This window comes from Huijunlia imazamoxiresistens (genome assembly GCF_037132455.1).
GTDB lineage: Bacteria > Bacteroidota > Bacteroidia > Chitinophagales > Chitinophagaceae > Flavisolibacter > Flavisolibacter imazamoxiresistens.
The window spans coordinates 451,496-492,134 of sequence record NZ_JBBBEI010000003.1 but is presented as its reverse complement, the minus strand read 5'-3'; the positions used below and the strand labels follow the sequence as shown (position 1 = coordinate 492,134).

The 40,639-nt window shown below is 48.0% G+C and carries 36 protein-coding genes (1 of these 36 only partly in view); 33 read left to right on the top strand and 3 right to left on the bottom strand.

The genetic code is table 11. The annotated features are described in order from the left end of the window. The 3 genes from V9K67_RS05840 to V9K67_RS05830 all read right to left on the bottom strand — a co-directional run. The coding region (locus tag V9K67_RS05840; RefSeq protein WP_414696757.1) for a transposase at nucleotides 1-929 on the bottom strand (929 nt) is incomplete at its 3' end. A 158-nt stretch (nucleotides 930-1,087) separates the two neighbouring features. Next, nucleotides 1,088-3,691 carry a T9SS type A sorting domain-containing protein gene (locus V9K67_RS05835; protein ID WP_336720730.1) on the bottom strand — a complete coding sequence of 868 codons (2,604 nt, stop codon included), beginning with the start codon at nucleotides 3,689-3,691 and terminating at the stop codon, nucleotides 1,088-1,090. Between the two features lie 1,534 nt (nucleotides 3,692-5,225). Further along, nucleotides 5,226-5,471 carry a hypothetical protein gene (locus V9K67_RS05830; RefSeq protein ID WP_336720729.1) on the bottom strand — a complete coding sequence of 82 codons (246 nt, stop codon included), beginning with the start codon at nucleotides 5,469-5,471 and terminating at the stop codon, nucleotides 5,226-5,228. 239 nt (nucleotides 5,472-5,710) lie between these two features. Here V9K67_RS05830 and V9K67_RS05825 point away from each other — a divergent pair, with 239 nt between their 5' ends. From V9K67_RS05825 to V9K67_RS05665, 33 genes are all read left to right on the top strand, one after another. Beyond that, on the top strand, nucleotides 5,711-6,259 hold the full coding sequence (locus V9K67_RS05825; RefSeq protein WP_336720727.1) for a UpxY family transcription antiterminator: 549 nt from the start codon (nucleotides 5,711-5,713) through the stop codon (nucleotides 6,257-6,259). Nucleotides 6,260-6,406: 147 nt separating this feature from the next. Then, the gene (locus V9K67_RS05820; protein ID WP_336720725.1) at nucleotides 6,407-7,240 is read left to right on the top strand and encodes a hypothetical protein; all 834 of its coding nucleotides are present in this window, start codon (nucleotides 6,407-6,409) and stop codon (nucleotides 7,238-7,240) included. Between the two features lie 123 nt (nucleotides 7,241-7,363). Continuing rightward, entirely contained in the window at nucleotides 7,364-8,131 is a 768-nt protein-coding gene (locus tag V9K67_RS05815; RefSeq protein WP_336720723.1) for a polysaccharide biosynthesis/export family protein, read from the top strand. A 29-nt stretch (nucleotides 8,132-8,160) separates the two neighbouring features. Continuing rightward, entirely contained in the window at nucleotides 8,161-10,497 is a 2,337-nt protein-coding gene (locus V9K67_RS05810) for a GumC family protein (protein ID WP_336720721.1), read from the top strand. A gap of 109 nt (nucleotides 10,498-10,606) precedes the next feature. After that, a complete protein-coding gene (locus tag V9K67_RS05805; RefSeq protein WP_336720719.1) occupies nucleotides 10,607-12,409 on the top strand; it encodes an ABC transporter ATP-binding protein in 1,803 nt (600 codons plus the stop codon). 31 nt (nucleotides 12,410-12,440) lie between these two features. Continuing rightward, nucleotides 12,441-13,205: a hypothetical protein gene (locus V9K67_RS05800; protein ID WP_336720717.1), complete on the top strand. Its 765-nt coding sequence runs from the start codon at nucleotides 12,441-12,443 to the stop codon at nucleotides 13,203-13,205. An 86-nt stretch (nucleotides 13,206-13,291) separates the two neighbouring features. Further along, the gene (locus V9K67_RS05795) at nucleotides 13,292-14,407 is read left to right on the top strand and encodes a polysaccharide pyruvyl transferase family protein (RefSeq protein WP_336720716.1); all 1,116 of its coding nucleotides are present in this window, start codon (nucleotides 13,292-13,294) and stop codon (nucleotides 14,405-14,407) included. A gap of 53 nt (nucleotides 14,408-14,460) precedes the next feature. Next, on the top strand, nucleotides 14,461-15,378 hold the full coding sequence (locus V9K67_RS05790; protein ID WP_336720714.1) for a glycosyltransferase family 2 protein: 918 nt from the start codon (nucleotides 14,461-14,463) through the stop codon (nucleotides 15,376-15,378). 98 nt (nucleotides 15,379-15,476) lie between these two features. Further along, on the top strand, nucleotides 15,477-16,274 hold the full coding sequence (locus tag V9K67_RS05785; RefSeq protein WP_336720713.1) for a glycosyltransferase family 2 protein: 798 nt from the start codon (nucleotides 15,477-15,479) through the stop codon (nucleotides 16,272-16,274). Nucleotides 16,275-16,280: 6 nt separating this feature from the next. Next, the gene (locus V9K67_RS05780; protein WP_336720712.1) at nucleotides 16,281-16,442 is read left to right on the top strand and encodes an LbetaH domain-containing protein; all 162 of its coding nucleotides are present in this window, start codon (nucleotides 16,281-16,283) and stop codon (nucleotides 16,440-16,442) included. A gap of 10 nt (nucleotides 16,443-16,452) precedes the next feature. Next, nucleotides 16,453-17,430, top strand: a complete 978-nt coding sequence (locus V9K67_RS05775) for a hypothetical protein (protein WP_336720711.1) — start codon at nucleotides 16,453-16,455, stop codon at nucleotides 17,428-17,430. A gap of 16 nt (nucleotides 17,431-17,446) precedes the next feature. Beyond that, nucleotides 17,447-18,037: an acyltransferase gene (locus tag V9K67_RS05770; RefSeq protein WP_336720710.1), complete on the top strand. Its 591-nt coding sequence runs from the start codon at nucleotides 17,447-17,449 to the stop codon at nucleotides 18,035-18,037. A 4-nt stretch (nucleotides 18,038-18,041) separates the two neighbouring features. Then, complete coding sequence (locus V9K67_RS05765; RefSeq protein ID WP_336720709.1) at nucleotides 18,042-19,193, top strand: glycosyltransferase family protein; 1,152 nt, start codon at nucleotides 18,042-18,044, stop codon at nucleotides 19,191-19,193. Between the two features lie 98 nt (nucleotides 19,194-19,291). After that, nucleotides 19,292-20,344, top strand: coding sequence for a glycosyltransferase family 4 protein (locus tag V9K67_RS05760; protein ID WP_336720708.1), 1,053 nt, complete (start codon nucleotides 19,292-19,294; stop codon nucleotides 20,342-20,344). A 33-nt stretch (nucleotides 20,345-20,377) separates the two neighbouring features. Further along, on the top strand, nucleotides 20,378-21,634 hold the full coding sequence (locus tag V9K67_RS05755; RefSeq protein ID WP_336720707.1) for a glycosyltransferase family 4 protein: 1,257 nt from the start codon (nucleotides 20,378-20,380) through the stop codon (nucleotides 21,632-21,634). Between the two features lie 19 nt (nucleotides 21,635-21,653). Beyond that, nucleotides 21,654-23,024: a hypothetical protein gene (locus V9K67_RS05750; protein ID WP_336720706.1), complete on the top strand. Its 1,371-nt coding sequence runs from the start codon at nucleotides 21,654-21,656 to the stop codon at nucleotides 23,022-23,024. Between the two features lie 10 nt (nucleotides 23,025-23,034). Then, a complete protein-coding gene (locus V9K67_RS05745; protein ID WP_336720703.1) occupies nucleotides 23,035-24,204 on the top strand; it encodes a glycosyltransferase in 1,170 nt (389 codons plus the stop codon). A 70-nt stretch (nucleotides 24,205-24,274) separates the two neighbouring features. Beyond that, a complete protein-coding gene (locus tag V9K67_RS05740) occupies nucleotides 24,275-25,291 on the top strand; it encodes an acyltransferase family protein (protein ID WP_336720701.1) in 1,017 nt (338 codons plus the stop codon). A gap of 32 nt (nucleotides 25,292-25,323) precedes the next feature. Then, the gene (locus V9K67_RS05735) at nucleotides 25,324-26,553 is read left to right on the top strand and encodes a glycosyltransferase (RefSeq protein WP_336720700.1); all 1,230 of its coding nucleotides are present in this window, start codon (nucleotides 25,324-25,326) and stop codon (nucleotides 26,551-26,553) included. An 88-nt stretch (nucleotides 26,554-26,641) separates the two neighbouring features. After that, nucleotides 26,642-27,229, top strand: coding sequence for a WcaF family extracellular polysaccharide biosynthesis acetyltransferase (locus tag V9K67_RS05730; protein ID WP_336720699.1), 588 nt, complete (start codon nucleotides 26,642-26,644; stop codon nucleotides 27,227-27,229). A gap of 37 nt (nucleotides 27,230-27,266) precedes the next feature. Then, nucleotides 27,267-28,091 carry a glycosyltransferase family 2 protein gene (locus V9K67_RS05725; RefSeq protein WP_336720698.1) on the top strand — a complete coding sequence of 275 codons (825 nt, stop codon included), beginning with the start codon at nucleotides 27,267-27,269 and terminating at the stop codon, nucleotides 28,089-28,091. A 54-nt stretch (nucleotides 28,092-28,145) separates the two neighbouring features. After that, nucleotides 28,146-29,255 carry an acyltransferase family protein gene (locus tag V9K67_RS05720; protein ID WP_336720697.1) on the top strand — a complete coding sequence of 370 codons (1,110 nt, stop codon included), beginning with the start codon at nucleotides 28,146-28,148 and terminating at the stop codon, nucleotides 29,253-29,255. Between the two features lie 96 nt (nucleotides 29,256-29,351). Further along, nucleotides 29,352-30,407: an acyltransferase family protein gene (locus V9K67_RS05715; RefSeq protein ID WP_336720696.1), complete on the top strand. Its 1,056-nt coding sequence runs from the start codon at nucleotides 29,352-29,354 to the stop codon at nucleotides 30,405-30,407. A 185-nt stretch (nucleotides 30,408-30,592) separates the two neighbouring features. Continuing rightward, the gene (locus V9K67_RS05710) at nucleotides 30,593-31,903 is read left to right on the top strand and encodes a WcaI family glycosyltransferase (RefSeq protein WP_336720695.1); all 1,311 of its coding nucleotides are present in this window, start codon (nucleotides 30,593-30,595) and stop codon (nucleotides 31,901-31,903) included. Nucleotides 31,904-32,110: 207 nt separating this feature from the next. After that, nucleotides 32,111-33,529 carry an undecaprenyl-phosphate glucose phosphotransferase gene (locus tag V9K67_RS05705; protein ID WP_336720693.1) on the top strand — a complete coding sequence of 473 codons (1,419 nt, stop codon included), beginning with the start codon at nucleotides 32,111-32,113 and terminating at the stop codon, nucleotides 33,527-33,529. 45 nt (nucleotides 33,530-33,574) lie between these two features. Beyond that, on the top strand, nucleotides 33,575-35,011 hold the full coding sequence (locus V9K67_RS05700; protein ID WP_336720692.1) for an MBOAT family O-acyltransferase: 1,437 nt from the start codon (nucleotides 33,575-33,577) through the stop codon (nucleotides 35,009-35,011). A 3-nt stretch (nucleotides 35,012-35,014) separates the two neighbouring features. Then, nucleotides 35,015-36,001 (top strand): hypothetical protein, encoded by a 987-nt coding sequence (locus V9K67_RS05695; protein WP_336720691.1) that lies wholly within the window; start codon nucleotides 35,015-35,017, stop codon nucleotides 35,999-36,001. 211 nt (nucleotides 36,002-36,212) lie between these two features. Further along, a complete protein-coding gene (locus tag V9K67_RS05690; RefSeq protein WP_336720690.1) occupies nucleotides 36,213-36,482 on the top strand; it encodes a PqqD family peptide modification chaperone in 270 nt (89 codons plus the stop codon). Nucleotides 36,483-36,529: 47 nt separating this feature from the next. Continuing rightward, complete coding sequence (locus V9K67_RS05685) at nucleotides 36,530-36,712, top strand: hypothetical protein (RefSeq protein ID WP_336720688.1); 183 nt, start codon at nucleotides 36,530-36,532, stop codon at nucleotides 36,710-36,712. 385 nt (nucleotides 36,713-37,097) lie between these two features. After that, a complete protein-coding gene (locus tag V9K67_RS05680; protein WP_336720686.1) occupies nucleotides 37,098-38,006 on the top strand; it encodes a hypothetical protein in 909 nt (302 codons plus the stop codon). A 59-nt stretch (nucleotides 38,007-38,065) separates the two neighbouring features. Next, on the top strand, nucleotides 38,066-39,967 hold the full coding sequence (locus V9K67_RS05675; RefSeq protein WP_336720684.1) for an asparagine synthetase B family protein: 1,902 nt from the start codon (nucleotides 38,066-38,068) through the stop codon (nucleotides 39,965-39,967). Further along, nucleotides 39,954-40,409 carry a lasso peptide biosynthesis B2 protein gene (locus V9K67_RS05670; protein WP_336720683.1) on the top strand — a complete coding sequence of 152 codons (456 nt, stop codon included), beginning with the start codon at nucleotides 39,954-39,956 and terminating at the stop codon, nucleotides 40,407-40,409. The genes V9K67_RS05675 and V9K67_RS05670 overlap by 14 nt, the downstream gene beginning before the upstream one ends. A gap of 26 nt (nucleotides 40,410-40,435) precedes the next feature. Further along, nucleotides 40,436-40,639 carry the 5' portion of a YkgJ family cysteine cluster protein gene (locus V9K67_RS05665; protein WP_336720682.1) on the top strand. The gene runs 366 nt beyond the window's last position, so the window shows 204 of its 570 coding nt (coding positions 1-204); it begins with the start codon at nucleotides 40,436-40,438; its stop codon lies off the right edge, out of view.

Here is a 40,639-nt window from a genome sequence, read left to right as displayed (position 1 = left end):
TGCTCCAGGTGAGGGATCAGCGTATTGGTGTCCGTAGTGTTTTGATGAATGGAATAGCCCGCCACAAACTGCCCGTTAGTAGATATCTGTACATTATAGGCCGCCTTGAGCTGGCCGTTTTTCATGTGGTCTTCTTTTAACCGCATGAAGGTGGCGTCCTTATCGGTCTTGGAATAAGAGCTGCGCTTTTCGCCCAGGATCTTTTCCTGCTGCTCATACTTATTAAGGTTGGCGGGCCAGTGCTTCTTTGCATAGGCCAGCTTCTGCTTTACGCCCTTGCAGACCTCCTTATCCCGGATGGCTTCGTTGATCTTTTCAATGGTCTTCTCCACCTTTTCCGCATCGATCTTGTCAAAGGTGGGCGGATCGGGCTCTTCCAGTTCCTGGGCAGCAATGCTTTGGGCATACTGCCACAGTTCGTTCAACTGCTTTTTGATGCGTTCGCGGCTGGTTTCTATGCTTTTGCCCCACACAAAGGTGTAGCGGTTGGCATTAGCTTCCAGCTTGGTACCGTCGGTATAGAGGTCTTTAATGCTGAGCAGGCCTTCTTCGCAGAGCAGCAGCACTACCTGGGTGAAAATAGGCTGAAGGGTTTTCTGCAGGCGTTTACCCCGGAAGCGGTTGATGGTATTGTGGTCGGGCTGGTTCATGGCCGCCAGCCACATAAAGGGAATGTGCTCCTTGATAGCCTGCTCGATTTTACGGCTGCTGTAAATATTATTGATGTAGGCGTAAACCAGCACCTTGAGCAGCATGCGGGGGTGGTAGGAACTGGTGCCGCCGGGTTTATACTGGCTGAGCAGTTCGGTGATGTCGACTTTATCCAACACGGCATTGACCACGCGTACGGGGTGTTGGGCTGCTAGGAGTTCGTCCAGGGAGGGGGGCAGCAGGGAGAGCTGGTGTTGGTGGGTCTGTTTAAAAACCACTTTATGGGATTTACCTCGGGCCATACCTTCAAAATAAAGAAAAACCCAAGCCCCTTCCAATAGCTTAAAATAAAAAAGAGGCTGCCTACTTTTGAGACAGCCTCTTCTTTTCGCTGGCACGCGGTCCCGTAAAGGAGCCAACCGTGCTGCGATGGATATTACTGTTTCACCAGCTTTGAGGTGGTCACCTGGTCGCCGGCGATTACCTGTACCTGGTAAAGGCCTGCCTGCCAGGCGGATACGGGAAGCGCTACCTGGTTGCTTCCGGCGGTTAAGCTAACCGTTTGCTGCAGGATGCGTCTTCCCAGGAAGTCGGTAACGCTGATGTGGGCAAGCGTAGCTTTTTCGGCCCGGATGTTTAATTGAACCGATTGTTCGAAGGGGTTGGGATAAGCGGTAACCTGGATGCCTTTGGCCCTGAAGTTCACGCTCTTCACTTCGGAATACTTGAAGCTGCTGTCCTTGTCCACCATTTTCAGGCGGTAATAGTTCGTACCAGCTGCCGGCTCGTTGTCCACGGCTGCGTAAGCGGTTTGAACAGCGCCTTTACCCCGGGCTGCCTGGGAGTGGATGCGGATGAAGTTGCGGCTGTTGGTGCTGCGTTCCACCTCGAAATGGTCTACGTTCTTTTCCTCGGCCGTTAACCAGTTCAGCTGTACCTGGTGGTCGGTTACGGCAGTGCCGAAGCGCAGCAGGGTAAGCGGTAACACGATTTGGTCGGCTACCTTCATCTGAACCTGGGCGCTGACCGAGGCGGGCGTGGCGCAGGGAGCGTTGCTGACCATCAGGCATTCGATGCGATCGCCATCTGCCAGCAGGCTGGTCGAATAGGTCGCTCCGTTGGCGGAGGGAATGATCGATCCGTTCTTGCTCCATTGGTAGGAAGGATTGGATCCTTCGTTGCCGGCCAGGGCGGTAAAGGTGACCGTTGTTCCCGGGACAATGGTAGTGGACGGATGGGCGGAGATGCTCAGGCTGGGGGTAACCGATCCCTGCAGGGCCACCTGGACCGAAGCCGTCGAGAAGCAGCCGTTGGCATCGGTAACGGTAACCATATAGTTGGTGTTGACAGAGGGGCTGGCGACGGGGCTGGCCACCTGGGCGTCGCTCAGGGAAGCTGCCGGCGTCCAGCTATAGGAGAAGCCGCTGAAATCGCTGGGCGAAAAGCGCCATCCTTCCGCGGTGGCGGTCCAGTTGGTATTGTTCTTTCCGACCAGGGCATAGCCGGCGGTACCGGAAGTGTTTTCGATACCGGCCACCTTGGTCACCGTGTTGTTGGATTGGCTGGCCAGGAACAACTCGATGATGTGGGTGCTTTCGGACAGGACGATCTGGCCGGAAAGGGTGCCGGGGGCGCCGGAAAAAGGAATGTTGCTGTAGCGGACCACTAGCTTGCGGTTGGGGGCCGTACCTGTGGTCTGGTAGGAAATGCTGCCGCCGGCGGAGGGGTCCAGGTCGGCCCAGCACAGGGCGATGAAATTATTGGGCTGGCTGGTGCCGGGGATAGCCTGCGGTGTAAATCCGCCGGAGGGGGCACCGAACTGGATGTTGCCGTTGCTGCTGATGCTGAATTCGGAATAGGTGGTGCCGAAAAAGGCAAAGTTAAAGCCAATGGGCAGGGAAGCGGATACGGCATCGTCATCCAGCGCCACTGCCGTACCGCTGATGCCGACGGGGGCATAGGAAACGGAGCTGAGGCTGTAGGTGTTGGTCACCCGTTCGGCCTGAACCAGGGCATGGAGTTGGCTGGTGCCGCCGCTGCACAGGGTAGCCGGCGAAGCGGTGGCCTGGACGGAGGGGAGGGGGCTGACGGTCATTTTCACGCTGTTGCTGGTGGCCGTGGCGGAAGAAAGGCAGGTGGCGTTGCTGGTCAGCTGGCAGGTGATCTTATCGCCATTGGCCAGGTCGGAGGTCGTATAGGTAGCTGCCTGCTCCCCGGGGATATTGTTGCCGTTCTTTTTCCACTGGTAAACGGGGGCGGTACCGCCGTTGGTGGGGGTAGCGGTAAAGGTTACCGGCGTACCGGCGCAAACGGAAGTGCCGGGAGCGGAGATGCTTACGGCAGCTGCTTGCCCGGAAGGTGCAGAGAAGAGGTAGGCGCGGCCCGTTCCCGGCCAGGCCGATCCGTTACCCGCGGAGGGGTTGGCGGTGGCGGAATGGTCGGTGGCATTCACGCTGAGCACATCGGTGCCGGCGGCGGCGATGCCGATGCCTGCATAGCTGTTGAGGTCATAGGTGTTGTTGCCGTACACCAGTTGGACCAGGTTGGAGCCTTCGAAGAGCCATGCCTGGAAGGTCATGTTGTGGGGGTAGAGGGCGTCTTTATCGAAATAGCTCACCAGGTTCCATTCCACCACCAGCTTTCGGGAGCCGGCAGTGCCGGTAATTTTATAGCGGACATTGCCCTGGGTGCCCGTATTGAGGTCGGCCAGGTAGGGAGCGATGACGGGGAAGGTGGACAAAGATTTCAGGGGAACGTTGCGCTGTTTGGAAACGGGCGTCGCTCCGAGTCCGAGCAGGCCGTTGGAGCTGACGGAAAACTGGTTGTAGCTGTTGCCGGCAAAGGAAAAGGAGAAGGGGAGCGACAGCAGGCTGGAAGCCTCATCGTCGATACCGGTACCGAAAATGGTGGAGGTGCCGGTGGTCATGTTCTCGAGGGAAACGCCGCCGGTGGAATTAAAGGTATAACAGGTGGCATTTTGCGCCTGGAGCAACAGGTGGTTGCACAGAAAGATAATAAGGAAAAGGTACAGTTTTCTCATGATGAGTACAGATTAAATAATTCGGATAAAGTCAATAGGGTGGCAGGTCCCCTCACCAGCTACGGTTGGCGGCGAAAGGACAAAAAGAGTACAGGCCCTATCGATCAATGACTTGCCGGCTGTTGAAAACCGCCGGGAAAGCCAGGTGATCCGGGCATTGTAGACGAGGCTAAAAAAATAGGGGGCTTTTTACGGGTTGGGGGGACGTGTTTTAGGGTAGTTCGTGTTCATGTTGCGTTAGTTTTTGATGGTTGATCCCATGACCTTTCGGCCGGGAAAATTGGTAAATAAGAAAACAGTGGTTGGTTAAATCAGCAGGATATTTTCGACTGGGCCCCTGCTTACCTGTTTTTGCAGGTAAAGAAAAGGGCGTTGTGCCGATGGATGGATTGGATTGGTCTCTTTAGCAGATGAACGAAAAGGAGACGGGTTTGTTCAAGCGACTAGTTATAAACAATTCCTGTTCATAGGAATAGCGGCGAACGGGCACAAAAATAGTAATTAACTCGAAATGAGCAATAAGTGTTTTCTTTAAATTTTTTATACGACACTTATTTTGTCTCAATGTAAAATGGAATAAGTACAAATGCCGGTTTGGGAGCTAGTTTGCGATCTGTCCGGGAATTTTCAGGAAGATGAACTAACCATGAAATTATAGGTAGCGCTTGGGGTTTTTTCTTAGTAAAATAAAAATGCCGGAAGCCAGCTCTGCTGGTATGATTTTTTTAGGTAGTTTCGGCGTTAGTCATTGATTTCTCATCCAATACAACGTCAGTACTGCAAAATAAACTGGTAATGGAAAACACGCCGATTCTCAGCTCCAAGCTCACCCCCAAAGATTATTCGTCTTGCGGTTTGACGCGTGCTTTCGACAGGTTTCTGTCTGGAATCAAAAAGTTTTTCCTGGTTCTTTTTTATGTTATTGGATTTATAGGGTCTTCCGTGCTGATTTTCCTTTCTATATTGATTACCAATCTCTTCCTAAAGAAAAAGGATCATTAGTTTTTTTGCGGGTGCCTGTCTTTTGAGGGCAGCCTCTTCTCTTTTTTCTCCATAGGAATTTAGGAATCCCGGGACAGTTTAATGTCCCCAGGCGGCCAATTTCTGGCCTATACGCCTGCGGGCAGGGCGGGTGTGAATCACCGTTTTCCTCCCTGTGCAACGAGTTGTATTCCCTGCTTCTAGAGAGGCTTTTTCATTAGATAGAAAAATTTATCATATTTACTTTTTAAAAATCGCTTATTCATTTTAGTAAGGGAGCGGGTAGGAAACATTGGCCATTATGGCTTCGACTAAAAAAAATAAGTGTTTGTCTTAGTGTTGTTTACATATTTTATGAAGTATGGGTATTATGGGGTGATTTGGCCTAATCTAGTATGCATAATATATTGTTAGTGAGTTGGTTCTGTATAAACGCTTATGCTTCATTCCGTTAAGTTTTATAAGTGTAAAGTCTTAACAATACTAAAATAAAACTTGGCAGTAAAGGGAATTTTCTTACTTTCGCATTGTGATTCAAGCTTATTGAGTCCGATTAATCCAAAACCAAAGTGACTGTGTTATGAATTTTTCTTATCTGTTGAAGCGCTATCCATTTCGCTTTTTCTGCGAGTAATATTCCTTTTTTATTTCCCTGACTTTTGTTTGCCATTTTTTCCATGCTGTGCTGAAGTGCGGTAAGGCTGGGCATTTTGGGTGTTCTCTTTACGCCCGGTGTTTGGGTCTGGCTGCTGGTGCTGGTGGGAGAGGTGTAGTTTCTGTAATTCGTGCGGATATGCATTTCCGTGCGCAGGGTGTGTATTGCCTTTGAATAGGTGGTGTAATGGATTTGTTGGCCGGAGTTTCCTTGGTTTGACCGGGTGGAAGGCCAATAATGACATTTCGGTTTTTTTTAATAGTGTTTTCTTAAATAACCTGGTGGATGTGACTAGGCTCGGCGAAGCCCTATCCTGACGCGAATGAGGCTGAATCACTTCCTATACTATAAAGGCAAATATCGATCCATAAAAACTACTTGGTATGACTCAGAATTGGTATGCAATCTACACGCGGCCCCGTTGGGAAAAGAAAGTAGCGGAATTACTCAGTAAGAGGAACATTGAAAACTATTGTCCCCTGAACAAAGTAGTAAAGCAATGGAGCGACCGGAAGAAAACGGTAATGGAGCCTTTGTTTACTTCTTATGTATTTGTCCGGGTTACGCCAAAGGAGTTGTTGGCCGTACGAGAACTGGACCAGGTGATCAGTGTAGTGCATTGGTTGGGAAAGCCGGCCGTGATCAAGGATGTGGAGATCGAGACGATCCGGGACTTTCTGAAGGAATATCAAAACGTGAAGTTGGAACAGGTGCAAGTGAATGTAAGCGATATGGTGCGGATTCTGAACGGTCCACTTTCGGATTACGAAGGGCAGGTAGTGGCGGTGCAGAGCAGAAGTGTCAAAGTTATTCTTCCTTCCCTGGGTTATGCCATGACGGCCGAAGTGGAAGTGACCAATGTGGAGGTGATCCGAAAGAAAAAATCGGAGCCCCCGTTGCAGCTTTCCCGCCGGGTTTCTTCTGACAATTAGAAAAGGGAGGCCCTGTGAGGTCCCCTTCTTTTCTATATATTATTATAACAGGCAGTGCCGGATCTTTTGCCGGTCACTGCCACTGTTTTTTACATGCCGTTAAACTATACGGTAAGCTCTCCTTTATATATCTGCAGGCCCATTGGTATGAAACAGTTCGTTCTTTTTCTTTTGGTTGTTTGCTCCTGTTCCGCTGGTTTTGCACAAACCTGGCGTAATGCCGGCAAAGGAGCCTGCAATGACAATCATACGCCGCTGACCGCTGGCATGATCTGTTCGGATGAAGTAAAGGCAGGTCCTGTACTGTCGCCGACAGGCTGGGGCAGCACCGAAAGCTTTGCCTTCATCAGTGGTGGCGGGTCTCCACGACAGCTTTATGGCACTCGGCCCAATTATGCCTTTGTGGCCGGTGTGGGATTAGGCGATGCCCGCAAGCTGGTGTCTTTAATGGGAATTGCCAATTTTAACGACGCTTCGCAACCCGGAAAAAGCATGTCATACAGTATTGTTGCCAGCCGTTCACTGAAGCGCTGGGGCAGCATCAGTGCCGGTGCGCTGCATCTTTTTTCCGATACCGCAGTTTCCGACGGTATGCATTCTTTTTATTTCGCTTACAGCAATACGTTTAAAAAGCTGCCACGGTTGTCACTCGACCATCCGCGGTTAACTTTTACTGTAGGTGTAGGTTCCGGAGCTTTCTATAAAAGAAGTCCTGCCGATATCAGGCAGGTTAAAAGCCGTTATGGCACCGGACTCTTCGCCAACCTTTCTTATGAATTGATCCGGCGGGTCCATCTCACTGCCGAGTGGACCGGCATGAACCTGGCTCTTACCGGCATGGTTCGATTGCCGGAATTCTGGCCCTGCCTGTTTGCTGGTGTAGCCGACCTGACCCATTATTCCGGGGACCGGCCCACCTGCGTTTTTGGTGTGGGAAAGGCTATTGGGTTTCAGCAAATCAGCCACGCTTTATCGAATTGAGGTCCGGCAATTGGCATTCATCTCCTCTGTATCAAGGGGGTGATGTGGCTTTTCTTTTTTTAGTTTATTGTTCGCCATCTACATTATTAACTATCCACCGAATTAATTGCTTATTGGTTACTTATGAAAATAATAAAGCATTTTCTGTTTCTCTGCCTTTTTGGTTCTTTGTGCGGCTGCTTCAATACAAAGAATGCAATTTATTTTAATAACCTCCAGGATTCTGTGATCACAAGGCAGGCTGCGGAAGTTGAACCCGTCATTACACGCAACGATATTCTGAACATTTCGGTTTCCAGCCTAAGCCCTGATGCATCTTCCCTGTTCAACCTGGGAGGGGCTTCAGCAGCTCCTGCGGGCCCTTCTGCACAGGCGAGCGGCTACCTGGTAGACGGGGATGGTCTAATCCAGTTTCCGGTTCTTGGGCATATAAAGGCAGCAGGGTTAACAAAGCGGCAGCTGGCGGACACATTGACCAAGCAACTGGTCAATCGACAGTTGCTTGTTGATCCCATCATCAGTGTCCGGCAGGCCAATTTTCATGTGACAGTGCTGGGCGATGTCGGCCGGCCGGGTGTGATTCCCGTGCCGAATGAGCGGATAAGTATCCTTGAAGCTATTGGTAATGCGGGTGATCTTACCATTCAGTCCAAAAGAAACAATGTGCTTTTGATCCGGGAAGAGGGCGGAAAAAAGATTACCCGCAGGATTGACCTGAACGCCTCGGACATATTCACCTCTCCCTATTACCACCTGCGTTCCAATGATATTGTTTACGTGGAGCCCAGTGCGTTGAAGATAAAAAACGCGAACCGGAAACAGCCCCTGTTTCCCATTATCCTAAGTACCATTTCAATAAGCTTACTATTGGCTGACCGAATCTTTAAATAAACTCGTCCACTACCGATAAAAGTTATTCTATGCAAGAAGCGCAACAAGCTCAGGGATTGAGCCGCAGGGAACAGGCTGTTTTCGACAGTCTAGGGAAAAAGTACCTCCCTTACTGGCCCTTGTATTTGGTACTGGTAGCCCTTTTCGTTACGGCTACCTATTTCTATCTTCGTTATCAGGTACCTCTGTACCAGGCAAATGCAACCCTGCTGATCAAGGACGATAATCGGGGCGGTAGCGGAACGCCGCAAATGGTGCAGGAACTGGATGCTTTTGAGATCAGCAAATCAGTGGAGAACGAAATTGAAGTGATTCGTTCCCGTAAGTTGGCTAAAGAGGTGGTCAGGAATCTTCACCTGTACGCTATGGTGGCACAGGAAGGCCGGGTGAATGATTACCCGGCTTATACCCTGTCTCCCATTTCCATTCAGGCGCGATTTCCCGATTCCATTCGGGCATCCGGCAATGTATACTTTACCTTCAATGCGGCGTCCGGTACCGTGGTGGTTGATGGGAAGACGTACCAACTGGACCAATGGTACCGGTTGCCATATGGCGAACTGATGTTCACCCGTAACAAAAACAACACAGCAGGCGGATCGTCGCAAAAGGATTTTTATTTTTCCATGGTAGATGTAAAGTCCGCTGCAAATGACCTGCTGAGCCGGTTAAGTGTACTGGCTTCCTCGGGAAGTTCTTCCGTCCTGAAATGGGTCATTCTGGACCTGGAGCCGAAACGGGCTGAAGATATCCTCAACGAGTGGATCGACTGTTATAACCGGGCGGCTGTTGAGGATAAAAATGTGCTGGCGGCCAACACTCTCCGATTCATCGAGGAACGGTTGAAATATGTAATGGACGACCTGGATTCCGTGGAGCACCGCGTAGAACGGTTCAAGGCGGTCAATAAGCTGGTGGATATCAGCGCCCAGGGACAGATGTTTCTGGAAAACGTGAGCAAGAATGACCAACAGTTATCCGATATCAACCTAAAAATGGTGGTGTTGCGCCAAGTAGAGGATTATGTTCGCTCCAAGAATAAACAGGCCGGGATTGTACCTGCAACGTTGGGAGTGGAAGACCCGGTACTGATGCAACTGCTCAATGGCTTGTACGAGGCGGAAACCCAATACGAAAAGCTGAAAAAAACCACTGCTGAAAATCATCCTTCGGTAGGGGCGCTGGCCGGACAGATCACTAAAATGCGGGGCAATATTCTGGAAAATATTGCTAATCAGCGGCGCACGCTGGATGCCGGTAGGGCACAGGTGTTTGCCAGCAACAGCAAATACTCCTCGCTGCTCGCTTCCCTTCCCTCCAAGGAGCGGGAACTGGTCGACATCAACCGGCAACAGGCCATTAAAAACAATATTTATACGTTTTTGCTGCAAAAGCGCGAAGAAACAGCGCTTTCTTCTGCATCGGCCGTTGCCGATAGCCGCATTGTGGACGTGGCGGAGTCCAATTACGGACCTATCCTGTCCAACAGCAGTATGATGTATACCATGGCAGTGCTCAGCGGTCTGTTGCTGGGTATTGGCCTGGTAACCCTGAAAGGCTTATTATCCCGGACCCTCCAGTCACGAGAAGATCTGGAGCGGGAAACGGTAGTGCCGTTACTGGGAGAAGTGGCACATGACCGGTCGGGGAATATCATTGTGATAGGGGAAGGCAAGCGGTCCTTTATTGCAGAGCAGTTCCGTTATTTACGTACGTATCTCAGTTTTCTGGGTATAAATGAAGCGAATAATAAAATACTGGTTACCTCTTCTATCCCCGGGGAGGGAAAAAGCTTTACGGCCCTGAACCTGGGTATCAGCCTGGCCCTGACCGGAAAACGGGTGGTTCTGCTGGAACTGGACCTCCGGATGCCTTTCCTGAGCGCCAGCCTGAACCGTTCCGATTATCCCGGCGTATCCAATTTTCTGATAGGGCAAAAGGAAATCGACGACATCGTAGCACCCACAGATCTTAATGAAAACCTGTTTATCGTACCCTCCGGCCCCATACCGCCGAATCCTTCCGAACTGCTCATGAATGGGCGGTTAAAAGAATTGCTTGAATACGCGGAGCAGCATTTTGATTGTGTCATCGTGGATACGGCTCCGGTAGGCCCCGTAACGGATGCTTTTATCCTGATGCCCCTGTGCAATGTAACCCTGTATGTGGTGCGACAGGGGTATACGCCCAAAGCCACTTTGCAAAGGCTGGACGAGATTTACCAGCTTCATCAGCATAAGAACATGGCGGTTGTTTTCAACGGGGTGAAACCCAAGGGGCTGACGGCATATAAAAATACCTATGAATACGGTTATGGCCAGGAAGCCGGCAGAAAAGAGAAGAAACGCAAAAAGGTAGTCTCCTGAGGCCTGGTTCGATGATCAGCGCCTGCATGCAACCGAATATTCCATAAAGGAGAAAAGAAAAGGGTTGCGGAGGCGGCGGGTGCTTTATTTTCCAATAAACGAAAGAGTAATGCTTTATCAGAATGTAAAAAAGCTTTTAAAGAGATATTTCGAAAATTTTGTCTTTTTCTACCAAAGATTAGGCCGACGGATTATTATACGGGTTTTACTCAGTATTGCCGTCAGCCTGTTTGACGGATTGGGACTATCCATGTTCCTGCCTTTGTTGCAGATGGTAGAGAAGTCCGGTAGTTACCATTCGGAGAACCTGGGGAACCTGAGGTTCCTGGTAGACGGGCTGGCTTACCTGGGCATTGGCATTAATCTGTTAAGCGTACTTATCGTCCTATGTTCCTTCTTTATCCTTAAGGGCCTAGTTCAATATGCCAGTTCGACCTACGAGGTGAAGATCAGGCAATACTTTGTCAAAACCACCAGAAGGCGATTGACCCTGTTAATGGGTGAAATGTCGTATAAGAACTTCGTGCTTTCCGATGTGGGGAAAGTTCAGAATACGCTGTCCGGCGAAGTTTCGCGGCTGTCCATGGCGTTCCAGCAATATTTTGCTACGGTACAGCAAGGGGTAATGGTGCTGGTGTATATAGGCTTTGCCTTTTTTGTGGATGTAAAGTTCGCCCTGATCATTTGCCTGGGTGGCGGATTGACCAACCTGCTGTATAAACGGATTTATGCCTATACCCAGGCTGCTTCCAGAAAACTCGTGTTCGGCACCAATTATTACCAGGGCCTTATTTTGCAGTATGTCAACAGTTTTAAGTACTTAAAGGCTACTGGTTTGCTGAAAGACTACAATGGCAAGCTGCTCGGTACCATAGACCATATTGAAGAAACGAACAGCAAGATCGGCAAGTACAGCGCTATTGTATCCGGAACCCGCGAGCCGCTGCTGATCATCGTGGTTAGTACCGTTATCCTAATTCAGGTAAATGTTTTAGGAGGGTCCCTGGGCACGATCCTGATCAGCCTGCTATTCTTTTACCGGGCACTGTCCTCCCTGATGCTGATGCAAAGTTCCTATAATGGCTTTCTGGGGGTTTATGGTTCCATTGAAAATATGACCGAGTTTGAGAAAGAACTGTCAAATAGCAGGGAAAAGCAGGGTACCTATGAATTGAAGGAATTCAAAAACCAGATCGTGCTGGAAAAGGCCGGCCTTCGTTACAAAGACAGGGAAATACTGCGGAACATCAGTTTAACGATAGAAAAAGACCGTACGATCGCCTTCGTAGGGGAAAGTGGAAGCGGAAAGACCACCCTGGTAAATGTGCTGGCCGGTTTAATACCCCTGGATGAAGGGAAACTGCTGATCGACGGGATCAGGAGCAGCGAGCTAAATATGGTCAGCTACCAGAAAAATATCGGATACATTACGCAGGATCCCGTGATCTTCAGCGATACCATCTTTAATAACGTCACCTTCTGGGCCGACCCCACTCCGGAAAATTACAGCCGCTTCCACTTGGCCTTAAAAAAGGCATCTCTGGAAGACTTTGTGGGAAACCTTCCAGAAAAGGAATTGACGGAGTTAGGAAATAATGGTATCAACTTGAGCGGTGGGCAGCGGCAAAGGATATCCATTGCCCGGGAATTGTTTAAAGATGTGGATATTCTCATTCTGGATGAAGCCACATCAGCGCTGGATTCGGAAACGGAAAAGAGCATTCAGGAAAATATCGAATCCCTGCATGGAAAGTATACGGTCCTCATAGTAGCACACCGGCTTTCCACCATCAAGGACGCAGATTCCATTGTGGTGATGAGTAAAGGGGAGATTGTGGAATCAGGTTCCTTTGACAAATTGATGAAAACGTCAAAGAAGTTCGGGAAAATGATCGAGCTGCAGGAATTGTAAAAACGCAACGTTCTTCAAGAAAAAAAAACTAATGAGCAAGGTCATTTACAGGCTGTCTAACATTAAAGTCATATTTAAGACTTTAAACTCTTATAAAACCTATTCTGTAAATAGGAAGAAGGACAGGTATGCAAAGTTATTGAAAGCCACCAAGGCAGAAATCGGGTACGGGTCGCTGCAGCCGGCTTATGAGGGTTTATTGAATAAACTGATCTATAAAAATGAAGACTGGAACATTGTAAAGCATCGCTTTCATGACCGTTTCTTAAAGTTCTTCAACCTTCCCGTCAGTACGGCGGATAATGTATGTGTCGATAATAAAACCGTCATAGAAGGGAATGACATTTATGTAAGTACCTCGGGATTGAAAGATGATTGGATCTATTATTACCTGGACGATACCTCGCTGAAGAATTACGAACTTAAGTTCAAGGCGGTTTTCCACTCAAAATTCCGGGAAATTCAGTTTGGGTTCCGCTATCATGACTTTTACAACCGCTACCGGTTCAGAATTGAAGACAACTGCCTCCATTTTGATGTAGTCAGCAAGGGCCAGTTTTACAACAGTTTGCTGGTGGAGCCGTTCGCCATCACCGTAGGGGAAACGTATTCTTTTGCAATTGTTGTGAAAGATAGCAAATTCAGTTTCGTGAGTAATGGCAAGGTGGTAATGACAGTTGACGACAAGCTGAAGTTGTTCAATAAAGGGGCTGTAGCCTTTATCCTGTGGGATGATTGCGGGGACAGCAACATCCAGACCGAGTTAAAAAACATCGAATTAAACCCTATAAAATAATAAAATCAGTTGGTTGTTCCCGTAGTGCTTTCTAGTGTTTATAAAAGGGGAACAACGGGCACCGGTTTGTACAAATTTAGACCACTATGAATATTCTGATCGATAATGCAAACTTTGTAAATAAGGGGGCGGAATTGATGCTGCGCTCAGTGATCAAAGAATCGAAGAAAAAGCATCCGGGCTCCCGGTTTGTGATCACTCCGCACAGCGCTGGGGGCAATTACGCCAAACCGATCGGGGAAGGTTTATTTATCTACCAGCGTCGGAAGCTGTTTAATTATTTTCCTAAATCATTGCTCGACAAGCTTTATTTTGTAAAGCCTTCGAAAATCGACGTTTTGCTGGATGCCGGGGGCTTTCAGTTTTCCGATCAGTGGCTGGGAATGTATAGTGCCGCTTCCAATAAAAAGTTGGAACAGTATTATAAGTCTCTGAAGGAAAACGGCACCAAATTAATTTTCCTGCCTCAGGCATTCGGTCCCTTCACTCATCAGCTATCTATTGAACGGATGAAAATCGTTTTCAAGTATGCTGATGTTTTATTCGCACGGGAAAAGGTTTCCTATAATTATCTGGTGGAATTATTCGGAGAAAACAAAAAGGTCATATTAAAGCCGGATTTTACCAATCTTCTGAAGCCGGCCGTTCCGACGGCAAAGCTGGTTGAAGACCGCAAATATGTATGTGTGGTACCCAATTACAGAATGGTTACCGAAACAAGTAAGGAAGTTTCTTCCCAGTACCTTTCTTTCATTACTAAGTTATGCCAGTATTTTGTAGACAGAGGCGAACAATTAATATTGTTGAATCACGAAGGAATTGGTGACGAGGAGATTATCAATAAAATTCAGGAGGGCCTTTCCAGCGAAGTGCTGAAGTTGAACAACCTCAATGCGCTGGAAGTAAAGGCGGTAATCGGGAAAATGAAGCTGCTGGTTTCCTCCAGGTTCCATGGGGTGGTCAGTGGCCTCTCCCAGCAGGTTTGTACTTTCTGTACCGGCTGGAGCCATAAGTACGCGGAACTGATGGCCGATTACCAGGTGCCGGAAAACCTGTTGGATATTAATGACTTTGCTTCCTGTCAACTAAAGATGGAGGAAGCTCTGGGTAATCCCCGTAGTGTGCATCATGTTTCCTCAGAAGTTATTAAAAGCCTGGAGCAGAAGTCTCAGGAAATGTGGAAGCTGGTTTGGGCCCAATAGCTTGTGGTTGGAAAAAGGAAAAGAAGGGTAATCATTTAAACTGCCAATAAAGGATGAGTGTACTAGTTTCGGTCATTGTTCCTACCTATAACAGGGCTGATAAAATAATAAAGTGTCTGGAAAGCCTGGCCGGCCAGACCTATTCCTCTTTGGAAATAATTGTGGTGGATGATGGATCCGTGGACGATACCCGGCAGGTGATCGAGGGGTTTGTAAAAGAAAGAAGCCTGGAGGGCATTCTCTTTTATTACCGACAGGCCAACCAGGGCGCTCCTGTGGCGCGGAACTTGGGATTGAAGAAGGCGAGGGGCAGCTATGTAGTATTTTTTGATTCCGATGATATGATGTTTCCGGACCGCATACGGAAGCAGGTTGAAGCCATGAACCGGGAAAAAAGTGATTGTAGTGCCTGCGGCTTCGTACACTCTTCCAATGAGGAGGTTTTTATACCCGAAGTGGATGCGGAAAAAGGATATATCGGCTCCCTGATCTATTGGAAGCTTATGGGCAGTACCCAGTGCTGGATGTATAAAAAGGAAATACTGGAAAAGATCGGCGGCTATGATCCGTCGTATGCCTGTTATCAGGATTGGGACCTAACGTTCCGGTACCTTACGTATGCCCGAAAGATCGCACTGGTAAAAGAAAGCCTTAGCATTTTTCATAATGACGAACGGAAGGACCGGATCACCTCACAGGTGCAGGCGGAAAAAAGGATCCCTCATATCCAGCGCTTCCATATAAAGGTTATCGATTGGCTGTTGCAGGAAAAACAGGATGCCAAACTGCTGAACCATATGCTGTTCAATTATGTGCACCAGGTAACCCTGCCCTATTACAAGGGCGGTATGAAAGCAAAGGCCAAAGAATCCTACAGCTCTCTTGCGCAAGTGGTGAAACAGAAGTCTTTAAGTAAAGCTTTTTCTTTACGTTTCGTCTTCTTCAAGCACCTGATAAAAGAAATGGTTTAGCAGGTTCGTCCTAGGGCGATTTAGCTCTATTCAGAATTCCGCCTTATTGATTTATTGATCAGGTAGCTATTCCTTCAAACCAAAACTTCATAATAGTCGTGAATAAATTATCCATTATAACCATCAACTATAATAATGCGGCTGATTTAAGGGAGACCATAAAATCAGTACTGGAGCAGACCTGGACTGGCTTTGAATACATTATTATCGACGGGGGCTCTACCGATGGAAGTGTGGAGATCATCAAGCAGCACCAGGAAAGGATCGCTTATTGGGTAAGTGAACCTGACAAAGGCATCTTCAATGCCATGAATAAAGGCATCGAGAAGGCAACTGGAGAATATTTGTTAATGCTGAATGCCGGGGATGTTTTACACAGCCGGGATACGCTGGAGCAGGTTTTCGGTAAACGTTCTTATACGGAAGAGGTATTGTATGGCAATGCCGTTTTAGAGTCCAACGGGAAAGTTTTTGGTACAAAGGTCTTTTCCGAACCCGTCACATTCGATTTTTTCAGAAAAACGTCCTTAAGCCACCAGGCATGCTTTATTAAAAGAGAGCTGCATGATCGCAGCGGCCTTTATGATGAAGCTTTGAAATACTCCTCTGACTGGAAGTTTCTTTTGCTGGCTTTTTGTAAATACAACGTCCGGTCTGTATACCTTGACCTTTTTCTCGCTACCTGTAACTGTGATGGGCTAACCTGGAGTCCAAGGAATTTTAAGGCAATGAGAAAGGAAATGAATAGTGTTTTGGACATGCATTTTCCAGGTTATGTTTTTGTAGACCAGAGTGCTGATGAGCAAGGTAAATGGTTCGGTACGGGACGGGCAATTATAAGTTCGGTTAAAGGTCTGGCCAAAAAGGGGCTGAAAAAGATTATCCCGAGCTTGTAAATTTTTTTGGAAAGAAAAGTTCGGATCGGCATGGGTTCCATCATTATGAAAGGGGTAACGATTGGAAAAGGCAGCGTGATGGGCGCAGGATCCGTGGTAAATAAATCTATACCTGATTACGAAATCAGTGCGGGTTCACTTGCCCGCTTTATCCGTAAACGAATATAACTCTATAACATTGACTTCCGTTATTTGTACCTTATTTGAAGGGCACTATCATTTTGGAGTGGCGGCCTTGGCAAATTCCCTGCATCAAACGGGTTTTCAGGGATCCATTTACGCTGGTTACCGAGGGGTTTTGCCTGCTTGGGCATCCGCCGCCAGAGACAATTGCGGCTTCAACTGGCCGGGAGCGAAAACCCTTCAGCTGCATGAAGGGCTTTCGCTTCATTTTTTGCCGGTTGATACGGATTACCATCTGACAAATTATAAGCCCGATTTCATGCTGCAGTTATGGCAGGGACCGGCTGCTGGTGGGGAATCCCTGTTCTATTTCGACCCGGATATCGTGGTTACGGCCCCCTGGTCCTTTTTTCAAGATTGGGTGCATTGCGGAGTGGCCTTGTGCGAGGATGTAAACTCTCCCCTGGAGAAATACCATCCCCGCCGGGTTGCCTGGAGAAAGTATTTTGGTGAAAAAGGCTTTGACCTTCAATTTAAAAACAACATATATGTCAACGGCGGCTTTGTAGGGGTTAAGAAAAAGGATGAGGGTTTTCTGCAAATGTGGAAGCATATCCAGGAGGCCATGGCATCGGTAATAGGAGGGTTAAACCGTTCCGCTTTTAAATCGGGCGGCCAATTGCCCAAAAGCGAGCAGGGGCCGCTGGCTCCTTTCAGCACCACCGACCAAGATGCACTGAACGCAGCAGTTGAAGGCTGGGAAGGGGCGGTAAGCCTCATCGGCAAAGAAGCAATGGCCTTCAAACCGGGCTTTGCCATCATGCCACATGCCCTGGGCCAGCCAAAGCCTTGGGATTGCCATCCCGTGTACCAGATACTGAAAGGGCGGGCGCCCCGTTTGGTTGACCGCAACTATTGGAATGCCGCAAATGGAGTCATCCAATCGCAGCCGCGCTCCCTGGTGCTTCGCAGAAAAGCCCAGATCTCGTTCAGCGCCTTTGTCGGGCGGTTTTATAAACGCAGTCAACACTAAAAGGAAAGGAGTCAGCATGAGCAACAGCGCTTCCCGGAATACCATAATACTTCAAAAGGGAGCCTTCCTTATCCGGTACAGGTTTGCTAAAAAAGCAGTAAGCAACTTCAGGAAACTTTGGCTGTCCTGTTTTGGAATGAAAATCGGGAAAGGCACCATATTGTCCCGCGTTCATGTTACCTGGCCGCACCAGGTGCTGATAGGCCGGAAGTGCCTGTTTGAAAAAAATGTTTATCTCAAATATGATGGTATCTGGCAACCCGGCCCTTCAATAACAATTGGCAACAATGTATTTATAGGATCGGGGTGTGAGTTCAATATAAAATTAGGCATCCTTGTCGGAAATGATTCCCTCATTGCTTCGGGTTGCCGGTTTATTGACCATGATCATGGAATAGGACTCGGCGAACTGATGCGTATTCAGGAGGGGCCGGGAAAACCGATCCGTATCGGAAATGATGTCTGGATCGGATGTAACGCAGTGGTTTTAAAGGGCGTGGAGATTGGCGATGGGGCTGTAGTGGCCGCTGGGGCGGTTATTACCAAATCCATTGGACCCGGTGAAATTTGGGCGGGAGTGCCAGCAAAAAAAATCGGACAACGGTAATAGTATGAAAATTGTTTTTCTATGCGGTTCGCTGGAGCCCGGTCGGGATGGGGTAGGAGATTATACCCGAAGGCTGGCAGGGGCGTTAATCCGCCAGGGATATGAAGCTTTGATCGTTTCTTTGAATGACCCATTCGTTCAAACGGATATACAGGAGGCACAAGGCGTTGATGAAACCGATGTAAGCGTATTGCGGCTTCCTTCCTTGTGGCCGCTGAATACCCGGCTGCATCACTCGAATAAATGGATAAAGACCTCCGACCCTTCCTGGCTAAGTCTTCAATTCGTGCCGTTCTCCTTTCATTCCAGAGGGTTGCCTTTTGAAATGATCCGGTTTTTTGCAGAGGTTGGAAAAGGCAGAAGGTGGCATGTTATGTTCCATGAGCTTTGGGTAGGGATGGACCGGCAGTCATCGCTGAAAATGATTTTGTGGGGCAATCTTCAAAAGCAAATAATAAAATCGCTGATGGCCAGGCTGGTCCCGGAAGTTATTCACACACAGACGTTGTTGTACCAGGCCCAGTTGTCGCATGTAAATGCCCGGGCCGGATACCTTCCGCTATTTTCAAACATCCCCCATGTTAATAAGCCGGAGCGCGGGCGGGGCGAAGCCGGACCGGTTTTAAAGAAAGGTAGCAGGGTTTCATTTGTAGTATTTGGCGCCATCCGGCCCAACGTTCCCATTTCTTGGTTTGCTAAGGAGGCGGCTCTTTATTCAAAGAAAACGGGTTTGACTGTTGACCTGATTGTCATAGGCCGGTCGGGTCCCGAACTGCAACATTGGGAAAAGGTATGGACGTCGGAAGGACTGGAAATAAAGGTGCTTGGAGAACAATCACCCTGCAGTATTTCAGAGGTGTTGAAAAAGGCAACTGTTGGCATTTCTACCACTCCTATAACCTTGGTTGGAAAAAGCGGTGCGGTAGCGGCAATGCTGGAACATGGCTTACCTGTAATCTGTGTTACAAATCCCTGGGTAATAAGAGGTAATATAAAAGTGAAATCCCCTGATGGGGTCCAGGAATTTCAGAAGGGAAACCTGGAATTCTGTTTAAACAGTTTAAAAACGGTTCACCCGGAATTTAATGTTTCGTCGATTGCAAGGCAGTTTGCTCTTGCCCTTTCCCGTGAAATGAAGGTAACTGAAGCTTCCTGATCATTGGAATGGTTTGCTTTTTAAAAGTTCTTTCTACTAATGAGTATAATGGATCATTGTGGAATGCTATTATAAATGATTGAGGTAAAATTGTTTTGATGCAATTAAAAATTCTTTTTCTCTCCCATAAGTTCTATCCGGATATTGGAGGCATTGAGGTAAATTCAGAGATTCTTGCTGGGGCTTTTACAAAGGCTGGCCATACAGTAAGGCTTATTACTTGGTCATCCGATAATTCGGACAAAAGCTTTCCTTTTACGGTTATCCGGAAGCCCAGATATAGGGCCTTGATCCGGGAGCATGCCTGGGCCGATGTGGTCTACGAAAATAATCCCTGCTTGCGGTTGAGCTGGCCAGGCATTTTTTGCCGTAAAACCTCGGTGGTAGCCCTGAGAACCTGGGTAAGCCGGCTGGACGGAAGTATAGCCTGGCAGGACCGGATTAAGAAGTGGCACTTAAACAAAACCGCAGCTGTAATTGCGGTAAGCGAATCGGTGCGGAAAAAGTGCTGGCCCGGGGCTACGGTAATCGGGAACCCATACCGCGCCCACCACTTCCAGATCAATCCGGATATTCCCAAACAGGTTGATTTTGTTTTTCTGGGACGTCTGGTTTCCGATAAAGGGGCCGACCTTGCTGTCCGGGCATTAGAGCAATTAAAGTCCTCCCGGGAATCCAGCACCGGGGCCGACCGGCCGCTCTCCTTAACCATCATCGGGGACGGTCCGGAGCGGGAAGCCCTTGAAAGCCTGACCCAAGAGCTGGGCTTGCAGGACCGAATAGTTTTTACAGGGTCGCTCCGGGGAGAAGAGCTGGTCGCCTGCCTGAATCGTCACCGGTACCTCCTGGTGCCTTCCTTGTGGGAAGAACCTTTTGGAAATGTAGCGCTGGAAGGAATGGCATGTGGGTGCTTGCCTATAGTTTCAGATGGCGGAGGCCTGGAAGATGCGGTCGGCAATGCCGGTATCGTTTTTAAAAGGGGCAGTGTTCCGGATCTGGTCGCCAGCATAGAAAGTTTGCTGGACAATCCTGAGCGGGAAAAAAAGCTGCGGCAGGCGGCAGGCGATCACCTCGCCATGCACCATCCCGATAAAGTGGCCCGTAAGTATTTGAATGTTATTGAAGCTTCCGTCAAATCGCGTTTGTATTAATGGAAGGTGCTGTAATGAATTATAAATTACCCCATGAAAGTTTTGATCTCTCACCCTACTGGTAATGCCAATATGCGGGCGGCGGCAGCCGGCTTCCTGGCTGCTGGCATACTTGGGGAACTGAATACGGCTATTGCTACCTACCCCGGTACGTTGCTTTACTGGTTAAGTACTTTTGGTCCTCTTTCGGAGTTGCGCAGACGGAACTTTCCTCCTGGGCTGAAGCCTCTGACCCGCCAGTATCCGTGGAAAGAGGCGGGCCGGCTGGCCGCATCCAGGGCTGGTATGCATGCCTGGACGCGACATGAAAAAGGAAGGTTTTGTATAGATGCGGTATACCATAGCCTAGATGATCATGTCGGCAAACGGTTGAAGCGAGTGGTTGAACGGCAAATTGACGCGGTTTATGCCTATGAGGATGGTGCGCTCGAGTCCTTTCGGAAAGCAAAGGAACTGGGACTTCCGTGCTTTTACGATCTGCCCATAGGCTATTGGCGTGCAGCGAAGCACCTGATGGAAAAAGAAGAAGCCAGCTGGCCCCATTGGGCGTCAACATTGACGGGCTTAAAAGATTCCAAAGCAAAGCTGGCTCGGAAGGATGAAGAATTGCGCCTTGCAGACCGGATTTTTGTGGCCAGCAGGTTTACTGCCACAACTTTACAAAGCTTTCCCGAAAGTTTAGGCCCTGTTGAAATCATTCCCTACGGGTTCCCGCCTGTTTGTGACCATCGTACATACGGTACCGGCCACCGTTTCAAACCCCTGCGGCTGCTGTTTGTGGGGGGGCTTTCTCAGCGTAAAGGGATCGCGAATCTTTTTGCGGCCGTGGAATCTTTGGGGCGCCGTGTAGAATTGACGATTGTAGGCAATAAAGCCAGCAATGACTGCCCGGCTTTGGATACAGCATTGGCAAAGCACCGCTGGATTCCCAGCCTTCCCCATGCTGCTGTCCTGGAGCTCATGCAGCAGCATGATGTGCTTGTTTTTCCCTCCTTGTTCGAAGGCTTTGGCCTGGTGATCACGGAGGCCATGTCGCAGGGAACGCCCGTGATCACTACCGATCGCACTGCAGGCCCCGACCTGATACAGCAGGATGAAAACGGCTGGCTGGTGGAGGCCGGTTCTACAGCGGCTTTACAGGCTGCCATTGAAAAGCTGCTTCAAAACCCCGCGCTGATCGCAAAGGCAGGCCGGGAAGCACGGGAAACCGCCCATAAAAGGCCTTGGGAGGTTTATGGAAAGGAATTGGCAGCAGCAGTTATGAAGCATAAGAAGCCCCATAAGCAGTAAACTACTTCGACCCTTTTTTATGAGTCAATTTATAAACGCCGATGTTTCCGGGGGGAACGTCCTGAGTCTTTATACCAGAAGCGGCCACCTGTTTCCTACCTGGAACGATGTGGACCCAAACCGCTGGCTCAAAAAAGGTATCTGGGCTTATTTCTTACTCCTGGTTTTTGAGGGCGCATTACGGAAATGGGTGCTGCCCGGGCTGGCAACACCTCTGCTGATCATTCGCGATCCGGTAGCCTTCTGGCTGTTGGTGATGGCTTGGAAGCGGGGTTTGCTACCCAATGATCTTACCCTTGCCGGAATGATGCTGATCGGTTTGCTGACTACATTCACCGGTTTTTATCTGGGGCATGGGAACTTATTTGTCGTACTCTACGGGGCACGGATTTTTCTGCTGCATTTTCCTTTGATCTTTGTCATTGGAAATATTTTTACTGCGAGCGATGCTGTCAAAGTAGGAAAAGTTGTCTTATGGCTTTGCATACCCATGACCTCCATTATCCTGCTTCAGTTTTACAGTCCGCAATCAGCCTGGATAAACCGGGGTATTGGCGGTGATATGAATGGATCGGGTTTTTCGGGAGCCATGGGTTATTTCCGACCTTCAGGTACCTTTTCTTTTACAAGCGGAGTGTCTTCCTTCTTCGCATTTGCGGCCGCCTATATTTTTTATTTCTGGTTTCAAACCAGAAGCATGAACCGGTTGGTTCTGGTGGTTGCCACCTTTTGTCTTTTGGTAGCTATTCCCATTTCCATTAGCCGTACGCTGTTTTTTTCTGTGATTGTATCCTTATGTTTTGCATGTGGCATTATGCTCAAAAAGCCTAAGTATTTGGGAAGAGTGCTTTTTGCAGGTTTGGTCCTGGTGATGCTTTCCTTTCTTTTGAGCAAAAACAGTGAATTCCAGCATGCCATCCAGGTGTTCGGTGCCCGCTTTGAAAGCGCTAATAACCAGGAAGGCGGACTGGAGGGTGTTTTGCTGGATCGTTACCTGGGAGGGATGATCGATGCATTGAGAACATCTTCGGCACATTACTACTTTGGATTTGGTTCCGGTATGGGTACGAATGTAGGTGCCATGCTGCTGTCCGGGAAGCAGACATTCCTGATTTCCGAGGGAGAATGGGGGCGGTTAATTGGGGAATTAGGACCGTTGATGGGAATGCTGGTGATCTTTTTGCGTATTCGCCTGAGTGCAAAAATGGCGATAGGCGCCTATTCCAAACTTCAAAAGGGCATGCTGCTTCCGTGGATGCTTCTGAGTTTTGTCCTGTTACAGTTGCCCCAGGGGGGATGGGCACAACCCACCTCCTTAGGTTTCTGCGTATTCATTTCTGGATTGTTACTGGCAACTTTACGAAAACAGGAAACGGGACCATCTGTTTAAATTGAATGTTATGAAACTTGTTTTTTTCTCCCATCCCAGTTTTCTGGGTTCTCAGAGTATGCCTCGCTATTCGGCCATGCTGGCTAAAGGAATGAGGGAACGTGGGCATAGCGTTGAGATATGGGCACCACGGCCCCACTTTTTCAAGCTGCCTTTTCCGGATAAGTACCGGAAGTGGCTAGGATATATAGACCAATATGTACTGTTCCCCAAAGAAGTACGCAGTTCTTTAAGAAAAAAGTCTTCGGACACATTGTTTGTGTTTACCGACCATGCCTTGGGGCCATGGGTACCTATGGTGGCGGACCGTCCCCATGTGATCCATTGCCATGATTTTATGGCGCAGCAAAGCGCTCAGGGCCAAGTGCTGGAAAATGTTACCGGATATACGGGCAGGAAGTATCAGACTTACATCCACCAAGGTTATTCAAAAGGAAAAAACTTTATTTCGGTTTCGCAAAAAACAAGACGCGACCTGCATGAATTTCTTCCCTGGCTCCCGGCGGTTTCGGAAGTGGTTTACAACGGCCTGAATCCCCTGTATCAACCATTCGACGCCATCGAGGCCCGGACGGTATTAAGCCGTGAAACCGGCATTGAGCTGGGCTCCGGGTACCTGCTGCATGTGGGCGGTAACCAATGGTATAAAAACCGGCTGGGTGTTATAGAATTGTATGATGCCTGGCGGTGCTTTTCGTTCCAAAGCCTGCCAATGCTATTGGCGGGGGAAAAACCATCGGAGGCTTTACTGCAACGGCGGGCCCAATCCCCCTACCGGTCCGATATACACTTTATTGAGGGGCTTAGCGATAATCATATGCGGCTGGCCTATGCCGGAGCCTCTGTTTTCCTGTTTCCTTCCCTGGCCGAGGGATTTGGCTGGCCGATAGCCGAGGCTATGGCGGCGGGTTGTCCGGTGATCACCACCAATGAAGCGCCGATGACCGAAGTAGCGGGCAACGCCGCCTTTTTAATCCCCCGCCGTCCCAGTAACAGTAAGGAATTGAAAGCGTGGGCGGAACAAGGGGCTCAAGCGGTTATCAGGGCCGTTAATATGCCGGTTAGAGAGCGCAGCGACAGGGTAGCTGCAGGGATGGAAAACGCCCGACGTTTCAATGTGGAGGATGCTTTGGACAGGATGGAGATCATTTACCGGGAAATCCTTGCCTGTACGCCCTGAAATGAGGATCGCTTTCCTGAACAATGATACATATGAAAAAAAAGGATCAGTTCCTTTAAGTTAATTTCAAATGGAAACAATACAGAAGATAAAGCTACCTCCCTCAGTAAAATCGGAAAAGAGAAATGCCACCATTGATGTGATCCGGATCTTCGCCGCTTTAGGAGTCATTGCTATTCATGTACCTTTTCATACCCCTGAAGCGCGGCTTTTTCAGGACGTATTCTCGCCGCTTTGCGTTCCTTTTTTTTATTTAACCTCACTAGTGTTGATGGTATCGGGGATGGAACCGGCAACGGTACCCGGCATTTTAAAAAAATCTCTTTTGCGGATCGGCTTGCCTTTCCTGGCATGGTCATTCATTTACGCGGGATTGCTATGGGCTAAAAGTACCCTGACAGGTGCCGATAATAATCTGGTTCTCTGGAGAGTATTGCTTTTCGGGGAAAGCGCTGTTCACCTATATTTTTTACCCTCATTGCTGAACATACAACTGCTTGTCGTTGGGGTTTTTATGATTTCTTATTCGGCTTTCTCCCAAAAGCTCCTGGGCTTTCTGTTTGTTTCCTTATCGATTTGCTACCTGGTATTGGGGGCCATTGTTAACAGCTATGGTGTAGCCAGTGCGCCTCATATCATCTTTTATGTGGTTGCCGCATTTTTACTCGCTTCAAAGACCAACAGGTCGGGCTTTCATGGGCCGTTGGTAGCTGCCGGTATCTTCCTGGTAGGTTTATCGGTCTTTAATATGATCTTTAAGATCCATGCTCCGGTGGCGGCCAGTGTGGTGAACCTACCAATTGGCGGATTGGGACTGCTGCTGCTTGCTATCGGACTTCCCCTTAGAAAGGTGCCCGGATGGGTAAAAGTCCTGAGTTCCCTGACTTTTGGCATATACCTCTGCCATGTAGTTTTCCTGGAGGCATTCCAGTTCTTTTTCAAAGGGGCGTTATCCGTTGAACTGCATTATAACTTAATAGTAAAACTGCTTGTCTGTGCCCTTGTCTTTGCTTTATCAGCATTGTTTGCCTTCTTAATCAGGAAAAATTTCTTATTGCGAATTATACTCTTGGGAGAAACGAAATGAGGACCAAAAAGATATTACATGTTATAGACAGCATGGACCCCAAACTGGGCGGTGTATGCCAGGCGGTCAGGACAATCATTGCAGGTCTGCAAGGGTTGCACTATTCAAACGAAGTGGTTTGCCTGGATAATCCGGGTTCCTCCTTCTTGGAGACCGACGCGTTTCCCGTTCATGCGCTGGGCCGGGGAAAAGGGCCCTGGTCGTACAGTCCCCATCTGAAAGGATGGCTGAAGGAAAATTTGTCCCGCTTCGATGTGGTGGTGCTTCATGGACTCTGGCTTTATTGCGGATATGCGCTCCATAAAGCTATGCGCCTTTATAAAATGCGGCACGGCCACGACCGGGCGCCCAAACTATGCATTATGCCACATGGCATGCTCGATCCCTATTTTCAAAAGGCAGCCGGAAGGAAAATAAAAGCATTAAGAAACTGGGCTTATTGGCACCTTATTGAAGCCCGGGTGGTAAACGGGGTGGATGGTTTGCTTTTTACCTGCAGCGAGGAGCTGCGCCTTGCCCATGAATCGTTCGGGTCCTATCATCCCAGGCAACCCAAGGTAGTTGGATTGGGTGTGGAAGAACCTTTTCCATATACCCATTCCATGCAAAGTGCTTTCCTGGAGCATTGTCCCGGCCTTAAGCAGGAGCCTTACCTGCTCTTTCTCGGCCGGATACACGAAAAAAAAGGAGTGGATATATTGATCAAAGCCTATGCAGAGATCGTCAGGCAGCATGCTTTCCAGAGATCAGGCAGGCTATCCGTTGTAAACAATTCGGCGGGAGAGGCGCTTGTCCAGGAGGAGTGCCATGATGTGCCCAAACTGGTTGTTGCAGGGCCCGGATTAACGACTCCATTTGGCGGCCACATGCAACAGATGGTTGCGGAGCTTGGATTGCAGGATCAAGTGCTGTTTCCCGGTATGCTCTCCGGCGATGCCAAATGGGGAGCTTTTTATGGTAGTCAGGCTTTTATTCTTCCCAGCCACCAGGAAAATTTCGGGATAGCGGTAGCGGAAGCCCTGGCCTGCCATAAGCCGGTGCTCCTTTCCAACCAGGTAAATATCTGGAAGGAAATTGAGCAGGAGGGGGGAGGTATCATTGCGGATGATACCCTGGAAGGAACGAAACGGCTTCTGAACAGCTGGATATACTCGTCCGCTGAACAAAAACTGCAGATGGCCTCCAATGCATACGCGGCTTATGAAAAGCACTTCGAGGTAGGACAGGCCGCCAAAAACTTTGCCAGCGCTATTTGCCTGTGAGTGTCAAATGATCCGAAATGACAGTCCGGAACTCCGCATCTTTCAACCTTTATCATCCTATAATAGTTACCCTGCAAATTGCTGCTTCATGCATAATCAAGATACTTTTGTCGGACCTTCTTTTTCCCTGGGCAACCGCCTGCGCAGGGTTTTATGGAATGTAGTTGCCGGGCTCCTGTTCCGGAATTCGCCCCGGCCCTTTCACAGCTGGAGGGCCTTGCTGCTCCGGCTGTTTGGCGCTCAGGTAGGAAAAGGAGTGCATGTTTATCCCGGGGTGAAGATATGGGCGCCCTGGAACCTGCAATTAGGCGACGAATGCGGTATCGCCAATGGCGTAACGCTCTACTCGCAGGGTAAAATAACCATTGGGCGACGGGCAGTGGTGTCGCAGGGCTCTTATCTGTGTACCGGTTCTCACGATTACACCCATCCAGGATTTCCGCTCTATACAAAGCCGGTTTTTATAGGCGACCATGCATGGATCGCTGCTGAAGCTTTTGTACATCCGGGCGTAACCATCCATGAAGGATGCGTGGTAGGGGCCCGGTCCGTAGTGACAAAGGATATGCCTGAATGGACGGTATGCGGAGGGCACCCTTGTAAGCCTTTGAAGCCCAGGATAATGAATGAACTGGTTCGAACAGTGGCCGGGGAAAAGCAAATTGTAACAGCTTAAAGAATATAACAGCATAATACGCGAAAACAGAGATCTCATGATACTTGATTTGACAATAGTCATTCCGGTAAAAAACGAGGAAGCCAATCTGGGTGGCTGCCTTGCCGCTATCGGTAATGACCTGGCCCGGCAGGTGGTAGTGGTGGATTCCGGGAGTACGGACCAGACGAAGGTAATTGCCCAAAAGAATGGTGCGGCGTTGATTGACTTTGTCTGGGACGGAAAGTTTCCCAAGAAACGGAACTGGTACCTGAGAAATCATACTCCGGATACCAAATGGGTACTTTTCCTGGATGCGGATGAGCACCTGACCGAGGACTTTAAAAAGGAACTGCGGGCAGCTCTTGCAAAAGAAGATTATGTCGGTTTCTGGTTAAGCTATACCGTTTACTTCATGGGTAAGAAGCTCCGGGGCGGGTACCCGCTGCGCAAACTGGCCCTGTTCCGTGTAGGCGCCGGCGAATACGAACGAATAGATGAGGATCAGTGGAGCCGGCTCGATATGGAGGTGCACGAGCATCCGGTGCTCCAGGGCCAGATAGGACTGATCCGGAGTAAGATCGACCACCGTGATTTGCGGGATGTAGGCCACTATATGCATAAACACAACGAGTATGCCAGCTGGGAAACCGCCAGGTATTATCAGCATGCCGGGCAATTGCAGGAAGGGGCTAGATGGACCTGGAAGCAAAAGCTGAAGTACCGCCTGATGAACAGTCCCTTGATCGGACCGGCTTATTTTTTCGGAAGCTTTCTCTTGCTTGGAGGCTTCCGGGATGGAGCTAGAGGCCTGGCGTTCGCCATTTTAAAAATGTCTTATTTTACCCAGATCTATTGCAGGTTACAGGAACGGGCAAAGTAGTGCTTTACTGGTTGATATATCTGCGATAACTGTTTATACTACCAAAATGAGTTTATGAGAATAAAGCAAAAATTATTGTCGGAAGTGTCGGAGGTGCCTGCACTATTTGAGCGGAATTATTTCCCCTCCCTGGATGGCTTGCGAGCGGTTTCCATATTGCTGGTTGTGGTAATTCATGTGCTGATGTCCTTTAGTTTGAAATTTGATTTTCATCCCCTGGCTAATCTGGGCGTTCAGTTTTTCTTTGTGATCAGCGGCTTCCTGATTACCACCCTCTTACTTAAAGAAAAAGTTACAAAGGGAAGCATATCCCTGAAAAACTTCTATATCAGGCGGTTCTACCGGATCATCCCGCTGGCTTACTTTTATTTATTGGCGGTGTGCGCCTTGAATATCCTTCTGGGATTGAATATAAGCTGGTATGCCATTTTATTTTCCTTCCTTTTCGTTAGGAACTTCTTTTTAAACTATAAGGGAGCTAATCATTTAACGTCCCACTATTGGTCTCTGGCTATTGAGGAACAGTTTTACCTGATATTTCCTTTTATTTTAAAAAGGAACCTTAATATCTACATGTTCTTCCTGGCATTCATTATTTGCTTTTCCCTGCTTTTCGATCTTTTACATATACACACTTCCAACCCTTATGTCGGCTTTGTGTTCAATCTGATCGTGCAGTTCCAGGGTATAGCGGTGGGCTCGCTTTGTTCTGTCCTGATCTTCAAAAAAGTGATTGTTTTCAATGGGGGGGGCAGGTATAAAAGTCTTCTTGTGTCCGGCCTGTTTCTCCTAACTTTTTTGAGTCCTTTGATACTGAAGTCCTCTCAGCATTTAATGATTTTCATTGAGTCGGTGTCGTTTTCGGCTCTTCTTATTCTTTGCCTGATCAGGGAAAATGCGGGCGACCCGATTTTCGATTTCCTTAACCATAAAATCATGAAGGGTGTAGGAATGCTTTCTTATAGCTTATATATATGGCAGCAGCCGTTAACGCTTAATCTTGGTTACTTTAACCGTGCCGGTTTTCTGGCAGGTTTCCCGTACAAGTTTATAACTTATACATCCATAAGCATTGTTTCATTAGGCTTATTGGCTCTGGTAGGCTACCTTTCCTATTTTCATTTTGAAAAGCGCTTCCTGAAGCTGAAGTATAAATACCAATAAGCGCACGGGCAGCAAAATTGTGCCGTTCGTTATCTGTTATCTTTCCGGCTCCTGTGGCAGATAGATTGTTTTTTCGAGCCTAAATAACCAAAACTGATGTTTAATTTTAAAATCCTTCCAGACAGCAAACAGCTTGACAGCCTGGTGCTGCTCAGGGGTGTCGCCGTAATAATGGTTTGCTTTTGTCATTTTGGCTTTGCCCTAACAGAAGGACATATATTCGGACCGCTGTTTGCCTGCTTCGACCACTATGGCCAGTATGGGGTTCATGTTTTTTTTGTTATATCCGGGTTTGTTATTCCTTATAGCCTTTTTAAAGGAAAATACCACATCCGGCATTATGGCCGTTTCCTGTACAAACGCCTGTTGCGGCTTCATCCACCCTATATCGCGGCACTGGCTTTGACTTTGGCCATTATGTTTTTATCCTATAAAGCAAGGCATATGGCTTACCCGGAAAACATGCTGTCCATTTTAAAAAGCCTGATCTATTTTCACTTTCCAGCAGATAACCCTGTCTTTTGGACCTTGAATATAGAAGCGCAGTATTATTTGCTGATCGGCCTTTTGTATGCGCTTTTGATGCGTTATCCAAAAATGGCTTTATATGTTGTACTGCCCGGACTCTTATATATCAGCCAGACCGGTATCGCCCATACTGTTACCCTTTTTTCCTTCCTGGTATTCTTTCTGGTGGGGACGATTGGGTTTATGATCTATACAAACAATGGGTCCCCTGCAGTTAATGGTACGGTCTTAGTTGTGCTGCTGGCTTATTCCGCATTTTATTATGAGTTCCCTTCGTTTGTAGCAGCGCTGTTCACCATAGGTTTTATTTTGTTCTTTCGGTTACCTGTATCCAGCATTCTACAGTTTCCAGGGAAAATATCTTATTCCATTTACCTGATACATTTTCCTATTGGCATAAAGCTGATCAATTTGTTGAAGCCGAAAATGAGCATTTCCAATAGCTGGATTCTGTTTTTCGTTGCCACTTTCCTTACTTTCTTTTGCGCCTGGCTTTTTTACAAGGTGTTTGAAGATTACTCAGAAAAGATTTCGAAAAGAATAAAATACAAACCAGAAGCCAAAGAAAGTTTTCCTCAGCAAGCGCTTGCCCCTGATCTTGCCAGTCTGAATTCAGTTCGATAAAAAGTATGTAGATTCCTGCTACCGCCCTTTCGTGGCAAACCAAACGGCAGACAGGATATACCTGCAATTTTTCCAGTTGCGGTCCTTTTATAAACCAAACTTTATACGATTCACCATAGTCCGGCAATTTCCGGAAATGATATGCTGTAAATAATCAACCCATTTAACCCATCGCAAGTGTGCTTATGAGAAAGAGAATTTTACTGATTGGAGGAAACTTTTTTCCTGAACTGACCGGCATTGGTAAGTATAATGGCGAAATGATTCAGTGGTTTGCCAGCAAGGGATACGAATGCACGGTAATTGCCACCTCTCCCTATTACCCTCAATGGAAGGTGCAACAGCCTTATTCCAACAAATGGTATTCCAGGGAAACGATCCCAACCTCCGGCAAACCTATTGAAGTGTACCGCTGTCCTCATTACGTACCTTCCAGGCCTAGCGGTTCCAAGCGTTTGCTGAGCGAGATGACCTTTACTATTAGTTCCTTGTTCGCACTGGTGCGAGTGCTTAGTGGGCAAAGCTTTGATTATGTGATTACGGTTGCTCCTCCCTTTCAGTTAGGCTTTCATGCCTTGCTTTATAAAACCTTTCACAAGGCCAAATTCCTGTACCATATTCAGGATCTACAAATTGAAGCTGCCCGCGACCTAAATATGATCAAGTCGAAAAAGTTGGTCGACCTGTTGTTTCTCCTGGAAAAGCGGGTCCTAAAGAAGAGCGATATGGTCAGCAGCATTTCGGGAGGCATGCTCAAAAAGATAAAAGATAAAATCGGCCGGGATGTTACTTTGTTTCCCAACTGGGTGGATACTGAGTTTTTCCATCCGTTGAAGGAAAAAGAGGATATTAAAGAGAGCTTTGGCTTTTCCCCTTCACAAAAGATAATTCTATACTCTGGAGCTATAGGCGAAAAGCAGGGACTGGAAATGATCCTGAGCACCGCCAAGGCGCTCGAGCAGGAGTCGGAATTGCAGTTTGTGATCTGTGGCTCCGGTCCCTACAAGGAAAGGCTGCACCAGATGGCAATAGATCAGGGCCTTGCCAATGTGCATTTTCTGCCCTTGCAGTCGCATAAGCGTTTCAACGAATTTTTAAACATGGCCGACGTGCACCTGGTGATCCAAAAGGCAAGTGCCGGAGATCTGGTGATGCCGTCCAAGTTGTCTACCATCCTGGCCGTTGGGGGATTAGCGGTAGTAACGGCTGCTCCCGGTACCAGCTTGTACGAAACGGTCCATAACCACGGGATCGGACTGGTCGTGGAGCCGGAAAGCCCGGAAATGTTTACCGCCGCCGTTTTAAATGCCGTCCGCAGTGATGGTTCCCTTTTGTGCTCCAGGGCCCGCCGGTACGCCGAAGATGCTTTGTCCCGGGACCAGATATTAACCCGCTATGCTGAACAGATGGAGCAGCTGCACGAACCTGGAGTTAAGAAAAAGAAGCGCTTCACCCGTCGCTTTTCGGTATCAGATACCATTCCTGAATCCTTGTGATCCTCCTTCGCCGGCATTCTGCCGTGAAATGGGAGGGCTCCCTTCGCCCGGGGGGAAAGGGGGGACTGTTTGCCGTCAGGCAATTTCCGCCCGTCTTGGCGCTCATGTACCTATGGCTGGGCTACCCGGTTTTTCACTTCAAACCGAAGTAGCATCTTTTTACAATAGCAGAGTGGAGGCTGCGCCGGTCTTTCTGCCATTTCTTATTTGAATTTTCTAATTCTTATTTACAGTTTTATGAACAATCGCTTAATGCGCCTGTCTCAGTTCGGGGCCCTTGTTCTTGATCTTGCCGCCCTGAATGTCCTGTTCCTGTTGCTACAATACCAGATGCAACGAATAGAGGATGTACTGTACCTGCAATACACCTATTTCCTGATGTTTCTCAGTGTTTCATGGATAGCCGTCAGTTATGCCAGCTACCTTTATCACTTCCGGAACCTGCTTCATTATGAGGGGTTCTGCCGCTGTACCATGAGGGTTTATTTTTTCTGGTTAATGATCGTTTTTCTTTACTTGTTTTTTACCCGTCAGTTCGACCTTTCGCGGCTCTTTATCATTTATTTCCTGACAGGCTATGGGTGTTTGCTGGTCATCAACCGCTTTCTTTATCTGGGATGGCGCCGTGCGCTGCAGCAAAATACCCGGATTGCCCGCAGGGTGGTCATTATCGGGTATAATCCCACCGCCAAAAAGCTAGCGGCATACCTGGAGGCTGAAGGCCAGTATACCGAAGTGGTTGGCTTTTGCGAGGACGAGGAAAATATAAAGGAATTGACCCATTATCCGGTTCTTTCTTCCAAACGTCAGGCAATGGAAACCTCCCTCAAACATGGTGTTCACGAGGTGTATTCGACTATTGCCCCGGAAAAGGATGAAGAAATCTACCGTTTGATGGAAGAGGCGGAAGTAAGCTGCATCCGGTTCCGTATCATACCCGACCTGCAGTCGGTGGTGAACCGGAACTTCCAGGTGGCCTACCTGAACGACATTCCCATTCTGTCGATGCGTAATCCTCATATTGATGATCCCGGCAACATTATTCGTAAGCGGTTCTTTGATGTGGCGGTAAGTGGGATCGTTATTCTGACCATCCTGTCGTGGCTGGTGCCTCTGCTGGCACTGCTGATCAAACTCGAGTCTCGGGGCCCGGTCTTTTTCCGGCAGCAACGGACTGGTAAGAACAACCTGCCCTTCTGGTGCCTGAAGTTCCGAAGCATGAAGGTGAACAAGGACGCCAATTCTCGCCAGGCTACCCGAAACGATGCCCGGCTCACCCGGGTCGGAAAATTCCTGCGCAAGTCAAGTCTGGACGAGTTTCCCCAGTTTATCAACGTGTTCCGGGGCGACATGAGCATCGTAGGACCGCGTCCTCATATGCTGCAGCATACCAATGATTACTCAAAAGTGATCAATGATTATATGGTGCGGCAATTCCTCAAGCCGGGGGTTACAGGTTGGGCGCAGGTAAACGGATATAGGGGCGAGACCCGACAACTGAAACAAATGCAGAAGCGGGTGGAGCACGACCTGTGGTATATGGAAAACTGGAGCTTGTGGCTGGATGTGAAAATTATCTTCCTTACCGTGTTTTCCGTTTTCACCGGCGACAAGAATGCATTTTAAAAAGAAAAAGAACCGGTAGTCATCTATTTCAACCGATAAGAAAGCATGCTTTTTAATTCAACACACTTCGCACTGTTTTTACCAATCATATTTATTCTTTATTGGTCTTTGGCCAATAAAAGCCTGAAGCTGCAAAACCTGTTGCTGCTTGCTGCCAGTTACTTTTTTTATGCCTGCTGGGACTGGCGGTTTTTATTATTGCTGGTATTTTCCACCTTGCTGGACTATTTCACGGGTTTAAAAATGGCTCATGCCCGCAATGAGCCTTGGAAAAAGTTCTGGTTCTGGCTGAGCATTTCGGTGAACCTAGGGTTCCTGGGCGTGTTCAAGTACTTTAACTTTTTTGCCTCCTCACTGGCTGAATTGCTTTCCTTTTCCGGCATCCACCTGGATACCTGGACTTTGAATGTAATACTGCCTGTTGGCATTTCATTTTATACCTTTCATGGGCTTTCCTACGTAATTGATATTTATAAGGGGAGAATAAAAGCAGAAAGGAATTTTACTGATTACTCGCTTTTCGTCAGTTATTTTCCGTTGCTGGTGGCCGGCCCTATAGAACGGGCCACGCATCTGCTGCCGCAAATTCAAAGGCAGCGGACTTTCGACTATGCAAAGGCCGTGGATGGTTTAAAGCAGATCTTATGGGGACTTTTCAAAAAAGTGGTGATTGCAGACCAGTGTGCCGAGTATGCCAACATGATCTTCAATAATTCGGCGGCGTATTCGGGAAGCACCCTGGTGCTGGGAGCCCTTTTATTTACCTTCCAGATCTATGGCGACTTTTCCGGTTATTCCGATATCGCCATGGGAACTTCCCGACTTTTTGGAATAGAATTATTGAGAAATTTCGCCTTCCCTTATTTTTCACGTGATATTGCCGAATTCTGGAGGCGTTGGCACATTTCGCTTTCCACCTGGTTCCGTGATTACCTTTATATTCCGCTGGGCGGCAGTAAGGGCGGCAGTTGGAGGAAGATCAGAAATACCTTCATCATCTTTCTGGTAAGTGGTTTTTGGCATGGGGCTAACTGGACCTTTATCATCTGGGGGCTATTAAATGCTCTGTTCATCATGCCTTCCATCATTTTCAAAACAAACCGCAATAACCTGGATACGGTGGCGCAGGGTAAACTACTGCCCTCGCTGAACGAAACCCTTTCAATAGTGAGCACTTTCGCACTGACGGTTCTGGCATGGATATTTTTCAGGGCCGATAGTGTGGGACATGCCTGGAATTACATTTCCGTTATTTTTTCCGCCTCTGTATTTTCCATTCCCCAGGTTCTTCCAAAGATCACCCTTCTTTTGGTGACCTTGTTTATGGTAGTCGAATGGCTGGGCCGGGAGCAGCAGTATGCCATTGCTCAATTAGGTATCCGCTGGAGCCCGGTATTCCGTTATGGAATGTATTATGCACTGGTTATGGCGATTTTCCTTTTTGGAGGCAAGGAACAGCAATTCATTTATTTTCAATTTTAGGTTATGCAAAAGTTTGCTTTACGGATCTCGGTATTCCTTGTTTCGTTGATAGTGATTTATGTGGCTGCAGCCCTTTTGCTGGTCCGCATCCATAAGGAAAGCGGAAGCGACTATATGTCGGCAATTATTGACAAGCACCGGCTGGTGGACAGTATCAAAACGCCTAAAGTGATTTTTGCCGGCGGCTCTAATATTGCCTTTGGAATTAACAGCGAGGAGATTTCCCGGGGGCTCCAAGTTCCTGTAGTTAACCTGGGGCTGCATGCCGGCTTGGGACTATCCTTTATGTTGAATGAGCTGCAAAGCACCGTCAGAGAAGGGGATATGGTGTTCCTTTCCACGGAGTATTTTTTGGGGTCGGAGGGCAATTATAAACTGAAAAGGCATACGAGTGAATTTTATCCGCAGGCTCAAGAATATTACCAGAGGAGCTTTATTGAAGAATTGAATTTGCACCTGAAGTCCACCCGGGACCGTTGTACCGGTTTTCTTTTTTCCCATGGTCAGGCTCAGGAGGCTCCCTCCCCGGCCGCACAGGGCGGTAATGTATATTCAAGAGCCGCCTTTAATCACTATGGTGATATAACCGCCCCCCTGAATACAACTCCGCTTAACGGCTTAAGGGATAAAAAAGTACTTCAGTACAGGGACTGGGAAGGGATTGGGGAGTTGAACCGGTTTGCTGCGTTTGCCGAAGCACATAACGTCAGGGTGTTTTACCTGTACCCCAATTATCCCAGGGAAGAATACATTAAAAATAAAGAAGCCATTAATAAGCTCGAAAGAGATCTGTCCCACAACTTAAAGATCGGGATCGTAGGCAGCACTGCTGATTTTATTTTTGAGAATGCCGATTTTTACGATACTGTTTACCACCTGAATAGGCTGGGACGGGAAAAGAGAACAAAAAAAATTATTGAACTGATTAAAACACATTCCGTAGTCCGGGCAGGTATTGCGGTCATGAAGACAAAAATGGCGGCTTCCTGACTCTGGTTTTCTGGAGCACCGAAGGAAGATTTCCCTCCATCTAAAATCAAGGCTGTCATTTGTCAGATCTCTTTGATCGGATTACCGGCTGGTGGGTGCGGTGCGGCTTAAAAATGGCTTAAATTATGAATTTAAGTGAAAATAGTTAATGCGATAGGTGAAAACCATGATTAAAAACGTTAATTTTACACTTATAAACTGCTTATGAGATATGTCTGAACTCATTTACAAACGAAATGAAGGTATTCTTGCCAACGAGGTCGGCGGCGAAATGGTGATGATGAGTATTGAAGATGGGAAGTATTTTGGTCTGAATAGAACCGGTTCCTATATCTGGAATTTGCTGGAAGAACCATCAAGTCTTCAAAAGATCTGCGCTAAATTAAGTGACACCTTCCGGATACCCTCAGACCAGACTTTCAAAGAGGTGGCTCCCTTTGTCGAGGAGTTGCTGAAAGAGAAGATTATCATTCCCTGTTAGCCATTACTTTCTTTTTTCACGTTCATTTTTCACCTAAAATTTCAATTATGAAAGTCAACAATCAAAACGCTGCTGAGCGCATTCAGAAAGCTGACGATCTCGCAATGGGATCAAATGTTCCGGTTTGGGAAGCCCCCCAGTTGTATAAAGAAAACTGGATGAATACTCTCAGTGGTAAAGAAGCGAGTGACAAAGAAGCCGGTAAGGCTTTCTGGTATGCTCATTCCTAACCTTTAGGGCTCCTGCTTTAGCAGTGTCCCGGTCAGTTGCCGTATCCGGGCATGTAAGTTCCGGATGACCGGGCCGGGGAGCTAGCTCCCTTCCACATTCGTTTGTTACAGTTCTTGCAAAGGAACATCCTGATTCGGGAACCTGCTAATAGGAACTTCAGTTTAGAATGAAGGCGAGCGGATATAAGCTTTTATTCTAAACTTTTTTAATTTCCCGGTCCCGGCCTCCTGGACCTTAGGAATGCCGGTATCTACAACAACCAAAACAAGTGCAATGACATAAAAATGAGCCTTTAGGATCGTTTTATGTATCTTTGCTGACAACTGCTAAAACATTCATCACTTTAAGATCTGATAGTCGTTATCAGCGTGAGGAAAATGAGAAATGTCGTCTTTCAGCTATTTTACCAATGGAATTTACCTGGATTCCGAAATACCGCTTCCCGAACTTTTACCGGCAATGGGATATCCCCGAGTTGCCATAAAGCTGGGTTCCGTTCCGGATAAGCTTGAGGACCCGGTTTCCTGCAATCCTGTACAGCAGGTTTCTTTGCACCAGTATTTACTTCAGATAGACGGGGTGGCTAAATTCTTTGTCCCCAATAAGAATGAAATTATTGTTCAACCCTATGATGGCGCTGATCCCGACAGCATTCGGCTGTTCCTTCTTTCCACCCTGTTGAGCATAGTTCTCTGCAAGCATGACCTGCTTACCCTTCATGCGGCCAGCCTACGGGTAGAGGGCGGGGCGGTGTTAATAGCGGGACCTTCCACTGCCGGAAAGTCAACCCTTTCTTTTGGCCTGCATCAGAATGGGTATGAACTATTAAATGACGACCTTTCCACCATTTCTTTTGATGAAGGAGGACGGCCATTGGTGTATCCGGGAATTGCCCGGATGAAATTGGCGGAGTATAGCTTGGAGAGTTATGGTTTCAGGGTAGCTGATTTCCGCAGGATCAGTAAGGACGTCGAAAAATACAATTTTCCCATTCAACGGCTGCCAGAAACCCGGCCGGTTCCCATAAAAGCCGTCATTTTCATTTCCTTTCACACGCACCATTCCATAGAAAAAAAGGGCGTGGACGGTCTGGAATTATTTTCCTATTTAAAAGAAAATACGTTTCGCTACGAGCTTGTAAAGGAACTGCGGAAAACAAAGGTGCACTTTGGCCATTTGTCCGCCCTTATGGAGAAAGTGCCCTTTGTGAAGGTAGCCCGGCCGGAGACTGTTGAGCCGAAGGACTTTGCTCATTTTATTAACGAACAGGTCCTTCCGCAGTATGCCTGTTAACGCCCCTTTAATAAGGGTACGAAGCTGATCAATTTTCTGGATTCCTTAAATAAACGTTCGTGAACAGATTCAGCGGGATATTTAACCGAAATGGTGTTCCTGTGGAAGATAGCTTTATTTCCAGCTTATCCCGGCGAACAACCGCAGATGCGCAGGTTTCTGTAAAGACCTTCTTTGCAGAGGCGGTTGCTTTCGCCGCTACAGGGGGGGAAAGAGCGGCCCAGCACTTTTACGAAGATAAGGAGGCAAATGTATCCATCCTGGGCGATATCCGCCTGTATAACCGCGAAGAACTGGGAAGATGCCTGGGTAGGCCCTTTGCTGCTAATAGGACCATCTCCGACTACCAATTAGTGGTAGAAGGGTATAAAAAGTGGGGCGACGATTGTGTGCGGCGACTGATGGGCGATTTTGCTTTTGCGATCTGGAACGGAAAGGAAAAGCGCCTGCTGGCTGCCAGGGACCCTCTGGGCCAGAAGCCGCTTTTCTATTATGCCGGCCCTGACCGTTTCCTGTTTTCCAATCGCATACAAGTCTTATCCGGATATTCATTTGCTGCCGAACGGGACCAATTATGGATAGCCGATTATTTGCAGGGCATTAATTCTTACAAAGACCGCACCCCGTTTAAAAAAATCCTGCGCCTGCTGCCCGGTCACCAAATGGTGGTCTGTAAAGACACGATCCATTATTCAGCTTACTGGAATATAGAGGGCGCAACACCGCCACTGGTTAAGTCGCGGGACGAAGCGGTGGAAGGATTCCGGGCTCTTTTGGAAGAAGCGGTACGTTTGCGGAACTGCCCTTCCGGCAAACTGGGCGTGGAGTTGAGCGGCGGTCTGGATTCCGCCTCCATTGCGGTCCTTGCCCGGCGGATGCAAAAAGCTGGGCAAGGGGAGGTTGTGGCATTTTCCAATGTGCTGCCCCCGGCCTATAAAAATTACTATCAGAATTTTTCCGACGAATGGGATAAGGCGGCGAATGTGTGCCGGTATTCAGGCATCCAAAGGCACTATAGTGTGGATCGCCTCCCCTTCGAGCCGGAGAAAATGCTTCAGAATACCCTGGATATAATAGGATACCCGACTAACTTTTTCTTTACCGTGTTCCAAAGCGGCTTATACGCGAAAGCACAGCAGGAAGGGGTAAAAACGGTGTTATCTGGCTTTGGCGGGGATGAACTGTTAAGCCAGAATGCTTTTCCCCGCTACCAGTACACCCTAATGCAGGAAGGACGGATCTTCCGCCTGATCCACATGCACCGGCAGTATTCAGGTAAATCATGGTCCGGGGCTGCGTTTAAAGGGAGTTTGCAGTATGCAAAGTTTTTACTTCGGAAGGAAAAAAAGGCGTTTGACGCTATTTTAGAGCGAAAATGGGCAGGTGTCATTTTAAGGGATGAGCTTTGTGCGGATCTTCAATTGAAAGACCTGTTCTTTCAAAAGGGCCATTTTCCTCCGGGGCAATCGTTGAGAGAAAGGTCCCTGTATGGTTTGAATAACGGCTGCCTAACCGAAAGGATCGAATCGGGCAACCTGGTGACATCCGCTTATGGATTACAGTACAATTATCCGCTGTTCCATATACCCTTGATAGAATATTATTTCCATCTTCCCGACGAATGGAAAGTGGGGGATGGCAGCAACCGCTGGTTTTTCCGTCAAGCAGTAAAAGACATTTTGCCTCCTGATATTTTGCACCAGCAGAAGTCCACCGAAACAGGCACCATCCCTTTTTATGGAGTGGAATCCAGTACACATTTTAATCAATTAAAAGACTTGTGTTTGTCCCGGAACAACGGCCACGAAATATTCGAATATATTGACCGCAAAAAGGTGGAGCGGCTGACGGCTGGAATAGAAGACACGGAGATGCTGTGGTTCGACAATCTGCAAAGTGTGGCTATGATGAGTATGTTCCTGGAAAAAACGCGGAATTGTTTTTTTTATGAAAATGCATAAAGCAGTCAAATTTTGGAGAGGTTCCTTCCGGTTTAAGATACTTTTACTGGAAGCCTTTTTCTGGCTTCTGGCATCCAAGCTGATGGTCCGGTTCGTTCCGTTAAAGGCCATCGCTCAACGAATGGGAACGTTGAACGGTGAACGACGGGAAGTTTTATCCGGCCCGGAAAAAGAAAAGTCCGGGATGGTACAATTGGCGGTCAATACGGTCTGCTCCAATGTACCCTGGAAAAGCGTTTGTCTGGACCAGGCGCTGGCCTGTATGTTTATGCTGAAGCGCCGGAAAATACCCTACAGCTTGTGTCTCGGGACCATAAAGAACGAAACCCGGAAAGCCCTCGACGCCCACGCTTGGGTACTGTGCGGCACCGAAATCATTATGGGAGGTACCCGCAGTAAGAAATATGCCCTAGTGGCGTATTTTTCCAGGACCTTCCTTTAAACCAAAACTTAATTAAATATTCTGTAATGAATTCACTGGATCAGAATCTATGCACGAGCTGTGGCATGTGTTGTAACGGCACTTTGTTCAGCCATGCCTTTTTGGATATGGATAAGGGAGAGCCTGATGAAACGGGGTTCCAGTTCCGTGTTTTTAACCTCAACGACCAGCAAAAGGCCTTCCGGCTGCCGTGCTGTTACCTGCAGGACAAAACCTGCACTATTTACCAG

What these genes read in the sequence shown, in the direction of transcription:
- V9K67_RS05835 (WP_336720730.1), bottom strand. Translation starts at nt 3,691, where the DNA reads ATGAGAAAACTGTACCTTTTCCTTATTATCTTTCTGTGCAACCACCTG.
- V9K67_RS05830 (WP_336720729.1), bottom strand. Translation starts at nt 5,471, where the DNA reads ATGCATATCCGCACGAATTACAGAAACTACACCTCTCCCACCAGCACC.
- V9K67_RS05825 (WP_336720727.1), top strand. Translation starts at nt 5,711, where the DNA reads ATGACTCAGAATTGGTATGCAATCTACACGCGGCCCCGTTGGGAAAAG.
- V9K67_RS05820 (WP_336720725.1), top strand. Translation starts at nt 6,407, where the DNA reads ATGAAACAGTTCGTTCTTTTTCTTTTGGTTGTTTGCTCCTGTTCCGCT.
- V9K67_RS05815 (WP_336720723.1), top strand. Translation starts at nt 7,364, where the DNA reads ATGAAAATAATAAAGCATTTTCTGTTTCTCTGCCTTTTTGGTTCTTTG.
- V9K67_RS05810 (WP_336720721.1), top strand. Translation starts at nt 8,161, where the DNA reads ATGCAAGAAGCGCAACAAGCTCAGGGATTGAGCCGCAGGGAACAGGCT.
- V9K67_RS05805 (WP_336720719.1), top strand. Translation starts at nt 10,607, where the DNA reads ATGCTTTATCAGAATGTAAAAAAGCTTTTAAAGAGATATTTCGAAAAT.
- V9K67_RS05800 (WP_336720717.1), top strand. Translation starts at nt 12,441, where the DNA reads ATGAGCAAGGTCATTTACAGGCTGTCTAACATTAAAGTCATATTTAAG.
- V9K67_RS05795 (WP_336720716.1), top strand. Translation starts at nt 13,292, where the DNA reads ATGAATATTCTGATCGATAATGCAAACTTTGTAAATAAGGGGGCGGAA.
- V9K67_RS05790 (WP_336720714.1), top strand. Translation starts at nt 14,461, where the DNA reads ATGAGTGTACTAGTTTCGGTCATTGTTCCTACCTATAACAGGGCTGAT.
- V9K67_RS05770 (WP_336720710.1), top strand. Translation starts at nt 17,447, where the DNA reads ATGAGCAACAGCGCTTCCCGGAATACCATAATACTTCAAAAGGGAGCC.
- V9K67_RS05765 (WP_336720709.1), top strand. Translation starts at nt 18,042, where the DNA reads ATGAAAATTGTTTTTCTATGCGGTTCGCTGGAGCCCGGTCGGGATGGG.
- V9K67_RS05760 (WP_336720708.1), top strand. Translation starts at nt 19,292, where the DNA reads ATGCAATTAAAAATTCTTTTTCTCTCCCATAAGTTCTATCCGGATATT.
- V9K67_RS05755 (WP_336720707.1), top strand. Translation starts at nt 20,378, where the DNA reads ATGAAAGTTTTGATCTCTCACCCTACTGGTAATGCCAATATGCGGGCG.
- V9K67_RS05750 (WP_336720706.1), top strand. Translation starts at nt 21,654, where the DNA reads ATGAGTCAATTTATAAACGCCGATGTTTCCGGGGGGAACGTCCTGAGT.
- V9K67_RS05745 (WP_336720703.1), top strand. Translation starts at nt 23,035, where the DNA reads ATGAAACTTGTTTTTTTCTCCCATCCCAGTTTTCTGGGTTCTCAGAGT.
- V9K67_RS05740 (WP_336720701.1), top strand. Translation starts at nt 24,275, where the DNA reads ATGGAAACAATACAGAAGATAAAGCTACCTCCCTCAGTAAAATCGGAA.
- V9K67_RS05735 (WP_336720700.1), top strand. Translation starts at nt 25,324, where the DNA reads ATGGACCCCAAACTGGGCGGTGTATGCCAGGCGGTCAGGACAATCATT.
- V9K67_RS05730 (WP_336720699.1), top strand. Translation starts at nt 26,642, where the DNA reads ATGCATAATCAAGATACTTTTGTCGGACCTTCTTTTTCCCTGGGCAAC.
- V9K67_RS05725 (WP_336720698.1), top strand. Translation starts at nt 27,267, where the DNA reads ATGATACTTGATTTGACAATAGTCATTCCGGTAAAAAACGAGGAAGCC.
- V9K67_RS05720 (WP_336720697.1), top strand. Translation starts at nt 28,146, where the DNA reads ATGAGAATAAAGCAAAAATTATTGTCGGAAGTGTCGGAGGTGCCTGCA.
- V9K67_RS05715 (WP_336720696.1), top strand. Translation starts at nt 29,352, where the DNA reads ATGTTTAATTTTAAAATCCTTCCAGACAGCAAACAGCTTGACAGCCTG.
- V9K67_RS05710 (WP_336720695.1), top strand. Translation starts at nt 30,593, where the DNA reads ATGAGAAAGAGAATTTTACTGATTGGAGGAAACTTTTTTCCTGAACTG.
- V9K67_RS05700 (WP_336720692.1), top strand. Translation starts at nt 33,575, where the DNA reads ATGCTTTTTAATTCAACACACTTCGCACTGTTTTTACCAATCATATTT.
- V9K67_RS05695 (WP_336720691.1), top strand. Translation starts at nt 35,015, where the DNA reads ATGCAAAAGTTTGCTTTACGGATCTCGGTATTCCTTGTTTCGTTGATA.
- V9K67_RS05690 (WP_336720690.1), top strand. Translation starts at nt 36,213, where the DNA reads ATGTCTGAACTCATTTACAAACGAAATGAAGGTATTCTTGCCAACGAG.
- V9K67_RS05685 (WP_336720688.1), top strand. Translation starts at nt 36,530, where the DNA reads ATGAAAGTCAACAATCAAAACGCTGCTGAGCGCATTCAGAAAGCTGAC.
- V9K67_RS05680 (WP_336720686.1), top strand. Translation starts at nt 37,098, where the DNA reads ATGTCGTCTTTCAGCTATTTTACCAATGGAATTTACCTGGATTCCGAA.
- V9K67_RS05670 (WP_336720683.1), top strand. Translation starts at nt 39,954, where the DNA reads ATGAAAATGCATAAAGCAGTCAAATTTTGGAGAGGTTCCTTCCGGTTT.